At 67.3% G+C, this 54,239-nt stretch carries 58 protein-coding genes and 2 tRNA genes (2 of these 60 only partly in view); 32 read left to right on the forward strand and 28 right to left on the reverse strand.

Annotation, left to right across the window (positions count from 1 at the left end; translation table 11 throughout):
* Nucleotides 1-109, forward strand: the 3' end of a protein-coding gene (gene speA, locus AC5P76_RS07590; protein WP_053520373.1) for an arginine decarboxylase. 1,781 nt of this gene lie to the left of the window's left edge; 109 of the gene's 1,890 nt are visible here — the last part of the coding sequence; its start codon lies off the left edge, out of view; its stop codon occupies nt 107-109.
* 43 nt (nt 110-152) lie between these two features.
* The gene (locus AC5P76_RS07595) at nt 153-473 is read left to right on the forward strand and encodes a DUF6122 family protein (protein WP_065174355.1); all 321 of its coding nucleotides are present in this window, start codon (nt 153-155) and stop codon (nt 471-473) included.
* 27 nt (nt 474-500) lie between these two features.
* Here the strand turns inward: AC5P76_RS07595 and AC5P76_RS07600 are convergent, their stop codons facing one another.
* From AC5P76_RS07600 to AC5P76_RS07610, 3 genes are read right to left on the reverse strand one after another with little or no spacing between them, the layout of a single operon-like run.
* Nucleotides 501-1,844, reverse strand: coding sequence for a sensor histidine kinase (locus tag AC5P76_RS07600; protein WP_180875590.1), 1,344 nt, complete (start codon nt 1,842-1,844; stop codon nt 501-503).
* Nucleotides 1,841-2,500, reverse strand: coding sequence for a response regulator transcription factor (locus AC5P76_RS07605; protein WP_053520370.1), 660 nt, complete (start codon nt 2,498-2,500; stop codon nt 1,841-1,843). The genes AC5P76_RS07600 and AC5P76_RS07605 overlap by 4 nt, the downstream gene beginning before the upstream one ends.
* On the reverse strand, nt 2,500-2,790 hold the full coding sequence (locus AC5P76_RS07610) for a PepSY domain-containing protein (protein ID WP_053520369.1): 291 nt from the start codon (nt 2,788-2,790) through the stop codon (nt 2,500-2,502). The genes AC5P76_RS07605 and AC5P76_RS07610 overlap by 1 nt, the downstream gene beginning before the upstream one ends.
* A gap of 147 nt (nt 2,791-2,937) precedes the next feature.
* Here AC5P76_RS07610 and AC5P76_RS07615 point away from each other — a divergent pair, with 147 nt between their 5' ends.
* Nucleotides 2,938-3,372 carry a PepSY domain-containing protein gene (locus tag AC5P76_RS07615; RefSeq protein WP_053520368.1) on the forward strand — a complete coding sequence of 145 codons (435 nt, stop codon included), beginning with the start codon at nt 2,938-2,940 and terminating at the stop codon, nt 3,370-3,372.
* Between the two features lie 86 nt (nt 3,373-3,458).
* On the opposite strand, the gene AC5P76_RS07620 is transcribed toward AC5P76_RS07615, so the two are convergent.
* The 3 genes from AC5P76_RS07620 to AC5P76_RS07630 form a co-directional block, all read right to left on the reverse strand.
* Nucleotides 3,459-3,941: a hypothetical protein gene (locus tag AC5P76_RS07620; protein WP_253119321.1), complete on the reverse strand. Its 483-nt coding sequence runs from the start codon at nt 3,939-3,941 to the stop codon at nt 3,459-3,461.
* Between the two features lie 125 nt (nt 3,942-4,066).
* The gene (locus tag AC5P76_RS07625; protein ID WP_253119318.1) at nt 4,067-5,275 is read right to left on the reverse strand and encodes an NAD(P)/FAD-dependent oxidoreductase; all 1,209 of its coding nucleotides are present in this window, start codon (nt 5,273-5,275) and stop codon (nt 4,067-4,069) included.
* A 9-nt stretch (nt 5,276-5,284) separates the two neighbouring features.
* Complete coding sequence (locus AC5P76_RS07630) at nt 5,285-5,779, reverse strand: lipocalin family protein (protein ID WP_053520408.1); 495 nt, start codon at nt 5,777-5,779, stop codon at nt 5,285-5,287.
* Between the two features lie 182 nt (nt 5,780-5,961).
* Here AC5P76_RS07630 and AC5P76_RS07635 point away from each other — a divergent pair, with 182 nt between their 5' ends.
* Nucleotides 5,962-6,210, forward strand: a complete 249-nt coding sequence (locus AC5P76_RS07635; RefSeq protein WP_053520409.1) for a hypothetical protein — start codon at nt 5,962-5,964, stop codon at nt 6,208-6,210.
* 140 nt (nt 6,211-6,350) lie between these two features.
* The gene (locus AC5P76_RS07640; RefSeq protein ID WP_253119330.1) at nt 6,351-8,744 is read left to right on the forward strand and encodes a DUF3772 domain-containing protein; all 2,394 of its coding nucleotides are present in this window, start codon (nt 6,351-6,353) and stop codon (nt 8,742-8,744) included.
* 527 nt (nt 8,745-9,271) lie between these two features.
* On the opposite strand, the gene AC5P76_RS07645 is transcribed toward AC5P76_RS07640, so the two are convergent.
* Both AC5P76_RS07645 and AC5P76_RS07650 read right to left on the reverse strand, forming a co-directional pair.
* Nucleotides 9,272-11,377, reverse strand: a complete 2,106-nt coding sequence (locus AC5P76_RS07645; protein ID WP_253119315.1) for a phosphoglycerol transferase I — start codon at nt 11,375-11,377, stop codon at nt 9,272-9,274.
* Nucleotides 11,378-11,660: 283 nt separating this feature from the next.
* Nucleotides 11,661-13,304 (reverse strand): ABC1 kinase family protein, encoded by a 1,644-nt coding sequence (locus tag AC5P76_RS07650; protein ID WP_227255316.1) that lies wholly within the window; start codon nt 13,302-13,304, stop codon nt 11,661-11,663.
* A 210-nt stretch (nt 13,305-13,514) separates the two neighbouring features.
* On the opposite strand from AC5P76_RS07650, the gene AC5P76_RS07655 reads away from it, so the two are divergent.
* Nucleotides 13,515-14,441 carry a DUF808 domain-containing protein gene (locus tag AC5P76_RS07655; RefSeq protein ID WP_111186575.1) on the forward strand — a complete coding sequence of 309 codons (927 nt, stop codon included), beginning with the start codon at nt 13,515-13,517 and terminating at the stop codon, nt 14,439-14,441.
* Nucleotides 14,442-14,493: 52 nt separating this feature from the next.
* Here the strand turns inward: AC5P76_RS07655 and AC5P76_RS07660 are convergent, their stop codons facing one another.
* Nucleotides 14,494-16,032 (reverse strand): GGDEF domain-containing protein, encoded by a 1,539-nt coding sequence (locus AC5P76_RS07660; protein WP_053519859.1) that lies wholly within the window; start codon nt 16,030-16,032, stop codon nt 14,494-14,496.
* 105 nt (nt 16,033-16,137) lie between these two features.
* Here AC5P76_RS07660 and AC5P76_RS07665 point away from each other — a divergent pair, with 105 nt between their 5' ends.
* The 3 genes from AC5P76_RS07665 (at nt 16,138) to AC5P76_RS07675 (ending at nt 17,989) form a co-directional block, all read left to right on the forward strand.
* Nucleotides 16,138-16,773, forward strand: a complete 636-nt coding sequence (locus AC5P76_RS07665; protein ID WP_065174362.1) for a Rossmann-fold NAD(P)-binding domain-containing protein — start codon at nt 16,138-16,140, stop codon at nt 16,771-16,773.
* Nucleotides 16,773-17,480, forward strand: coding sequence for a helix-turn-helix transcriptional regulator (locus AC5P76_RS07670; RefSeq protein WP_065174363.1), 708 nt, complete (start codon nt 16,773-16,775; stop codon nt 17,478-17,480). Before AC5P76_RS07665 ends, AC5P76_RS07670 begins: the two co-directional genes overlap by 1 nt.
* 122 nt (nt 17,481-17,602) lie before the next feature.
* Nucleotides 17,603-17,989, forward strand: a complete 387-nt coding sequence (locus tag AC5P76_RS07675) for a VOC family protein (RefSeq protein WP_495222716.1) — start codon at nt 17,603-17,605, stop codon at nt 17,987-17,989.
* A 170-nt stretch (nt 17,990-18,159) separates the two neighbouring features.
* Here the strand turns inward: AC5P76_RS07675 and AC5P76_RS07680 are convergent, their stop codons facing one another.
* From AC5P76_RS07680 to pdhA, 4 genes are read right to left on the reverse strand one after another with little or no spacing between them, the layout of a single operon-like run.
* On the reverse strand, nt 18,160-19,548 hold the full coding sequence (locus AC5P76_RS07680) for a dihydrolipoamide acetyltransferase family protein (RefSeq protein ID WP_253119312.1): 1,389 nt from the start codon (nt 19,546-19,548) through the stop codon (nt 18,160-18,162).
* Complete coding sequence (locus AC5P76_RS07685; RefSeq protein WP_053519854.1) at nt 19,545-19,898, reverse strand: SH3 domain-containing protein; 354 nt, start codon at nt 19,896-19,898, stop codon at nt 19,545-19,547. Before AC5P76_RS07685 ends, AC5P76_RS07680 begins: the two co-directional genes overlap by 4 nt.
* A gap of 1 nt (nt 19,899) precedes the next feature.
* Nucleotides 19,900-20,967, reverse strand: a complete 1,068-nt coding sequence (locus tag AC5P76_RS07690; RefSeq protein ID WP_053519853.1) for an alpha-ketoacid dehydrogenase subunit beta — start codon at nt 20,965-20,967, stop codon at nt 19,900-19,902.
* Nucleotides 20,960-22,042 carry a pyruvate dehydrogenase (acetyl-transferring) E1 component subunit alpha gene (gene pdhA, locus AC5P76_RS07695; protein WP_053519852.1) on the reverse strand — a complete coding sequence of 361 codons (1,083 nt, stop codon included), beginning with the start codon at nt 22,040-22,042 and terminating at the stop codon, nt 20,960-20,962. The genes AC5P76_RS07690 and pdhA overlap by 8 nt, the downstream gene beginning before the upstream one ends.
* 335 nt (nt 22,043-22,377) lie before the next feature.
* Here pdhA and AC5P76_RS07700 point away from each other — a divergent pair, with 335 nt between their 5' ends.
* From AC5P76_RS07700 to AC5P76_RS07715, 4 genes are all read left to right on the forward strand, one after another.
* Complete coding sequence (locus AC5P76_RS07700; RefSeq protein WP_053519851.1) at nt 22,378-23,253, forward strand: tryptophan 2,3-dioxygenase; 876 nt, start codon at nt 22,378-22,380, stop codon at nt 23,251-23,253.
* A 179-nt stretch (nt 23,254-23,432) separates the two neighbouring features.
* A complete protein-coding gene (locus AC5P76_RS07705; RefSeq protein WP_053519850.1) occupies nt 23,433-24,932 on the forward strand; it encodes a peptide MFS transporter in 1,500 nt (499 codons plus the stop codon).
* A gap of 16 nt (nt 24,933-24,948) precedes the next feature.
* Nucleotides 24,949-25,548, forward strand: coding sequence for a thioredoxin family protein (locus AC5P76_RS07710; protein ID WP_495222717.1), 600 nt, complete (start codon nt 24,949-24,951; stop codon nt 25,546-25,548).
* Nucleotides 25,549-25,679: 131 nt separating this feature from the next.
* Nucleotides 25,680-26,819, forward strand: coding sequence for a hypothetical protein (locus AC5P76_RS07715; protein WP_253119309.1), 1,140 nt, complete (start codon nt 25,680-25,682; stop codon nt 26,817-26,819).
* 43 nt (nt 26,820-26,862) lie between these two features.
* On the opposite strand, the gene AC5P76_RS07720 is transcribed toward AC5P76_RS07715, so the two are convergent.
* Nucleotides 26,863-27,357, reverse strand: a complete 495-nt coding sequence (locus AC5P76_RS07720; protein ID WP_065174367.1) for a MarR family winged helix-turn-helix transcriptional regulator — start codon at nt 27,355-27,357, stop codon at nt 26,863-26,865.
* 129 nt (nt 27,358-27,486) lie between these two features.
* Between AC5P76_RS07720 and hppD the strand changes: the two genes are divergently transcribed.
* Nucleotides 27,487-28,599 carry a 4-hydroxyphenylpyruvate dioxygenase gene (hppD, locus tag AC5P76_RS07725; protein ID WP_495222718.1) on the forward strand — a complete coding sequence of 371 codons (1,113 nt, stop codon included), beginning with the start codon at nt 27,487-27,489 and terminating at the stop codon, nt 28,597-28,599.
* Nucleotides 28,600-28,682: 83 nt separating this feature from the next.
* Entirely contained in the window at nt 28,683-29,981 is a 1,299-nt protein-coding gene (hmgA, locus tag AC5P76_RS07730; protein WP_065174368.1) for a homogentisate 1,2-dioxygenase, read from the forward strand.
* A gap of 3 nt (nt 29,982-29,984) precedes the next feature.
* Here the strand turns inward: hmgA and AC5P76_RS07735 are convergent, their stop codons facing one another.
* The gene (locus AC5P76_RS07735) at nt 29,985-30,509 is read right to left on the reverse strand and encodes a hypothetical protein (protein ID WP_065181524.1); all 525 of its coding nucleotides are present in this window, start codon (nt 30,507-30,509) and stop codon (nt 29,985-29,987) included.
* A 121-nt stretch (nt 30,510-30,630) separates the two neighbouring features.
* Between AC5P76_RS07735 and AC5P76_RS07740 the strand changes: the two genes are divergently transcribed.
* Both AC5P76_RS07740 and AC5P76_RS07745 read left to right on the forward strand, forming a co-directional pair.
* Nucleotides 30,631-31,287 carry a hypothetical protein gene (locus AC5P76_RS07740; RefSeq protein ID WP_053515542.1) on the forward strand — a complete coding sequence of 219 codons (657 nt, stop codon included), beginning with the start codon at nt 30,631-30,633 and terminating at the stop codon, nt 31,285-31,287.
* 73 nt (nt 31,288-31,360) lie between these two features.
* Nucleotides 31,361-32,326 carry a sodium:calcium antiporter gene (locus AC5P76_RS07745; protein ID WP_053515544.1) on the forward strand — a complete coding sequence of 322 codons (966 nt, stop codon included), beginning with the start codon at nt 31,361-31,363 and terminating at the stop codon, nt 32,324-32,326.
* A 64-nt stretch (nt 32,327-32,390) separates the two neighbouring features.
* On the opposite strand, the gene AC5P76_RS07750 is transcribed toward AC5P76_RS07745, so the two are convergent.
* From AC5P76_RS07750 to AC5P76_RS07785, 8 genes are all read right to left on the reverse strand, one after another.
* Nucleotides 32,391-32,780 carry a Na+/H+ antiporter subunit G gene (locus AC5P76_RS07750; protein ID WP_053515546.1) on the reverse strand — a complete coding sequence of 130 codons (390 nt, stop codon included), beginning with the start codon at nt 32,778-32,780 and terminating at the stop codon, nt 32,391-32,393.
* Nucleotides 32,777-33,061, reverse strand: coding sequence for a K+/H+ antiporter subunit F (locus tag AC5P76_RS07755; RefSeq protein WP_053515548.1), 285 nt, complete (start codon nt 33,059-33,061; stop codon nt 32,777-32,779). The genes AC5P76_RS07750 and AC5P76_RS07755 overlap by 4 nt, the downstream gene beginning before the upstream one ends.
* A complete protein-coding gene (locus tag AC5P76_RS07760; RefSeq protein ID WP_180875583.1) occupies nt 33,058-33,564 on the reverse strand; it encodes a Na+/H+ antiporter subunit E in 507 nt (168 codons plus the stop codon). Before AC5P76_RS07760 ends, AC5P76_RS07755 begins: the two co-directional genes overlap by 4 nt.
* Entirely contained in the window at nt 33,561-35,096 is a 1,536-nt protein-coding gene (locus AC5P76_RS07765) for a monovalent cation/H+ antiporter subunit D (protein ID WP_053515551.1), read from the reverse strand. The genes AC5P76_RS07760 and AC5P76_RS07765 overlap by 4 nt, the downstream gene beginning before the upstream one ends.
* A complete protein-coding gene (locus AC5P76_RS07770; protein WP_053515553.1) occupies nt 35,093-35,470 on the reverse strand; it encodes a Na+/H+ antiporter subunit C in 378 nt (125 codons plus the stop codon). Before AC5P76_RS07770 ends, AC5P76_RS07765 begins: the two co-directional genes overlap by 4 nt.
* Nucleotides 35,470-38,298 (reverse strand): monovalent cation/H+ antiporter subunit A, encoded by a 2,829-nt coding sequence (locus tag AC5P76_RS07775; RefSeq protein WP_253119307.1) that lies wholly within the window; start codon nt 38,296-38,298, stop codon nt 35,470-35,472. The genes AC5P76_RS07770 and AC5P76_RS07775 overlap by 1 nt, the downstream gene beginning before the upstream one ends.
* 331 nt (nt 38,299-38,629) lie before the next feature.
* Entirely contained in the window at nt 38,630-39,115 is a 486-nt protein-coding gene (locus AC5P76_RS07780) for an Mpo1 family 2-hydroxy fatty acid dioxygenase (protein ID WP_053515557.1), read from the reverse strand.
* A 117-nt stretch (nt 39,116-39,232) separates the two neighbouring features.
* Entirely contained in the window at nt 39,233-40,159 is a 927-nt protein-coding gene (locus AC5P76_RS07785; RefSeq protein ID WP_180875581.1) for a phosphoribosylaminoimidazolesuccinocarboxamide synthase, read from the reverse strand.
* A gap of 141 nt (nt 40,160-40,300) precedes the next feature.
* Between AC5P76_RS07785 and AC5P76_RS07790 the strand changes: the two genes are divergently transcribed.
* The 9 genes from AC5P76_RS07790 to AC5P76_RS07830 all read left to right on the forward strand — a co-directional run bounded on the left by AC5P76_RS07790 (nt 40,301) and on the right by AC5P76_RS07830 (nt 47,947).
* On the forward strand, nt 40,301-40,630 hold the full coding sequence (locus tag AC5P76_RS07790) for a J domain-containing protein (protein WP_005411327.1): 330 nt from the start codon (nt 40,301-40,303) through the stop codon (nt 40,628-40,630).
* Nucleotides 40,631-40,659: 29 nt separating this feature from the next.
* Entirely contained in the window at nt 40,660-41,337 is a 678-nt protein-coding gene (gene rpe, locus AC5P76_RS07795) for a ribulose-phosphate 3-epimerase (protein WP_065174373.1), read from the forward strand.
* A gap of 12 nt (nt 41,338-41,349) precedes the next feature.
* Nucleotides 41,350-41,832: a GNAT family N-acetyltransferase gene (locus tag AC5P76_RS07800; protein ID WP_065174518.1), complete on the forward strand. Its 483-nt coding sequence runs from the start codon at nt 41,350-41,352 to the stop codon at nt 41,830-41,832.
* 206 nt (nt 41,833-42,038) lie between these two features.
* Nucleotides 42,039-42,968 (forward strand): lipid kinase YegS, encoded by a 930-nt coding sequence (gene yegS, locus AC5P76_RS07805; RefSeq protein WP_180875580.1) that lies wholly within the window; start codon nt 42,039-42,041, stop codon nt 42,966-42,968.
* Nucleotides 42,969-43,143: 175 nt separating this feature from the next.
* Entirely contained in the window at nt 43,144-44,619 is a 1,476-nt protein-coding gene (gene trpE / locus AC5P76_RS07810) for an anthranilate synthase component I (protein ID WP_253119304.1), read from the forward strand.
* Nucleotides 44,620-44,727: 108 nt separating this feature from the next.
* On the forward strand, nt 44,728-45,315 hold the full coding sequence (locus AC5P76_RS07815; RefSeq protein ID WP_253119302.1) for an anthranilate synthase component II: 588 nt from the start codon (nt 44,728-44,730) through the stop codon (nt 45,313-45,315).
* Between the two features lie 18 nt (nt 45,316-45,333).
* A complete protein-coding gene (trpD, locus tag AC5P76_RS07820) occupies nt 45,334-46,365 on the forward strand; it encodes an anthranilate phosphoribosyltransferase (RefSeq protein WP_253119300.1) in 1,032 nt (343 codons plus the stop codon).
* A gap of 74 nt (nt 46,366-46,439) precedes the next feature.
* On the forward strand, nt 46,440-47,234 hold the full coding sequence (trpC, locus tag AC5P76_RS07825; protein WP_065174378.1) for an indole-3-glycerol phosphate synthase TrpC: 795 nt from the start codon (nt 46,440-46,442) through the stop codon (nt 47,232-47,234).
* A complete protein-coding gene (locus AC5P76_RS07830) occupies nt 47,231-47,947 on the forward strand; it encodes a haloacid dehalogenase-like hydrolase (RefSeq protein WP_053515578.1) in 717 nt (238 codons plus the stop codon). Before trpC ends, AC5P76_RS07830 begins: the two co-directional genes overlap by 4 nt.
* A gap of 154 nt (nt 47,948-48,101) precedes the next feature.
* Here the strand turns inward: AC5P76_RS07830 and AC5P76_RS07835 are convergent, their stop codons facing one another.
* Nucleotides 48,102-48,863, reverse strand: coding sequence for a sulfite exporter TauE/SafE family protein (locus tag AC5P76_RS07835; RefSeq protein WP_253119298.1), 762 nt, complete (start codon nt 48,861-48,863; stop codon nt 48,102-48,104).
* 62 nt (nt 48,864-48,925) lie between these two features.
* A complete protein-coding gene (gene crp / locus AC5P76_RS07840; protein WP_010482649.1) occupies nt 48,926-49,615 on the reverse strand; it encodes a cAMP-activated global transcriptional regulator CRP in 690 nt (229 codons plus the stop codon).
* Between the two features lie 149 nt (nt 49,616-49,764).
* On the opposite strand from crp, the gene speD reads away from it, so the two are divergent.
* The gene (speD, locus tag AC5P76_RS07845; RefSeq protein WP_019661504.1) at nt 49,765-50,559 is read left to right on the forward strand and encodes an adenosylmethionine decarboxylase; all 795 of its coding nucleotides are present in this window, start codon (nt 49,765-49,767) and stop codon (nt 50,557-50,559) included.
* 167 nt (nt 50,560-50,726) lie between these two features.
* Nucleotides 50,727-51,047, forward strand: a complete 321-nt coding sequence (locus tag AC5P76_RS07850) for a DMT family transporter (RefSeq protein ID WP_005411314.1) — start codon at nt 50,727-50,729, stop codon at nt 51,045-51,047.
* A gap of 61 nt (nt 51,048-51,108) precedes the next feature.
* Here AC5P76_RS07850 and coq7 read toward each other — a convergent pair whose 3' ends face one another.
* On the reverse strand, nt 51,109-51,753 hold the full coding sequence (gene coq7 / locus AC5P76_RS07855) for a 2-polyprenyl-3-methyl-6-methoxy-1,4-benzoquinone monooxygenase (protein WP_053515583.1): 645 nt from the start codon (nt 51,751-51,753) through the stop codon (nt 51,109-51,111).
* A gap of 195 nt (nt 51,754-51,948) precedes the next feature.
* Between coq7 and rplM the strand changes: the two genes are divergently transcribed.
* A complete protein-coding gene (rplM, locus tag AC5P76_RS07860) occupies nt 51,949-52,377 on the forward strand; it encodes a 50S ribosomal protein L13 (RefSeq protein WP_005414692.1) in 429 nt (142 codons plus the stop codon).
* A gap of 2 nt (nt 52,378-52,379) precedes the next feature.
* Nucleotides 52,380-52,772 carry a 30S ribosomal protein S9 gene (gene rpsI / locus AC5P76_RS07865; RefSeq protein ID WP_053515585.1) on the forward strand — a complete coding sequence of 131 codons (393 nt, stop codon included), beginning with the start codon at nt 52,380-52,382 and terminating at the stop codon, nt 52,770-52,772.
* A 218-nt stretch (nt 52,773-52,990) separates the two neighbouring features.
* Here rpsI and AC5P76_RS07870 read toward each other — a convergent pair.
* Nucleotides 52,991-53,065 (reverse strand) — tRNA-Gln (locus tag AC5P76_RS07870).
* 52 nt (nt 53,066-53,117) lie between these two features.
* A tRNA-Met gene (locus tag AC5P76_RS07875) sits at nt 53,118-53,194 on the reverse strand.
* Nucleotides 53,195-53,315: 121 nt separating this feature from the next.
* Between AC5P76_RS07875 and AC5P76_RS07880 the strand changes: the two genes are divergently transcribed.
* On the forward strand, nt 53,316-53,933 hold the full coding sequence (locus AC5P76_RS07880; RefSeq protein WP_053515586.1) for an RNA pyrophosphohydrolase: 618 nt from the start codon (nt 53,316-53,318) through the stop codon (nt 53,931-53,933).
* Nucleotides 53,934-54,041: 108 nt separating this feature from the next.
* Nucleotides 54,042-54,239, forward strand: partial view of a (2Fe-2S)-binding protein gene (locus AC5P76_RS07885; RefSeq protein ID WP_032951724.1) — the 5' portion only. The gene runs 12 nt beyond the window's last position; the window shows 198 of its 210 coding nt (coding positions 1-198); its start codon is at nt 54,042-54,044; the stop codon falls past the right edge of the window.

A 54,239-nucleotide genomic window follows, 5' to 3' on the forward strand; every position in this document is an offset into this window, starting at 1 on the left:
GCGCGTGGCTGCCGCCGGGCTGTCGCCGGAGCGTGCGCAGGAACTGTCGCAGGCGCTGGAGGCGGGCCTGACCGGCTACACCTACCTGTCCGACGAGCCGCTGGTCTGATGCCTGCGGCCACGCCGGGCATGGCCCGGCGCTACCGGTCCTGATGAGCGCCCGCGCGATCTTCCACCTGTTCCTGCATGCCGCCGTGCCAGCCCTGCTGGCATGGCTGTTCTGGCGCAAGCGCTTTGCGTCGGCGTGGTTGCTGATGCTGCTGGGCTGGATCATCGACCTCGACCATCTGCTGGCCGATCCGATCTACGCGCCGAACCGCTGCAGCATCGGCTTCCACCCGTTGCACACCGCGCCGGCGATCGCGGTGTACGCCGGGCTGTGCGTGCCGAAGAAGACCCGTCTGGTGGGCATCGGCCTGGTGATCCACATCGTGCTCGACGCCATCGACTGCTGGTGGATGCATCACCGCTGAGGCGGGTCGTGCAGCGCCGGGGCGGCTCTACCGGGGAGGCGGGGCGTCCGTCGGGGCCAGCGGCAGTTCCAGCCGTGCGCGCAGTCCCGGGTTCTCGTTGGAAAGGCGCAGTGAGCCGCCGTGGCTGGCGGCGATCTCCGCGGCGATCGCAAGGCCCAGGCCGCTGCCTTCCACCCGTTCGTCCAGGCGTACGCCACGCTGCAGGACACTCTCCAGCTTGGCTTCGTCCAGCCCCGGGCCGTCATCGCGCACTTCGATATGCAGCCGGTCCTGTTTGGCCAGGGCCCGCAGGCGTACTTCGCTGGCGGCCCATTTGCCGGCGTTGTCCAGCAGGTTGCCCAGCATCTCCTCCAGGTCGGTGGCTGCGCCGGCGAAGGCCAGCCCGTGTGCCACGTCCATCTGGAAGCGGATGCGGCGGCCGGCATGCACGCGGGTCATCAACCGGCACAGTGCCTCCACTGCGGGCGCCACATCGCTGCGCTGGTGGTGGTCCACGGCCAGGCCGGCGGCCAGGTAGCGGTCGATGCTCGCACGCATGCGCGCGCCCTGTTCGTGCACCGTGCGCCGCCAGCCGCGTCCTTCACCCTCCGCCTCGGCCGCCAGCACGCTCAGCGGCGTTTTCAGGGCATGCGCCAGGTCCTCGGCGCTGCTGCGCGCACGCGCGACCATGCGCTGGTGGTGATCGAGCAGGGCATCGAGCTCGTCGGCCAGCGGCGCGATCTCCAGATCCAGCCGGCTGCGGTCGATGCGCTCGGCATCGCCACGGCGGATGCGTTCCAGCTGCTGGCCCAGGCCGCGCAGTGGGCGCAGGCCGAAATGCACCTGGCTGGCCAGCACCGCCAGCCATGCCGCGACCAGCAGGCCCAGCGCCAGCGCGCTGCGCTGACGGAAGGCGGCGGTGTCCGCGTCCAGCGCGCTGCGATCATGGGCAACCAGCGCAATGTAGGGCTGCGATGCACGTGGCAGGCGCACCTGCTGCACACGGGCACGCAGCGATTGCTGCATCGGCCCGCTCAGATTGCGCTCGGCCGGGCCGGTGGCCGTGACCGGCAGCGTCTGGTCCCACAGCGAGCGCGACTGCAGCAGCACCTTGCCGTTGCGGTCGGTGATCTGCCAGTAGGCGCCGGAGAACACACGCTGGAAGCGCGCGTCGTTGGGTTCCTGGCGCAGCCGAAGCTGTCCGTCGGGATCGATCTCCGCCTGCGCGAGCAGAGTCAGCATGTCCTGCTGCAACTCGCCGTCAAGACGGTCGCGCGCGCTGCGCTTGAACAGCTCGCCCAGCAGCACGCTGGCCAGCACCGACACCAGCACCAGGCCGATGCCCCCCACCAGCAGCAGCCGCCGCCGCAATGAAGGCTGGCGCGCGCTCATGCCTCGGCCAGCCGCCAACCCTGGCCACGCACGGTATGGATCAGTTCCACGCCCAGCTTGCGCCGCACCCGGCCAAGCAGCACGTCCAGCGCGTTCGAGTCCGGATCGTAACCGCCTTCGAAGACCTGTTCGCCGAGGCGGTCGCGGCTGATCACGCGGCCGGCGTGATGGATGAAGTAACTCAGTACGCGGAACTCCTGGGGACTCAGCGGCAACGGTTGCCCGTCCAGTTCAAAGCGACCGGCGTTGACATCAAGCTGCAGGGGGCCGCACTGCAGGCGCGGGCTGGCGTGGCCCCGGCTGCGGCGGATCAGGGCACGCAGGCGCAGCACCAGTTCATCGGCCTGGAACGGTTTGGTCAGGTAGTCATCGGCGCCTGCATCGAAGCCGGCCAGCTTGTCGTGCCAGCGGCTGCGTGCGGTCAGCACCAGCACCGGAAAATCGCGGCCATGGGCACGCCAGCGCTCGATCACGCTCAGTCCATCCAGGCCGGGCAGGCCAAGATCGACGACCGCGGCATGCAGGTCCTCGATCTGGCCGATCTCTTCCGCACGACGGCCATCGGTGGCCACATCGACCACGTAGCCGGCCTGCTCCAGCAGGGGCTGCAGGCGTTTGGCCAGCTCGGTGTCATCCTCGGCAAGCAGGATCCGCATCAGTCGTCCAGTTCCATCTTCAACAACGTCCCGTTGCGCGCATCATAGTCCAGCTCCACCACTGCGCCGTCGTCACGCAGGATCTCCACCTCGTACACCGCGTCGTCCAGCTCCACCTCCAGCAGTTGGCCGGGCTGGCGCCTGAGCGCGTCGCGCACCACCTGTTCCAGGGGCACGTAACGGCCCTGCTGCACGGCGCGGCGCGCGACCTGCTGCGCCGGGTCCGGCGCAGGGCCGGCAGCGGAGCCCGGAGTGGCCAGGGCCAGCAGCAGGGGCAGGGAGACCAGCATCGGTGACGGATCCTCGGGCGATGGCGACAGGCGCGAGCATGGCACCGCCGACTAACAGCCGACTAACGATGGCCGCTAAGGGGCTGTTAGCCGACCGCGGCATCGTGGTGCTGCCGGAATGGTCCGGCCACGAACAGGAGAACTCCCATGCTGAAGTCGCTCACCCTCGCCACCGTCGCCGTGCTGGCCATCGCTCCGGCCGCGCACGCTGCACCGCTGGGCATGGCCCAGGCCGAGCAGGCCCTGCGCAAGGCCGGCTACACCCAGATCCACGAGATCGAACGCGATGACGGCCTGTGGGAAGCCGACGTCAGCCGCGCCGATGGCCGCTTCAGCGAGGTCTACGTGGACCCGAAGACCGGCGAGATCTTCGATGAACACAACGGCCGCGCGCTGCTGCCGACCGAGCAGGTGCTGGCCAAGGCACAGTCGCAGGGCCTGCGCGAGATCCACTCGCTGGAGCGCGATGGCGCCACCTGGTCGCTGGAAGCGCGCAATGCCCGCAACCAGAAGGTCGAGGTGCGCCTGAGCGGCTATGACGGCCGCATCCTGCACAGCGAACGCGACGGCTGGCTGGATTGACCGCCTCGGGTAGCGCCGGGCCATGCCCGGCGGCCTGATGCATGCGCTGCGCTCGCCGGGCATGGCCCGGCGCTACCCGCAGGTGCTTACCAGCCGTAGGGCGGCGGGTAGTCCCAGTAGCCCGGGCCGCGACCGTAGTAGCCGCCATACGGGCCGAAGAACCCCGGGCCCTCGCCTTCGCTGACGTGGATGTTGAGGTTCACCCCGCGGGTCTTGCCCTCGTCGGTGGTGTAGTTCTTGCTCAGATTCAGCGTGGCGGCGTTGTAGTGGCTGTTGCCACCCCGCTTGGAGTACCCGATGCCGGTGGTGAAACTGCCGGAGACCTTCACCTTGTCGTCCTGCACGTCGGCGATGCGGGCATCGTCGTGCATGCGCGGGCCACTCTTGTCACCGTAGTAGGTGCCCGGCGGGTCCTGCTGCAACGTCGGGTCGTTGAGGTAACGCATCGGCGCCTGCGGCAATGTCAGATCCAGCCCGGATGCCTGCGGTGCGGTGGCGCCGGCAGCGGACTGGGCGAGCACGGTCCCGGGCAGGGCCAGGCACAACAGCAGGGTCAGGGGGCGGATCATCTTGGCGCTCCAGCGGACAGGGACCACGCCACACGCGGCGTTACAGGCCGACGCTAGCAGGGCGTGCTTGAATGATGCCTGTCGGCGCCGGATTGGGGTAGAGCCGGGCCATGCCCGGCGGCAGGTCACAGCCGCCCGAACCCGAACAGCTCCGCCAGCGGATGCTTGCGCCGCTCGATGCGGGCCCGCAGCAGCTGTGCGCCGATCATGGAATAGGTGATGCCATTGCCGCCGTAGGCCATTGCCAGGTGCACGCGCGGCCCCCACTGTTCATGCGGGCCGAAGAACGGCAATCCGTCGGCGGTCTCGGCGAAGGTACCGGCCCATGAGAATGCCGGCACCGGGTCGAGCTTGGGGAACCAGTGCAGCAGCTGCTTCATGAGCTTGTCCGCCTTGCCTTCCACCCGCCGGTCGCGCCGTGCCGGAATATCGATGGCATCGTCCAGCCCGCCCACCAGCAGGCGACGGTCGCCGGTGGCCCGCAGGTACAGATAGGGGCGCGCGCTTTCCCACACCATCGTGCGCTGCAGGGGGCCCAGCACCGCGGCATCGACAGGGTCGGTAATGAAGGCATAGCTGCTGCGGTTGCGTGCGACGCGCTGCGAGAGCCAGCGCTGGTTGGCGTATCCCATCGCCAGCACCACGTGGCCTGCGCGGATCGTCGCGCCTGATTCGGTCTTGGCGGTAACGCCCCGTGTGCCTGGCGTCAGCGTGTGCAGCACGGTGCGATCGTGAATGTGGCCGCCGCGCTGGCGCACCCGCTTCAGCAATCCATAGGTGAGGCAGTAAGGGTCGACCCGCGCTGCCTGCCGGGTCAGCAATGCGCCGCCGGCGTCCACATCGAAGCGCTCCGCCAGCGCCTCCGGGTCCAGCCAGCGGGCGTCCAGGCCGGCGCTGCGGCGTGCCTGGCCCTCGGCCATTAGGCGGGGCACGTCGCGGTGGCGACTGGCCAGGTACAGGCTGTCCATGCGCCGGAAGTCCACGTCCTTCAGGCCACGCGCCACTTCGCCCAGTGCCGGGATCGCCTCGGCACAGGCCCGGTAGGCCAGCGTGGCCGCGTCGTGGCCATAGCGCTGGGCCAGTTCCAGCAGATGGGTGTCGATCTCGTACTGCAACAGCGCGGTGCTGGCGGCGGTGCTGCCCCAACCGATGTCGCGCTGCTCGATCAGGGCGACCTCGTGACCGTGTGCTGACAGCTCATCGGCGATCAGTGCGCCGGTGATGCCGCCGCCGACCACCAGCACATCGCAGCGCAGGTCGCCCTCCAGCGGGGGAAATGCCTGGATCAGGCCATTGCGTACGGCCCACCAGGGATAGCCACTTTTCAGGTCCATGGTGATGGGTCAGGCGGTGGGATGGCCGGTGTGCGGCGTGTGGATCAGTTCGGACAGATCGAAGCCCTGCAGCCGCGCCGTGGCCAGATAATGGTCCCGCACGGTGGCGTCCAGCTTCGGCTCGCGTGCCAGCAGCCACAGGTAGCGGCGATCGGGGCTGCCAACCAGCGACACGCTGTAGTCCGGAGCGATCTGGATGACCCAGTAGTCGCCCTTGGCGAAGGGCAGCCAGCGCAGGCCCTTGGGCAAGAAGCTCACTTCCAGGCGCGCGCTGTCGTTGTCGACGGGGCAGGCTTCGCCGCTGGCCTCCTCGACCTGGCCGTCCATGCGGCAGCGGTTGTGGACACTGACGTTGCCGTTGTCGAGCAGGCTGTAGTGCGCCGAGACATCGGTGCAGCCTTCCGGCTCGTGGCGCATGGGCAGGCGCGCGATCTCATACCAGGTGCCCAGGTAGCGGGGCAGCTTGAGGTCGGCGACGGTCTTCAGTGGCAGCTGTTCGGTCATCGGCAGGCGCAGCGGGAACGGGCCTCCACGATGCCGACGGCCTCGCCACGAGCGGGTGAAGCCGGAGCGATGGCGGTGTCCAGAACATTGCGTCGCCGCGGCGTCATTCCCGCTGTCATCGGCGCGGCGGTATCCTGCCGCCAGCGCCGGGTGTTCCGATCCAACCTGAAGTGGAGGTGCCGATGTACCAGGTGATCCTGTTGAAGAGTGAAACCGCGTTCGCGCGCGAGCAATGGCCGCAGGTTGACGATCTGGTGGACTATGAGGGCGTCAGCTACAGCCTGCGCGCCGGTCCGCGCCAGCCGCTGCCGACCGACCACGACTGGCCTCCGGTGGCGGTGTACGCCCCGGACGAAATCACCGAGGAAGAGTTCCAGGACTGGTATGCGCTGCAGCAGCCGACGGTGGAGGAGCTGCGGTTGAAGTACTGAACCGCGGGGGCGGGTGCTGCGGGCGGTGCCGCCCCGGGCATCCGACCTTGACCGGTCGTGCCGTATAGTCGCGCGCAGGCGCGGTGGTCCGCGCGAACCGGTGTGCATCTGGCGTGTCTTCCTTCCTGCAATCGATCCGCATGCGCGGGCCCTGGCTGGGCCTGCTGCTGGGTGCTGCCCTTCTGCTGTCCGCGCCCGCGCTCGCGCAGAACGAGGCGCCTACGCCGAAGCAGCAGCTGGCACAGATTGACAGCGCGCTGAAGGAGATCGAGCGCAAGCGTGACGACGCCGAAGCCACCGAAACACTCGGCACGCTTTCAGAGAACGCGTCGAAGGCCAAGCGGGATGCCGAGGCGCTGGACAAGTCCCTGCAGCCACAGCTGGATCAGCTCAATGAGCAGCTGGCCCAGCTGGGTGAAGCGCCGCAGGGCACCACCGAGCCCCCCGACCTGGCCGCGCAGCGACGCACGCTCACCCGCGAGCGCGATGCCCTGGCCGCCTCGGTGGCCCAGGCAAAATCCATCGCGGTGCGTGCCCAGCAGTTGAGTGCGGACATCGACAAGCAACGTTCCGCGCAGATCAGCGAGGAACTGGGCCGCAAGGTCGATTCACCGCTGTCGCCGTCGCTCTGGCGGCAGGTGGCCGATCAGCTTCCCGATGACATCGCCCGCGTGCGCCCGTTGGCGCAACAGGGGCGTGACACCCTGGCCAAGGCCATCGACACGCACGGCTGGGGCACCCTGCTGCTCGGCCTGGCCGCAGCACTGGTGATGATGTTCCCGCTGCGCCTGTGGCTGCGCGCGCTGGGGCGCCGGTTTGCCGCCTCGGAACGCGCGCCGGACGGCCGCCTGCGCCGTTCCGGCCTGGCCATGTGGCTGCTGCTGGTGGGCACCCTGCTGCCGGGCTATGCGGTGGTGGTGCTGGTGGCTTCGCTGAATGCCATTGGCGGCATCGCCCCGCGCCTGCAGAATGTGGCCGATGGCCTGGTGGCGGCGACCTTCGCTGCGGCCTTCATCGCCGCGCTCAGCGCGTGCCTGCTGATGCCCAGGCGCCCCTCCTGGCGGCTGCTGAACCTGGATGACACCGCCGCGCTGAAGCTGCGCAAGTACGCCTGGGGTGCCGCTGCGCTGGCCTGGCTGAGCAACGTGCTGGTGGCCATTGACCGTGCCACCCGCACCAGCGACGTGACCACGGTGGCACTGGATGGCGTGATTGCGCTGACCTACCTCGGCCTGATCATGGCCATGCTGGTGACCCTGGCACGCCTGCACCGGCGGCAGACGGCTGAAGCCGAAGCGAAGCTGGAAGCGCAGGCCGATGGTCTCGGCGCACAGCAGCCGGTGCGCCGCAGCAGTTGGTTGGTACTGGCGCGCGTGGCTGGCAACATCGCGGTGGTGGCGGCGATCATCGCCACGCTGCTGGGCTATGTGAACTTCGCCAAGTTCGTGAACCAGCAGTTGATCGGCGGCAGCATCGTGGTGCTGGCAGCCACACTGCTGTTCAAGTTCGTCGATGATTTCTGCACCTGGCTGTTGAACGCCGACAGCAAGGTTGGCCAGACCATCCTGCTCAGCACCGGCCTGAGCGTCTCCAGGCTGGAGCAGGCCGGCGTGCTGCTGTCGGCGGTGCTGCGCACCTTCGTGGTCCTGATCGCGCTGCTGGCACTGGCCGCGCCCTTCGGCAATGTCGGCTCGATCGTGGAGCGCTTCGCGTCGCTGGCCAATGGCATTCCCATCGCCAAGGACCTGACGCTGGAGCCGGGCCGCATCGTACTGGCCATCGGTGTGCTGCTGGCCGGGCTGGGGGTGATGCAGGTGGTGCAGCGCTGGCTGGCCGACACCTACCTGCCCAAGACCGAATTGGATCTGGGCGCGCGCAATTCAATCAGCACCGTCGCCCGCTATCTTGGCATCATCATCGCGGTGCTGTGGGCCCTGACGGTGATGGGACTGAACCTGCAGAAGCTGGCGCTGCTGGTCAGTGCGTTGTCGGTGGGTATTGGTTTCGGCCTGCAGGCGATCACCCAGAATTTTGTTTCCGGCCTGATCCTTTTGGCCGAGCGACCGGTGAAGATCGGTGACTGGGTGAAGCTGGGTGACCAGGAAGGCGACATCCGCCGCATCAATGTGCGCTCGACCGAGATCCAGGTGGGCGACAAGTCCACGTTGATCGTGCCCAACTCGGAGCTGATCACCAAGACCATCCGCAACATGACGATGGGCAACAACCAGGGCCGCATCCAGATCCAGTTCGCGGTACCGACCAGCACCGACGTCGCCGGCCTGCGGCAGGCCATGCTGGATGCCTATGGCGCGCACACCAGCGTGCTGCAGACGCCCGCGCCCACGGTATACATCGACGGCATTGCCGGCGGCCAGATCACCATCAACAGCTTCGCCTACGTGGCCAGCCCGCGGCAGGTGTACGGCACCCGCAGCGATCTGTATTTCAGTCTGTTGAAGATCCTGGCGGAGCGGAACATTCCGCTGTCCACGCCAACGGACATCCACATCACCCGCGACCCCCAGGAGTAGGGGATTCCCGGCAGGGCTGCGCCCTGCACCTGCCGAGGCCGGAGCAACAGCAACAGCAACAGCAACACCAACACCAAGCATTCCATGGGATGGCGGGGTGGGTCCGGTTGCGGGGGCCGCTGCAAGTACGTCCATGTAAGCTCGGTCGCCGCATCCATGCGGCTCACGCCCCCGCAACCGGACCCACCCCGCCTTCGACAGATTTCCGCGATCTGCTGGAATTGCTTTTGGGGTCAGATCCGTTTTCTTCCGCAGAAAACGGATCTGACCCCAGATTGATTTCGATATCTGACAGAAGTGTCGACCAAGGTCGGCACCTGCCTACGGCTGCCGGAAACCGTCAGAGGTGGGGCGGTGTGGGTTGGCAGGACCGTTGGCGCCATGGATGGCGCCATCGAGCCCCCATGGATGGGTTTACGGCGTGTCCTGCCAACCTACACCGCCCCGCCATCCCACGGAATGCACGCTGTTGCTGTTGCCTTTGCTCCAGCTCGCAGCAGGCGCAGGGCGCAGCCCTGCAGAGAACCCTATCCCCGCGGTCGGCTGCGCGAAGGCACCAGCGCGAAGGTATCCACGGCCAGCTTCTCGGCGTGATTCAACCAGGCGCGGATCTCCAGATCATCCACTTCGTGATCCAGTCCGAAGGACACATTGATCTTGCCGTCGGCATCAGGCTGGACCCACTGCTGGGCCAGCACCACCTTGCGCTGCGATGACACGGCCTCGATCCAGAAACCGCGATCCGGGCGCGTGCTTGCCACCAGCTGCAGCATGTACTGGCCGGCGCGGGTGCGGCGGCCCTTCTGGGTGATCATGTGGGCCTGGCGCACGCTCGGGCGCGGTCCCTGGAACGCATCCAGCGGCGCGTCCACCGCGATGCCACCACGCAGGTCGTCGTCGCGGTACAGCTTGATGCCGTTGTCGCGGTTCACCAGCAAGGCGCACCAGTCGCCGTCGGCCGACCCATCCTCGAATGCGGTGCAGCGATCCACATAGGCCAGGGTGTTGTCCGGATCGGCATCGTCGAACTGGCGGGACGTGTTCTCCAGATACACCGACTTCAGGCCCCAGTCCTTGTCGTACTCCAGCAGGACCGGCGGCTGCACGTGCTGCATGCCCACCACCACCTGGTCGTCGTTGTCGATCCTCAGTTCGCGGGTCGGCTCGCCCAGCCACAGCGACCGGGCGAATGCCAGGTACTGCGGGTAATCGCGGCCGCCATCGCGACGCGCCGCGACGCTGGCACTGGGGGCACGCGTTTCGTCCAGCAGCGAGCGGCCGAAGCCCATCGTGCGCAGGCCCGGATCGAGCAGGCCCAGCAGGGTGGCGCCGGAGTCCAGCGTCGAGCCGTTCTCCGCCGCCAGCTGGCGCGGCGCCACGCCATCACCGAGGAACAGCAGCAGGTTCTCGCGCTTCTGCCTGGCCAGCACGTGGCTGAGATCGTTGGGCATCGCCAGATGGTCCGAGGCGATCACGATCAACGTGTCCTTGCCGTACGGACTGGCCTGGATGCGCTGGACCAGCTGCGAGATCAGGCGGTCGGTGCATTTGAGCGCGTTGAGCAGGCCGATGTTGCCGTACTGGCTCTGGTAGCGTTCGCCCTTGCACGACACCGGCAGGTGGCCTGCGGGATGGTGCGTATCCATGGTCAGCGTGGTCAGCATGAACGGTGCGCCGGCGCGCGAGAGCTGCTCGAAGCGCTGGTAGGCGGTGTCCAGCAGCACGTCATCGTGTACGCCCCAAGCAGAGTAGTGAATGCGCCCGATCTTCTTCTGCTGCTTGAACCACGCCAGATCATGTACTTCGTCGAAGCCGTGGCTGGCCAGGAACTGGCCCTTGCCGGCGAACTGGCCGTTGGCGCCGCCCAGATAATGGTTGGTGTAGCCCTGCTGCTTCAGGTAGTCGCCCAGGCACACGGCCTTGGGCAGGAAGCTGCCCATCCGGTCCATGCTGTTCTCATCGCCCTGCGAGGTGGTCAGCGGCACGCCGCACATCGATGCCACCAGCCCGGCGATGGTCCAGCCACTGCCTTCGGCCGATGCCAGGCCGCGCACATCCAGCGAACTGGCGGCCAGACGATTGAGATTGGGCATCAGCCCGGGGAACACGTTCTCGTCCAGATAAGTGCGTTCAAGACTTTCGCCGTAGATCCAGACGATGTTGCGCGGCCGCTGCAACGGTTGGGTAGGCACCTGGTATTCCGGCGCGATGCGCGCGAAATCAACCGGTCGCAGCTGCTGGTAAAGACGCTGGCCGTCGCGCGCCAGCGGACTGACCATGAGCGTGACCACCCATGCGACGGCGAAGCCGGCGAACCAGGCCGCACCCCGTCCGGGCCGATGCCAGCGGCGGACCCGCGTGGCGAACAGCGGCAGCAGCGAAACCAGGGCCAGCACGATGAAGCCGGCGATGTAGCCCTTGAAGTCGGCGACGCCGGCACCCTCCATGTCCGCACCCAGGTGGTACAGCGTGGCGGCGTTGAGTCCGTCACCGGAGAGCTTGTCGATCAGCCACCACGTGCTGAGCGCCAGCAACAGCAGTGAGAACGAACCGGCCTTCCACCACATCCATTTGTCGGAAGCGAGGAACAGCCAGACCAGCAGCAACAACGACAGCAGAAGGATCCAGAGCATAGGCGGCTTCGGCAGTGAACGGGGTGGTGCGATGGACGTCGTACCGACGCGTGTCCATCCGACCGGCGCTGCCGCTAGCACGTGTGCATGACAGGCCGATGACCCGATAGTGCATGCACGAACCTGACTGAAATGTTTGTTGATCGACCGCGTGCGGTAACAGCGCGATCAAGTAAAACGGGCGTGAAAACGCGCGTTGGATTGCATTAAGAACCGCATGAATGGGGCACTTCGGAGATGGACGTATGGCGCAGGTGCACATGTCGCGCACCACGCACTCCGCTCATCGATGGCCGCGTTCCTCGCGTGCCCGCGCGCGCCGATCGAACAACAGCGCGCTGGTGACGATGCCCAGCCCCAACGCCACGCCGATCAGCATCAGCACCAGCGCGATCGCCGGGTAACCGAACACATGCCAGCCGGTATCGAGCTTCATCATCAGCGATGCGGCGAGAATCAGCGCTGCGCTGATGATGCCCGCCGCCACGCGGTTGGCGATCTTCTGCAGGTTCTCCATCAGCCGTGATTCCTCCAGCCCGGTCACCTTCATCTGCAGGCGGTTCTCGGCCAGCAGGGCCATGATGTCCGACAGCTTGCGCGGCCCATCGCGCAGCAGCTGCTGCAGCTCCATCGCCTCGCTGGCGAGGTTGGCGGCCGACAGCGACTTCTTCAGGCGCGCGCGCATCACATGCTGCAGCTGGCGCTCGACGATGCGGCGCGTGTCCAGTTCGGGCGCGAGCAGGCGGCAGACCGTCTCCAGGTTCAGCAGCGCCTTGCCCAGCAGGCTCAGTTCCGGCGGCGTACGCAATCCACAGGCCGTGGCGATGCGCACCATGTCCAGCACCACGCGTCCCTCGGAGAAGTTGCCGCTGGCGGCATAGCGCGCGATCAACTGGCCGGTCTCGCGCAGGTAACGCTCCTCGTCGAAGGCTTCCAGCCGGGTGCTGATGCTGATCAGATCGTCCGCCACTTCTTCGCCGCGGCCATCGACGGCGGCGAACAGGATCTTCAGCAGGCGCTCGCGCAGCCGCGGTGGCATGTGCGCGACCATGCCCAGATCGAAGATGGCGAGGCGACCATCGGGCATCACCCGCAGGTTGCCCGGATGGGGATCGGCGTGGATCTCGCCATGCACGAAGATCTGGTCCAGGTAGCCCCGGATCAGCGCGGCTGCCAACGGGTCCATCGACTGCTCGGTACGGCGTACGCCGGGTATCGCGTCCACGCGAACGCCGGTGGCCAGCTCCATGGTCAGCACGCGCTGGCTGCTGTAATCCCAGATCGGCTGCGGGACCCACAGGCGCCGGAAGGGCCGCAGATGGCGGCCGAAGCGGGCCAGGTTCTCGGCCTCGGCGTGGTAATCCAGCTCCTGCATCAGGGTCTTGGCGAACTCGTTGAGCCAGTCGCGCAGGCGGACCCGGCGGCCGACCTGGGTCAGGTGATCGGCGGCCAGAGCGAAGCTGCGCAACGCTTCCAGGTCCGAACGCAGCTGCGCGGCGACCTCCGGCTTCTGCACCTTCACCGCGACCTGCCGGCCGTCATGCATCACCGCACGATGGACCTGGGCGATCGAGGCGCAGCCCAGCGGCTCGGGGTCGAAGGCCGCGAACAGCTTGCTCACCGGTGCCCCCAGCTCCTGCTCGACGATGGCATGGATGCGTTCGACCGGAATCTCGGCCACCTTCTCCTGCATGCGCTCCAGTGCCGTGGCGAACTCCACCGGCACCATGTCTGGACGTGTGGACAGCATCTGGCCCAGCTTGACGAACGTCGGCCCCAGCGCTTCCAGGTCACTGACGAACTGCTCGGGATTGCCGTCGGCCGGCACCTCGGCCTGGCTGCCGGCTGCGTCCAGGTTCATGCCGGAGAACACCCCCGAATGACGGTAGCGCATCAGCAGGCGCAGGATCTGGCTGCGACGGCTCATGCCTTTTACCAGCGGTGGATTGCCAGTGGCGGTGGGCGGATTGTTCAAACGGCACTCCTTGTGGACAACGACCGGTAGTGCCGGGCCATGCCCGGCGGAACGGGATCACCTCGCCAGTCTGGCCGGGGCAGGGTAGGCACGCGGTGAATCCACTTCCTCCCGGGCCGTTGGATCGGTCAGAATCCGTCCATCCTCCCTCCTGGAACCCCCATGGCCGGTGCCAGCCTGTTTGCCCTGCTCGACGATATCGCGACGCTGCTCGATGACGTCTCGATCCTGACCAAGGTGGCCGCGAAGAAGACGGCCGGTGTGCTTGGCGACGACCTGGCGCTGAACGCGCAGCAGGTAACCGGTGTTTCTGCCAACCGTGAACTGCCTGTGGTCTGGGCGGTGGCCAAAGGCTCGCTGCTCAACAAGGTGATCCTGGTTCCGGCCGCGCTGGCGATCAGCGCCCTGGAAGCCTGGCTGCATGGTCGTGGCTGGAACGTGCCGCTGATCGTGCCCTTGATGATGATCGGTGGCGCATTCCTTTGCTTCGAGGGCGTGGAAAAGCTGGCGCACCGTTTCCTGCATTCGGCGGACGAGGACGCCGAGCACCAGGCCGAGCGGCGCAAGGCACTGGCCGATGCGCAGGTGGACATGGTGGCGTGGGAGAAGGACAAGGTGAAAGGTGCGATCCGTACCGACTTCATCCTCTCTGCCGAGATCATCGTCCTGACACTGGGCGTGGTTGCCGCCGCCTCGTTCTCCCAGCAGGTGCTCACCCTGGTGGTGGTCGCATTGGCGATGACGGTGTTCGTCTACGGACTGGTTGCCGGCATCGTCAAGCTGGACGACGCGGGCCTGTACCTCTCGCGCAAGGGCGGAGCGGTCGCAGCGTTCGGACGCGGCCTGGTCGCATCGGCGCCGTGGTTGATGAAGTTCCTGTCGATCGCCGGCACCGTGGCCATGTTTCTGGTCGGCGGCGGCATTCTGGTGCACAACGTGCCGGCGCTGCACCACGCGGTGCAGGCGCTCGGTGGCCAGGGCCAGTGGGGCTGGCTGATCGGCGCGGTTGCCAACATGGTGGTGGGTATCGTCGCTGGCGCCATCGTGCTGGCGGCGGTGACCGGCATCCAGAAGCTGCGCGGGAAGTAGCCGCGTCGCCGGACCGGCGGCGGTAGCGCCGGGCCATGCCCGGCGGAGCGCTTCAGCCCGCCTGCACGCGGTTCTTGCCCTGCCGCTTGGCCGCGTACAGCGCCTCGTCGGCCCGTCGCAGCAGCGCCTCGCTGTCATCGCCGGGCTGCCATTGCGCCAGTCCGGCACTGAAATGCACCGGCACGCGCCGGTCCTGCACGGTCAGTACCCGATGCGCCAGTGAGCGCTGCAGGCGCTGCACGGTGGCCATGCTGTCCGCACCGGGGGTCTCCGGCAGCACCAGCACGAACTCGTCGCCGCCCAGCCGCGCGATGCCATCGGTGGCGCGCAGCAGCAGCCTGCACACCGCCACCATGTGCTGCAGCAGCGCGTCACCGCCGGCGTGACCATGCGCGTTGTTGGTCTGGTGGAAGTCATCCAGATCGATCACCGCCACGCCCAGCGGCGTGTTGTTGCGTTCGGCGCGCGCCAGCTCGCGCTGCAGCAGTTCGTCCAGGCCCCGGCGGTTCAGTGCCTGGGTCAGCGGATCGATGCGCGCGAGGTCGCCGGCCATGCGCAGTTCCTGTTCCAGCTCGGCGATGCGTTGTTCAGCGCGCTCCACGTCCAGCCGTGCGGCAGCCAGGTGGTCGCGTGCCTGCGCGGCCTGCTGCTGCACTTTGCCGGTATCGCGCATCACCTCCTGCAGCAGCTGGTTCAGATCGGCGATGCTGCGCGCCTCGCGCAGCTGCAGTGCGTAGCTGCCGATACGGTCATGGTATTCACCGGTGCTGGTGGCCATGCCATCCATGCGTTCGATGAAATCCCCCATCAGTCCGCGCATCGCCGCCTTGGAGTCGTCGATGCCCTGGCGCAGCAGGCCCTGCCGGTAGATCACCTCGCGCAGCTCGGCACGCGTTCGTTCAACGGCCTCGGCCTGCAGCGGGCCGGACAGCAGTTGCCGCACCGCCGCGATCTGGCCCTGCAGCCAGCTGCGATCGTCCAGCAGTTCGCTCACATTCTCCAGCAGCAGTGCGAACAGCTCCAGCAGCAGCGCCTGCTGTTCCTGCCAGCTGCCGGCACGCACGCCGATCTGATGGCCGAGCTCGCGCACACCCTGCTCGATCGGCTCCAGGGCGCTGCCCGGCTGCCAGTGGCGCAGGCGAAGGGACAGCGCCTGCGCCTGCTCGCGCAGGTCCGGGTCGTGCTGCAGCAGCGCCACTACCGCGCCGCCCAGCAGCAGGCGCAGCTGTTCGGACAGGCGCAGGCTGTCGGGCTGCCCATCCGGTGAATGCTGGTCGATGGTGCGGATGTACTTGTCGATCAGTTGCCGCATCGCCCGCCCGTAGCGTGGCCAGTCGGCGCTGGCCTGCGCGGACTGCAGGCGATCACCCATGTCGCCCAGTTCGCCCGGCAGCGTCGCCATGCCATTGGCGAACGCGGCCAGCAGCGGCTCCGGCGCATCGGCACCGGCAAAGAGCCGTTGCAGGCTTGCGCTGCTGCCGCCCTGCAGGACCACGCGCTCGCCCTCACCCGCGTCGGCAACCGCGCGCACGCGTGCCGGCGGACCGAGGGCGGTGCCGGGGGCGGGGCGCGGATCGGGGTGGTCCGTCATGGAGCGAATCCTGGGGCTGGCAGGGTCTGGTTCCAGCATATCGGCGCGGCTGCCGATGGCTTGAACGGCTAGGATGGGCGACAGGATGCCGCACGGGAGGTGGTGATGCGCGTGATGTTGCTGGGGGCGACCGGCCTGGTCGGCGGGCTGACACTGCCCGGGCTGCTGGACGACCCGCGCTGCAGCGCCGTGATCGCGCCCACCCGGCGTCCGCTGGCGTTGACCCATGGGAAGCTGGAGAACCCGGTGCTGGCCTTTGACGCGCTGCCGGCCTCGCCTGAGTGGGCGCGCGTGGACGCGGTCATCTGCGCGCTGGGCAGCACCATCGCCCAGGCCGGCAGCCGCGAGGCCTTCCACCGCATCGACCATGACTATCCGCTGGCGTTCGCCCGCCTCGCACAGGCACAGGGCGCGAAGACCTATGTATTGAATTCCGCCGCCGGTGCCAACCCGCAGTCGTCGATCTTCTATAGCCGGGTGAAGGGTGAGCTGGAGCGTGACCTGCGCGCGCTGGGGTTTGCTTCGCTGACCCTGGTGCGGCCTGGACTGATCGGCGGCGAGCGCACCGAGGTCCGTCGTGGCGAGCGTTTCGCACTGGCGGTGCTCGGTGCCCTGGGGCCGGCACTGCCGCGGGCATGGCGGATCAATCCAGCCGTCGAGATCGCCAGGGCACTGACCGGAGCCGCGCTGGCCCCGCAACCGGGTGAGCACGTGGTGACATCAAGCGCACTGGTCGGCTGATGTCGCGTGCGCTGCGCCTGACCCAGCTGCTGCAGCTGCTGCGCCGCCATCGACGGCCGGTGGCCGGACAGGTGCTGGCCGATGCGCTGGGTATCAGCCTGCGTACGCTGTACCGCGACATCGAGACGCTGCGCGGGCAGGGCGCTGACCTGCGCGGCGAGGCCGGCGTCGGCTACCAGCTCGCGCCGAGCGACACGCTGCCGCCGATGACCCTGCCACCGGCCGAGATCGACGCGCTGGTGCTGGGCCTGCGCTGGGTTGCGGCCCGCACCGAGCCGGCGCTGGCCGAGGCTGCCCGTGATGCGTTGGCGCGCATCGCGCATGTGTTGCCCGCCGCCCGCCGCGAGGCACTGCGTGACAGCGGTCTGCGCGTGGGCCCTTCACGAACAGCGGCGAAGGTACCGGCGGCCCGGCTCCAGGCCGTGCGCGAAGCCGTAAGCGCACAGCAGCGCCTGAAGTTCGGCTACGAAGATGCGCACGGCCAGCGCAGCGAGCGCATCGTCTGGCCCTTCGCGCTGGGCTACTTCGACGAAGTTCCGATGCTGGCGGCGTGGTGCGAGAGCCGCGAAGACTTCCGCCACTTCCGGCTGGACCGCATCCGGCAGGTGCGCGCGCTGGAGGATCGCTATCACGTGCCACGCGCGATCCTGCTGCGGCGCTGGCAGAAGGCCCAGGGCATCGCACCGGACTGGTTGGATCGTTCGTAGCATCGGGCTTGCTCGACGGCCTTCGAGCTTGGCGAACAGCGGGCGAACAATCGCGATGCTGCTGACAGAATCTGTCAGCAGGGCGGTACCACCATGAAGGCTCCCAACAACGGAGCGTCCCCATGTTCAGGCCCAGCACCCTGCTGCAGTACGCAAGCGATGTCGCTGCCAGCACCGCCTTCTACAGCGGCATCCTCGGCACACCCCCCGTCGAGCAGTCGCCCGGCTTTGCCCTGTTCCTGCTCGGCGACGGCGCCGCGCTCGGCCTGTGGCAGCGCGATGACGTGCAGCCGCCGGTGTCCACGCAGGCCGGCGCCGCGGAACTGGCGATGGTGGTCGCCAACCCGGAGGCTGTACAGCAGATGCACGACGCGTGGCGCGCACTCGGCGTGCAGATCGTGCAGGCCCCGGTCACCCTGGAATTCGGGCATACCTTCGTGGGTGTTGATCCGGATGGGCACCGCCTGCGTGTGTACAGCCGCGCCGAGGGCCTGCCCGCGCGCGGTTGAAATGAGGGGAGCCGGTACCTGCCGGTTCCGCTGTTCCCGGATGTGGTTCCGCCCACCTTCGGTTGACCAGCAGGAAGCTGCCGAGCATGGGCTCGGCTCTGCCGTAGAGCGCGCACAAAAAAACGCCGGGCACTGCCCGGCGTCTTCTGTGTTTCAGAGGTGGTGGTCGATCAGCTGGCCAGGGCCAGGTCGTCCATCATCGCGCGCAGGAAGCGGGCAGCTTCGCCGCCGGTGGCTGCGCGGTGGTCGAAGGTGACCGACAGCGGGATGACCTTGTGCGCTTCCACGCCGCCCATCACCGGGGTCATCTGGTGGCGGGCACGGCCGGCACCGACGATGGCCACGCACGGCGGCACCACGACCGGGGTCGCGTAGCGGCCGGCGAACATGCCGAAGTTGGACAGCGAGATGGTGTAGCCACTCAGTTCCGAGGCCGCGATCGAGCGCGCTTCCACCTGCTCGCGCAGGCGGTTCACGCCCTCGCGGATGCCACGGGCATCCAGCATGTCGGCGTTGCGCAGGGCCGGCACGAACAGGCCGTCGTCGGTGTCCACGGCGATGCCAATGTCCACCTGCGCGTGCAGGGTGCGGGTCAGCGCTTCGCCATCGAACCAGGCGTTCATCGCCGGCACCTTCTGCGCGGCAACCACGATGGCACGCACCAGGCGGGCGGTGACGTCGTTGCCGGGCAGCCAGGCATGGATGTCGGCGTCGTCGTTGAGCGTGGTCGGTACAACCTTGCTGTGCGCATCGGCCATCACCCGCGCCATGTTGCGGCGCACGCCCTTCAGCGGTTCCGGCTGGCCCTTGGCGACCACGCCCGGCGGTTGCGTGCGCATCGGCTTGCCCGCCGCAGACAAGGGGGTGCGGGTTTCGTTCTGAACCGGCGCAGACACCTGCGCCGGGGCCGGCGCGGCATAGGCCGCAGCGGCAGCCGGGGCCGGCGCGGCGCCGAGCTTGGCGGTGCCGTTGGCGGCGGCCTGCTTGACGTCGGCCATGGTCACCGCGCCATCGCTGCCGGTGGCGCGCACGCGGCTCAGGTCGACGCCCAGCTTGCGGGCCATCGCACGCACCGCCGGTACGGCCTTGACGCCACCGACGGCCAGCGCCTGCTCGGTGTGCACGGCATTGGAGCTCTGCATCGCGCCGACCACTGTGCCGGCGTCATCGCGCTCGGCCTTGGCGTCCTCGGCGGCGGCGGCCGGTGCCGGAGTCGGCAGCGGCGGCGGGGTCGGTGCTGCGGCCGCAGCCGGTGCCGGCGCATGGCCGTGGCTGTGGCCGGTGTCCTGGCCATCGGCACGCTGCGGCAGGTTCGGGTCGATCTCGAAGCTGGCCAGCACCGAGCCGGTCGGAATGATGTCGCCGGCCGCACCGGACAGCTTCAGCACCTTGCCGGAGACCGGCGACGGCACTTCCACCACGGCCTTGGCGGTCTCCATCGACACCAGCGGCTCGTCCAGCTTGATCACATCGCCTTCCTTCACGAACCACTCGACGATGGTCGCGTCCGGCAGGCCTTCGCCCAGGTCGGGCAGGTTGAAATTCTTGGTCTGGCTCATTTGCAGTTCTCTTCCAGCAGTTCCAGTTCGCGGGCCGGCAGCCAGCCCGTCGCACCATTGGCGCGCTCGGACCACCACCATCCGCCGTGTTCGTGATGCAGCTTGACCATCTCGCCGCTTTCCACATCCAGCTCGCGGGCGTCGTAATCACGCAGGGCTTCCGCGCGACCGTCGTCCAGCAGTTGCAGCCAGGCGACGGGCGCCCAGCCGGCGCGTCCATCGCTGGTGCGTACCCAGGCAAACGCCGGCCATTCCTCGTCACGTACGCCTACTTCGACGATCTGGCCGGTGCGGAACCGGAGCGGGTTGGGATACTGGCTGCGGTAAGCCCCAAGGAGGCGGGCCCGCATGTCAGCCTGCCGCCACCGCGCGCTTGGCCGCGGTCACGATCCGGTCCACGCTCGGCAGGTACTTCATCTCCAGGCGGAACAGCGGAATGTGGGTGTCGTAGCCGGTAACGCGCTCGACCGGGGCCAGCAGGTCGTACATCGATTCCTCGGCCAGGCGCGCGGCGATTTCCGCACCGAAGCCCGCGGTCTTCGGGGCCTCCTGCACGATCACGCAGCGGCCGGTCTTGGACACCGACTCGGCGATGGTGGCGAAGTCCAGCGGACGCAGCGTGGCCACGTCGATGACTTCGGCACTGATGCCCTCGCCAGCCAGCTTGTCGGCCGCTTCCAGCGCTTCCTTCACCTGCGCACCCCAGGCGACCAGGGTCACGTCGGTGCCGTCGCGCAGCACGAAGCACACGTCCAGCGGCAGGGCTTCGCCGTCGTTGACGACCACTTCCTTGTACTGGCGGTAGATGCGCTTGGGCTCCATGTAGATCACCGGATCGGGATCGCGCATGGCGGCCAGCAGCAGGCCATAGGCGCGCTGCGGGCTGGACGGCAGCACCACGCGCAGGCCCGGCACGTTGGTGAAGATCGATTCGTTGGCTTCGCTGTGGTGTTCCGGCGCACGGATGCCACCGCCCCACGGCACGCGCAGCACCATCGGGCAGTGCAGGCGGCCACGGGTACGGGTGCGCAGGCGCGCGGCGTGGCAGATGATGTGGTCGACCATCGGGTAGACGAAGCCATCGAACTGGGCTTCGGCCACCGGCTTCATGCCCTGCGCGGCCAGGCCGACGGTGAGGCCGGCGATGGTCGTTTCATCCAGCGGGGTGTCGAGGATGCGCTGCGCACCGAAGCGCTGCTGCAGGCCGGCGGTGGCGCGGAACACGCCGCCGTTGACGCCCACGTCCTCGCCCAGCACCAGCACCGACGGGTCGTGTTCCAGCTCCCAGGCCAGCGCCTGGGTGATGGCTTCGATCAGGGTGATGGGGGTAGCGGTCATTGCGATGTCTCCACCGGCGACAGCAGCGCTGTCGGCGGCATTGGCCTGGGAAGCGGAAGCGCCCGTCTTGATGTCATCCATGGCGCTGCTCCAGGGCAATGGCGGCCGCGCGCTGGGCCAGAAGATCCGGCGGCGGATCGGCATACAGGTAGTCGAACATCGCCTCGACCGGCTGCACCGGGGTATTGAGGTACTGGTTCACTTCCTCGTCGACCCTGGCGCCGCACTGCTCCACCCAGGCCTTTTCTTCATCCTCGCTCCACACGCCCTGGGCGGTGAGGTACTTGCGCAGGCGCAGCATCGGCTCACGGGTCCAGGCATCCTTCACTTCGGCGTCGTCGCGGTAGCGGCGCGCGTCGTCGGCGGTGGTGTGGTCGGACAGGCGGTAGGTCATCAGTTCCAGCACGGTGCCGCCTTCGCCGGCGAGGCCGCGCTCGCGCGCCTGTTCCATCGCTGCCAGCACCGCGATCAGATCGTTGCCGTCCACCTGCAGGCAGTGCAGGCCGCCAGCCAGGCCCTTCTGTGCCAGCGTTTCGGCGCCGGTCTGCGCCGAGCGCGGCACCGAGATGGCCCAGCCGTTGTTGACGATGCACAGGATCAGCGGCAGCTTGTAGGCACCGGCAGAGTTCAGTGCGGCATAGAAGTCGGTCTTCGAGCTGCCGCCATCGCCACACACCGCCACCGCGACCTGCTGCTCGTTGTTGAGCTTGAACTTCAGCGCGGCGCCCGCAGCGTGCAGGCACTGCGTGGAAATCGGCACGCAGAACGGGAAGTCCTTCACCGCATTGCCGGTGAAGTCGTTGCCGCGCTCGTCGCCGCCCCAGTACATCAGCACGTCGTACGGGCGCACGCCACGCATGAACATCGCGCCGTACTCGCGGTAGCTCGGGCCGAGCACGTCGCCTTCGCGCATGCCGGCGCCGATGCCCACGTGCGCCGCCTCGTGACCCAGGCAGGCGGCATAGGTACCCAGCTTGCCGGTGCGCTGCAGGGCGATGGATTTGCTGTCGAACGTGCGTACGTACAGCATCTGCTTGAACAGCGGCACCAGGACGCGCGGATCCTTCAGGGATTCGGGCAGGTCGTCGCGGACGAGCGTGCCGTCCGCATCCAGATACTGCAGGTATTCGATCTTGAATTCAGCGGCAACCGTCATCGCGTACTGCACCTTCGACAGAGAAGTTACAAATGATATGAATCGCCATGTTAAGGAACGCGTACGAAATAGCCTTCCTGCGGCGCAACACGGCGATTCCCCGTTGTACCCCTGCCGGCGGGTGGAGGGCCAATAACAACAACGTATTCAGTCGTTGCTGCATAGCATCAGAATACGCCTCCGGCTGACTGCCGGCGCAACGTCGCAAACGGTTCCACGCGCGGGCCCGTCATTGCCGGGTGATCCACGGCTCACCGCACGGCCCGGTATGGACCCTCCGGCTGCCAGCGCGGCGGCAACGCGCTACCCTTGCCGCCCCCGATCTGGTCCCGCCCATGTCCGTCGACAACAACCAACGCGATCTCGAAGCCGGCATCCACACCGACCTGCACGGCCGGCTGACCTACGGCGGCTACCTGCGGCTGGACCAGCTGCTCAGTGCCCAGCAGCCGCTGTCCAACCCGCCGCACCACGACGAGATGCTCTTCATCATCCAGCACCAGACGTCGGAGCTGTGGTTGAAGCTGCTGGGGCACGAGCTTGGCGCGGCCATCGGCTTCCTGCAGCGCGATGAAGTCTGGCAGTGCCGCAAGGTGCTGGCCCGCAGCAAGCAGGTGCTGCGCCAGCTCACCGAGCAGTGGTCGGTGCTGGAAACCCTGACCCCGTCCGAGTACATGGGCTTCCGCGACGTGCTGGGGCCTTCCTCGGGATTCCAGTCGCTGCAGTACCGCTACATCGAGTTCCTGCTGGGCAACAAGAACGCGCAGATGCTGCAGGTGTTCGAGCATGATCCGGCCGGGCAGGCGCAGCTGCGGAGCGTGCTGGAGGCACCCAGCCTGTACGAGGAATTCCTGAAGTACCTGGCCCGCTTCGGCCACGCCGTGCCGGCGATGTACGAGACCCACGACTGGACCCAGCCGCATGTGGCCGACGACGCCCTGCAGCCGGTCTTCGAGCGCATCTACCAGGACACCGACCGCTACTGGCGCGAGTATTCGCTGTGCGAGGACCTGGTGGACCTGGAGACGGCCTTCCAGCTCTGGCGGTTCCGCCACATGCGTACGGTGATGCGGGTGATCGGCTTCAAGCGCGGTACCGGAGGCTCGTCCGGGGTCGGCTTCCTGCGCCAGGCGCTGGAGCTGACCTTCTTCCCCGAGCTGTTCCAGGTGCGGACCACGCTGCAGGCCGCGCCCCCGCCGGAGCTGGGCTGATCCCCATTCATCCGGATCCCGGCCGGCGGCTGGATCGTTTCAGATGCAAGTTCAGCGAGCAGGCGGGCACCTGCCTCAAACGGCGTGTATTTGACGTGAACGCCACAAGTCGGTGATCCTCGCGCGTTGCTCCATTGCACATCGGACGTGCTCGTCATCCACCGAACCAGGAATCCCGCATGAGCGTAAACGCCACTGCGAACACCCCGGAGCCGGCGCTGCCGGACTTCAAGACCACGCTGGGCCACCCGCGCCCGCTGTGGATGCTGTTCATGACCGAGTTCTGGGAACGCTTTGCGTTCTACGGCATCCGCTGGGCCTTGGTGCTGTACATCGTCGCCCAGTTCTACAACGGCAACGCCGCCGGCGAGGGCGATGCCAGCCGCATCTACGGTGCCTACCTGGCGCTGGTGTACGCGGCGGCGATCTTCGGCGGTTACGTGGCCGACCGGGTGCTGGGCTACCAGCGCTCGATCCTGACCGGCGCGATCATCATGGCGGCCGGCCTGTTCATGATCTCGCTGCCGGAAGAGCATCTGTTCAAGCTCGGCCTGGCCACGATCATCGTGGGCAACGGCCTGTTCAAGCCGAACATCTCCACCATGGTCGGCAAGCTGTATGGCCTGAAGGACGAGCGCCGCGATTCGGGCTTCACCATCTTCTACATGGGCATCAACATCGGCGCGATGATCGCCCCGGTGCTGACCGAGTACCTGGCCCGCAAGGTGTTCGGCACTTCGGAAATGCCGTCGTACAAGGTCGTGTTCATCGCCTCCGGCGTGGGCATGCTGATCTCGCTGGTGTGGTTCTACATCGGCCGGGCCGGCCTGAAGGGCATCGGCGCACCGCCGGCCGGTGCCGAAGGCTTCGGTCGCATCGTGATGGTGCTGGTGGGCGCGCTGGTCGCCATCCCGGTCGCCTACTTCCTGCTGGCGACCGGCGCCACCGCGCTGGCCTGGATCCTGGGCGTGATGTTCGCTGCGCTGGCCGTGCTGCTGCTGGTCGAAGGCATCCGCGAGGGCAAGGTGCAGCGCGACCGCGTGATCGCCATGCTGATCATCTTCGCGTTCAACGTCATGTTCTGGATGTTCTTCGAACAGGCCGGCAGCTCGTTCACCTTCCTGGCCGAGAACATCGTCAACCGTGACTTCGGCAACTGGACCTTCCCGACCGCGTGGTTCCAGTCGGTGAACTCGGTGGCCATCATCACCCTGGCGCCGCTGATCGCCTGGATCTGGGTGGCCCTGGGTCGCGCCAATCCGTCCATCCCGCGCAAGTTCGGCCTGGGCCTGCTGTTCAACGGCGCGGCCTTCGCCCTGCTGATGTTTGCCCTGTCGCAGATGGTCGTGGACGGCAAGATCCCGTTCTGGACCCTGTTCATGGTCTACGTCATCCAGTCCGTCGGTGAGCTGTGCCTGTCGCCGATCGGCCTGTCGATGGTGACCAAGCTGGCCCCGGTCCGCCTGGTCGGCTTCGGCATGGGTGGCTGGTTCCTGTCCACCGGCATCGGCAACAACCTGTCGGGCATCTTCGCCGGCGCCGTCAGTGGTGAAGGCGGCATGACGATCGATTCGGCACTGAAGGGGTATACCTTCGGCTTCTGGGCCCTGATCGGTTCCGGCGTGGTGCTGTTCCTGATTGCCCCGCTGATCAACAAGCTGATGCACGGCGTCAAGTGATGAGAGGGTAGCTGGCATGCGTACGAAGCTCGGTGGTGCGATGGGGATGGTCTGTGCGGCGCTGATCGGCGCGTGTTCGCAACCCCCGCCACCCGCCGCCACCGGGCCGACGCAGCCACTGGATACCCGTCCCACCGAGCCACCGGTCGCTGACCCCAGCGAACCGGTGGCCTCGGGCAACACCCCGGTGGCGGCGGATATCGCCGCCATCGCCGGGCTCAGTGCACAGTTCGACCCGGCCCGCGACCCCGCCGACGATCTGGCCACCGCCAAGGTGGAAGCCCAGCGTGGCAAGAAGCGCATCATCCTCGAGGTCGGCAACGCCGGCTGCGACCGCTGTCATGCGCTGGACCAGATCGTGGAGGGGGATGGCGACCTGCGCCGTTTCCGCGATGCCCACTACGTGTGGGTGAAGGTCAATGAGAGCGACGAGAAGCCCAACAGCGCTTTCCTCGGCCAGTTCCCGGAGACGGGCCGCGACTACCCCTACCTGCTGGTGCTCGATGCCGACGGCACCCTGCTGGCACCGCAGGCAACGGCGGCAATGCGCAGGGGCGAGACCTACCTGCCGGCGCAGGTGATGGCCTTCCTCAAGCAGTGGGCGCCTGATCGGTAGCGCCGGGCCATGCCCGGCGGATGCGCGCGCCGTCACATTCCCAGCATCGCCGCCTCAATTTCATCGCACGCACGCCGTTACCGGCAAGGCTCCCGGTCGACCCGACGTCGACGCACCCTACCGGAACGCCCATGCACAGCGACCACGCCGAACGATTGCCCGACCCTGCCAGCAGCCTGGGCGAGGGTGGTGCTGGCGAGGGCGTGACCCTGCCGGCACGGGACGCACTGCTGGATGACGTCGGCATCGGCGACAGTGCCCCCGAAGCGGCCCCGCCGCACCATCGCCTGCCGCAGATCGCACTGCCTGACAACGTCGTGCTGAAGGGCGCGGTGCAGACGCTGGTGGAACAGAAATCGCGACTCGATGCGCTGGCGTCGCAGGGCCAACTGGCCGGCCTGCTGCCGCCGGAATGGCAGGGCAACGGCGTACGCGCCATCGAGCTGTCCAACTTCATCCAGGGCGTGCTGCCGTTCCTGCAGCCGGGAGAACGTGGCGAGACCGCGGCCGCACGCCTGCCGGTGCGTCATGTGCTGGGCGACGACAGCCGTTGGGGCCTGCCGGATGTGGCCGAACCGAAGTCGCTGGCGTGGTACCTGGCCAGTGACGAACGCGCCACTGCGGGCGGCAGGGACGTGGCCGAAGCCTTTCTGGTCGGGGCGCTGGGCGTGGCGTGGATGCAGGAGGGGCGCAGCCGCGCGGGCTTCCTGCGTGCCGTGGGGCAGGACAGCCTGGCCGCGCGGGTGACCATGCTGGGCTATCCGGCGGCCACCGAGCTGGCGCTGTACAGCGTGGTCGCGCATGGCCAGTCGCAGGTCTGGTGCGTGCACGCTCGCCGTCGCATGCGTCCACTGGTCGCGCCATGGCTGAGCGTGCCGCTGTTGACGGCGTACGGGGTGCCCGCACCGGTGCCATGGCCGTCCGCGTTCCCGCCCGTGGACGCCGTTGCCGAGGCGCTGGCGACCGCGCGCCAGGGACGCGCGCTGCCCGAGGTGGATCTGGGCAAGGTGGTGGCGAAGATGGCCGAAGACGCAGCCGGCGAAGCATGGCAACCGGTCAGCCTGCTGCAGCTCAACACGTGGTCGCCGCGCTGGCATTTCTTCCTCGGCACCTTCGTCGGCGTGCCGTCCCTGCTGCTGGTGGCTGCCGCGCTGGCCCTGCCGGGGGCGGTCGAAGCGGCCACGGTTGCCGCGTCGCTGGGCTTTGCCGGTGGCGCGATCGGGGCACTCGCAGTGCCGTGGATCCATGCGCGGCGCAAGCACCTGAGCTGAACCGTGCTGTCCTGAGACCGGGGCCGAGCCCCGGCGGCACGCCTCAGACGCCTTCGCCCATCCGTTCCAGGCCATCGCCCGCCAGGCGCAGGATCAGCGTTTCCAGCAGCTGTTCCTCCTCCTCGCTCAGCACCGACATCAACTTGCGGGTGATCTCGATCACCAGCGGCGCGATGGTCTCGTACACCTCGAAGCCCGCTGCCGACAGGGCCAGGACCGAGCGGCGACGGTCGTCGCCATGGGTCTCGCGCTTGATGAAGCCACGCTCGAGCAGGCGCGCCACCGCGCGGCTGACCGCCACCTTGTCCATCGCCGTGCGGTCGGAGACCTCGCTGGCCGACGACCCGGGATACAGCGCCAGGATGGTGATGACCCGCCATTCCGGAATGGCCAGACCGTAGCGATCACCGTACAGCTTGGCGATGTTGCCGCTGACCCGGTTGGACAGCACGCTCAGCCGGTAGGGCAGGAACTGTTCCAGGTCGAGCAGGACGTGCGATGCACGCAGGCGTGTCGAAGCGGGATCGGCGGGGCTCATGTTGCGGTGCACCTTGCTGGTGGTTTCAAGTGTAACTATAAGGGTTGGGTCCAGACCCTGCATTCTCGCCGGGTCGTTACCTGCCCGCACCTGGTTTGTACCGATGCGGTACCGATTCGGAGCCCCGCCATGAATACCGCAGTCCAGCCCTCCTCGCATCCCAATCCGGGCATGCAGGTCACCACCTTCGAGAACCCGATGGGCATCGATGGTTTCGAGTTCGTCGAGTTTGCTGCCCCGGCCGGCCGCGGCCAGGAGCTGCACGACTACTTCCGCAGGATGGGCTTCACGGCGGTGCTCAGGCACAAGCAGCGTCCGATTACCGTCTATCGCCAGGGCGACGTCAACTTCCTGGTCAATGAAGACCCGGATTCGTTCGCTGCCGACTTCGCCGAAAAGCATGGTCCGTGCGCCTGCGGCTTCGCCATCCGCTTCAAGAAGCCGGGCCAGGAGGTCTACCAGACCGCGCTGGGCAACGGTGCCGAGGCCATCGGCTTCAAGCCGCACAGCAAGGCGGTCGGCGCGCCGGTCATCAAGGGCATCGGTGACTGCATGCTGTACCTGGTCGACCGCTATGGCAGCGCCGGCAGCATCTACGACGGCGACTACGAGCCGATCGCCGGCGTCGATCAGCATCCGGTGGGCTTCGGCCTGACCTTCATCGACCACCTGACCCACAACCTGTACTTCGGCAACATGCAGCAGTGGTCGGACTACTACGAGCGGCTGTTCAACTTCCGCGAGATCCGCTACTTCGACATCAAGGGCCTGAAGACCGGCCTGGTGTCCAAGGCCATGACCGCGCCGGACGGCATCGTGCGCATTCCGCTCAACGAATCGTCCGATCCGAAGAGCCAGATCAACGAATACCTGGATGCCTACAAGGGAGAGGGCATCCAGCACATCGCCTGCTTCACCGAGAACATCTACGAGACCGTCGAGGCGATGCGTGCGCAGGGTGTGGATTTCCTCGACACACCGGACACCTACTTCGACGTGATCGACCAGCGCGTGCCGAACCATGGCGAGGACGTGCCGCGCCTGGCGAAGAACAAGATCCTGATCGACGCCGATCCGGAAACCCACCAGCGCAAGCTGCTGCAGATCTTCACCCAGAACTGCATCGGCCCGATCTTCTTCGAGATCATCCAGCGCAAGGGCAATGAAGGTTTCGGCGAAGGCAACTTCACTGCGCTGTTCGAGAGCATCGAGCGCGACCAGATCCGCCGCGGCGTGCTGTAACGTTTCAGACCTGCACCCTCAGCGGTAGCGCCGGGCCATGCCCGGCGGCTTTCCGTTCCGGCCTTGCCGTTCCAGGAGCCCCCATGTCCACCTCCATCACCGCCCGTGGCTACCAGTCCGGTTTCGGCAACGAATTCGCCACCGAAGCCGTGGCCGGCGCGCTGCCGGTCGGGCAGAACTCGCCGCAGAAGGTGGCCCATGGCCTGTATGCCGAGCAGCTGTCCGGCACCGCCTTCACCGCGCCGCGCGGCAGCAACCGGCGCAGCTGGCTGTACCGGATCCGCCCGGCGGTGACCCATGGTGAGTTCACCCCGTTCGCGCAATCGCGCCTGCAGTGCGATTTCGGCTCGCAGCCGGCCTCGCCGAACCAGCTGCGCTGGAGCCCGCTGCCGCTGCCGGAACTTCCCACCGACTTCGTCGAAGGGCTGTACACCATGGGCGGCAATGGTTCGCCGGATGCCCACGCCGGCGTCGGCATTCATCTGTATGCCGCGAACCGGGACATGGTTGGCCGCTACTTCTACGATGCCGACGGCGAACTGCTGATCGTGCCCCAGCTGGGTGGCCTGCGCCTGCTGACCGAGCTGGGCGTGATCGAGATCGAACCGCAGCAGATCGCGGTGATTCCGCGTGGCGTGCGCTTCCGCGTCGAGCTGCCTGATGGCCCGAGCCGGGGCTACATCTGCGAGAACTACGGCGCCCTGCTGAAACTACCCGATCTGGGGCCGATCGGCGCCAACGGCCTGGCCAATCCGCGCGACTTTGAAACCCCGCATGCGGCCTTCGAGGACCTCGACGGTGAGTTCGAACTGATCGCCAAGTTCGAAGGACGCCTGTGGCGCGCGCCGATCGACCATTCGCCGCTGGACGTGGTCGCCTGGCACGGCAATTACGCGCCGTACCGCTACGATCTGCGCCGCTTCAACACCCTCGGTTCGATCAGCTACGACCACCCGGACCCGTCGATCTTCCTGGTACTGCATTCGCCCAGCGACACAGCAGGGACCAGCAACATGGATTTCGCCATCTTCCCGCCGCGCTGGCTGGTGGCGCAGAACACCTTCCGGCCACCGTGGTTCCACCGCAACATCGCCAGCGAGTTCATGGGCCTGGTGCACGGTGCCTACGATGCCAAGGCCGAAGGCTTCGTGCCGGGCGGCGCCTCCCTGCACAACTGCATGAGCGGCCACGGACCGGATGCACCGACCTTCGACAGGGCCTCCAGTGCCGATCTGTCCAGGCCCGACGTGGTCAAGGACACCATGGCCTTCATGTTCGAGACCCGCGCGGTGATCCGCCCGACCGCCCAGGCGCTTGATGCCGGGCACCGGCAGGCCGATTACCAGCAGTGCTGGGCAGGGCTGCGCAACAACTTCCGGTGAGCCTCACGCGGCGTCGGTGAAGGCGTCGCAGTGCTCCAGCGGCAGGACTTCCAGCAGCCGCTGCCGTACGCGTTCGCAGTAGCCTTCGGAGGTCAGCGCGGGCAGTACCTGCAACGCCGAGTGCAGCACCCGCAGCACATCGGTCTGCGCACGTGCCTGCTGCAGGTCGCGGAACAGCGCCGCTGCCTGCGGATGCCGCTGCAGCTCCAGGATGCCCAGTACATAGATCCGTGAGGCGACCAGCGAGCGACGCCGCTCGATCGGCGTGGCCGCGGTCGCGGGTGCCTGCGGCCGGGCAGGGGTGGGCCCGGATACCGCCACCGCGGGAGGCGGGGCGTCGGTTTCCAGATAGCCGGCATGGATCAGCTGGATCAGCATGGCCGGCGTCTCCTGGCCCATCAGCCCGCTCAGCTCGGTGACGCTGCGCTGGCCATCGCACAGGATGAGCAGCCGGCGCTGGCGCATGTCCAGCGGCGCGCGGTGCGCCTGCAGCGCGGTTCGGGCGAGATCGGTCTTGCGCGGTTGCATGGATGGGACAGCCAGGACGGTGCACGCCGAGCCTGAACGAAGGCGATGAAACAGCGATGACAATGCAGCGCCTGCACGCGGCCTGCGGTAGCGTCCGCCCATCCCTCCTGGAGCGATACCGATGAAGCTGCTGCCATTGGCTGGTCTGATGCTGCTGTCCCTGACCGCCTGTGGCGGTGGTTCGGACAAACAGGGAGCGGCCGGCAGCGGCAGCGACTCGCCGGCCGAGACCGCCAGCGCCACCGGCCCGGCACAATCGGCCGATCCGGACCTGGCGTCACGGCCGGCCAACGATGCCCGCGCCGACAGCCCCGCGCGCCTGGACGGTTTCGGCGGGGTGGCGCTGGGTGCGGGCATCGCCGAGGTGCGCAGCGGCTTCGGCGCGCCGCTGCAGGGGCTGGGCAGCGATGCGGCAGGCAGGCCATTGCCGGCCGACGACGGCAACGAGGACTGCTATTTCCTGCGTCCGCAGCAGGCCGATGACCCACGCCTGATGATCGAAGGCCGCAAGCTGGTCCGCTATGACGTGCGCAGCGCCGCCATCACCGCGCCGGGCGGCGGCAGGGTCGGCATGACCCTGGGCGAGTTGCAGGTGCTGTATCCGGAGCGTGCCGATGTCGGTCCCGACAAGTACGACGACAAGGCCCAGCACCTGCGCGTGCGTCCGGCGCAGGAAGGTGCGGCGGTGATCGATTTCGCCCTGGGGCCCGACGGCCGGGTCAGCGCGTGGCGGGTCGGCCAGACCCCGCAGGTCGATTACACCGAAGGTTGTGGCTGATCCTTGATGCAGCGCCCAGCCTCGCGGCCGGGCCAAGCGTAGAATCGCGCGACGACCGCTGGGGGAGTGCTCGATGATCGCCATTGCCATCGCCTGGTTTCTGCTTGGCCTGCTGCTGCTGGGGCTCGGCGGAGACTCCATCGTCAAGGCCGTTTCCGGCCTGGCCCAGCGCTTCGGTGCCCGCCCGTTCACGGCGGGTCTGCTGCTGCTCGGCGTGGCGACGTCGATGCCGGAGCTGGTGGTCAACGCCCGCGCGCTGGCCGTGGGCCAGCCGGAACTGGCGCTGGGCAACGCGGTGGGCAGCAGCATCGCCAACCTGGGCCTGACCCTGGCGATCGCGGCGATCGCGGCCCCGTTGCTGCTGCGCGCGCGCCTGCAGGCCGTGCTCTGGTGGTCGCTGCTGGGGGCCGGCGTTCTGTTGATCCTGTTCGGGCTGGATGGCCGCCTCGCGCGCTGGGAAGGTGTCGTGCTGCTGGCCGGCTTCGTCGTCATGCAGGCCGTGCTGATGCGCCGTGGCCGCAGTGAAACCGCCGATGTGCAGGCGGCCATCGCACGATCGGCGCTGAGCCGCACCAGCCTGCCGTTGAATGTGCTGCGTGTGCTGGTGGCCGTGGTGGCCCTTTACTGGGGGGCGCGGCTGGTCGTTGGCGCGGCGGCCGACTTCGGCGTCGCACTTGGATGGACGCCGCTGCTGGTCGGCCTGCTGCCGCTTGCGATCGGCACGGCCTTGCCGGAGGTGGCCACCGCCATCGCCGCTGCGCGGCGTGGCCATGGCGACATGGTGCTGGGCCACGTGCTCGGCTCCAGCGCGGTCAATCTGCTGCTGGTGATCGGCGCGATGGCGGCGCTGCAGCCGCTGGCCCTGCCGGCATCGTTCGTGCGCCTGGAACTGCCCGCGCTGCTGGCCTTTGCCCTGGTGCTGTATCCGATGCTGCGTGGCGACCTGAAGATCAGCCGTGGCGAAGGCGTGATCCTGCTGGTGGCGTTCGTCGGCTGGTTCGTATTGGAACTGCTGCTGGTGGGTGCACCGGCACTGTAGCGCCGAGCCCATGCACGGCTCGGCAGCAGATCCCCGCCCTGAGTGGATGCGGGGAGCCGTGTGATCAGCGTGTCGGGCTCTGCTCTTCTTTCCGCGCCGGCTCCGGCGGCGGCAGCTGCTCTTCGGCAGCCCGTTCGTTGCCGGGCAGGGTAGGACGGGTTTCCATCAGCAGCGACAACGCGGCCTTGGCCATCATGTGCGCGCTGATCGGCGCGGTGATGAACAGGAAGACGGTGATCAGCAGCTCGCGCGGCTGCGGATCCTGGCCGAGGAAGATGTGGTAGCAGACCGAACACACCAGCACGCAGCCCACGCCCAGCGTGCTGGCCTTGGTCGGCGCATGCAGCCGCTTGAAGAAGGTCGACAGCTTCACCAGGCCCAGCGCACCGACCAGGATGAAGAAGCAGCCGAACAGCAGCAGGACCGACAGGCCGATCTGGATCGCGGTGATCATTCGACGATGTCCCGGCGCAGCACGAACTTGCTCAGCACCACGGTGCTGCCGAAGCCGAGCATGGCGATCACCAGTGCGGCCTCGAAGTAGATCGGCGAGTTGAGGTACATGCCGAACAGCATCAGTTCGGCGATGGCAGTCACTGAAAGTGTGTCCAGGGCGAGGATGCGGTCGGGCACGCTCGGGCCGCGCAGCAGGCGCCAGGTCGCCAGCAGCATGGCCAGTCCGACCACGTGCATGCATACCACCAGGGTGGTCTGGATGACTTCAAAACCGGTCATGGGAAGATCTCCATCAACGGGGCTTCGTAACGTTGCTTGATCGTGTCGATCAGCGCCTGTGGATCCTCCAGGTGCAGCACGTGCACCAGCAGGAACCTGCGGTCGTCGCTGAGTGCCGCCGACACCGTACCCGGGGTCAGGGTGATCATGCTGGTCAGCGCGGCGATGCCGTGGATGTTGGCGATGTCCAGCGGCAGCCAGATGAAGCCCGGATGGATGTTCTTCTCCGGGCCGAGCACCTGCAGGGCCACCCGGATGTTGGACATCAGGATGTCCCACAGGGTGACGCACAGCAGCTTCGGTACCGGGCGCAACGTACCGATGCGGGCGAACTCGCGATCCAGGCGCGCGGCGAACAGCGGCACGACCACGCCCAGCACAAGGCCCAGCAGGATCTGGCCAAGGTTGAAGCTGTCGGACATCAGCAGCCAGAACGCCACCACCATCATGCTCAGTGCGGGCGACGGTACCAGGCGGCGGAACAGGGGGCGTTGCGCGGTCATGGCTGGCGGATCTCCGGTGTGGTCGCGCGCAACTGCTGCACGTACTCGCCCGGCTGCAGCAGCTGGGCGGCGGTGGCGTCGGTATGGCGCATCAGCGGGGCGGCGGCCAGGGTCATGCCGATGCCGTAGGCCAGCAGGATGCAGGCAGCGAACAGCTCGACCCTGCGCAGCTTGGCCTTGCGGGGCGGCGGCGCGTCCGGCTCGGGCAGCGGCACGCGCCAGAACAGGCGGATGCCTCCTCGGGTCAGGCCCATGATGACCAGCAGGCTGCTGACCAGCACGGCCGTCCATACCGCGCCGGTGTACTGCGCCGGCATCCCGGCCAGCAGGGCGGCCTTGGCCAGGAAGCCCGACAGCGGCGGAAGTCCGGCGACCGACACGGCGCCGATCAGGAACAGTACCGCCGGCGTTTCCTTGCCCGGCATCGGTGCGATCACTTCCTTGCGGTCGCTGGCACCGCCGCGTCGGCGCCGGATCAGGTCGGCCACCAGGAACAGCGCGGCAGCGACGAAACTGCTGTGTGGCAGATAGTACAGACCGGCGGAGAGCACCTTCGGCGTGCCCACCGAGAAGGCAATGAACAGGGTCGCGGCCGAGACGATCACCAGGTAGGAGATCAGCACGCGCAGGCGCGCGGCGGCCAGCGCGCCCAGGCCGCCCAGTACCAGCGTGGCCACGCCGGCCCACAGCAGCCAGTCGCGTCCGTATCCGGCCATCGCGCCGGCGTCCTCGCCGAACCACAGCATCTGCACGCGCAGCACGGCGTACAGGCCGACCTTGGTCATGATCGCAAACAGCGCAGCGACCGCAGCAGGTGCGCGCGCGTACGATTCGGGCAGCCAAAGGTACAGCGGCATCAGGGCGGCCTTGGCGCAGAACACCAGCAGCAGCAGGCCCATCGTGGCCTTCACCAGGGTCAGCTGTGCCGGCGGAACCTCGGCGATGCGCTGCGACAGCTCCGCCATGTTCAACGAGCCGAGCGAGGCGTACAGCAGGCCGAGTGCGATCAGGAACAGCGTCGATGCGGTGACATTGAACACCACGTAGTGCAGGCCGATGCGCATGCGCAGGCCACGGCCGCCGCTCAGCAGCAGGCCGTAGGAAGCGATCAGCATCACCTCGAAGAACACGAACAGGTTGAAGATGTCGCCGGTGAGGAACGCACCGTTGAGGCCGACCAGCTGGAACTGGAACAGCGCATGGAAGTGCGGCGCGCGCCGGTCCCAGCCCGAGCAGGCATGCAGCAGGCAGGGGATGGCCAGCAGCAGGGTGGTCAGCAGCATCCACGCCGACAGCCGGTCGGCCACCAGCGCGATGCCCAGGCGCGAGGGCCAGTCACCCAGCAGGTAGACGCGGATGTCACCGCCTGCCGTATCGGCGAACAGCAGCCCGACCACCACGGCCAGGGCCGCCAGTGCCGTCCAGGCCACGGTCCGCTGTACCTTCGGACCATAGCGGCGATGCTCGACGAACAGTGACAGTGCGGCGCCGAGCAGGGGAACCAGGATCGGCAGGATCACCAGATGGTTCATGCGCGGTCCTCGCCCTGGCGCGGCGGCGCATCGTCATCGGGCTCGTGCGCGTCCACGTGGTCGCTGTGGTTGTCGCTGCGGCTGCGCATGGCCAGCACGATGCTCACTGCGGTCATCGCGAAGGCGATCACGATGGCCGTCAGTACCAGCGCCTGCGGCAACGGGTCGGTGTAGTTGCCCAGGTGGCTCTCCACGCCTTCCTGCAGCACCGGTGCCTTGCCCTGCACCAGGCGCCCACCGGCAAAGATCAGCAGGTTGGTGGCGTAGGACAGGAAGGTCATGCCAAGGATCACGTCGAAGCTGCGCGCCCGCAGCAGCAGGTACACGCCGATGGCGGTCAGCACGCCGATCGCGGTGGCCAGGGCCAGTTCCATCAGTGCATCTCCCCGGTGCGGGCCGAACGGCGTTGCAGATCGATCTCGCCCTTGCGGGCGGTGCGGGTTCGAGAGGGCTTGACCGTGCCCATCATCGACAGCATCAGCATGGCGCCACCGAACACCACCAGGTACACGCCGATGTCGAAGCCGATCGCGCTGGCCAGCGGCACGTCGCCGATCAGCGGCAGGTGCAGGTCGAGGTGCCCGCTGGTCAGGAACGGCACGCCGAACAGCATCGAAGCACTGCCACTGAGCAGGGCGATCAGCAGGCCGGTGCCGATGCACCGGATGTAGTCGAAGCCGAAGCGCGACTCCACCGATGCCGTACCCTGGATTACGTACTGGATCAGCAGCGGCACCGCCAGTACCAGGCCGGCGATGAACCCGCCGCCCGGGGCGTTGTGACCGCGCAGGAACAGGAAGATGGAGACCGTCAGCGTCAGCGGGAACATGATCTGCGCCAGGTCGGCCGGTACCGGCAGCTTGATCGGCGGCCCGGGCATGATCTGCTCCGGGGCCATCCGCGTGCGGCGCAGCAGCGCGTGCACCACCAGCGCGGCGATGCCGAACACCGTGATCTCGCCGAAGGTATCAAAGCCGCGGAAGTCGACCAGGATCACGTTGACCACGTTCTGGCCATACGCTTCGGGCAGGGCACGCGCCACCAGCTCACCGGCCATGGTGTTCGGCGGCAGGGTCATCGCGGTATAGGCCAGCGCGCCGAGACCGGAACCGGCGATGACCGCGATCAGCGCGTCGCGGCGCTTGCGCCAGCGCGGCCGCTCCGGTCCGGACTGCGCGGGCAGATAGTTCATCCCCAGCAGCATCAGGACCAGGGTCACCATCTCCACCAGCAGCTGGGTCAGTGCCAGATCCGGTGCCGACAGGAACACGAAGGTCAGCGCCACCATCAGGCCGACGCCGCCCACCAGCAGCACCGCCAGCAGGCGCTGCTTGTACACGCGCAGGGTGGCGATCGCGCAGCCCATCATCACCAGCCACAACGCCCAGCCCAGCAGTGGAATCGGCTGCGGCGCGGTCCAGTTCGGGGACGCCGGGTTCGCCACGAACGGCGCGGCGGCCACCACGATCGCGACCAGCACCAGGCCCAGCAGCATCCGCTGCAGGCTGCCGTTGGCAATGCCGTTGGTCAGGCGCATGGCCAGTGCGGAAACCGCATCCAGCTGCGCATGGAACACGTTGCGGCCGGTGGTGGTATTGGTCACGGCATGCAGGTTGATCAGCTTGCGCAGGCCGAAGTACAGGGCGATACCGCCCACCACGCCGATCGCGCTCATCGCCAGCGGCAGGTTGAAGCCATGCCATACCGACAGGCTGTACTCGGGCATGGCGCTGCCGAGGATGGAGGCGGCAGCGGAATGCAGGACCGGCGCCACCGTCAGCGCGGGCGCGATGCCGACTGCCACGCAGACCACCACCAGCAGTTCCACCGGTACCTTCATCCAGCGCGGCGGTTCATGGGGAACGCGGTCCAGCCCGTGCGGGCCGGGGCCGAAGAAGGTGTCGTGCACGAAGCGCAGGCTGTAGGCCACGCCGAACACGCCGGCCAGCAACGCCGCAATCGACACCGCCATGCGCATGGTCTCGGTGCCGCCGGCGCTGATCGCCTCGGCGAACAGCATTTCCTTGGACAGGAAGCCGTTGAGCAGCGGAATGCCGGCCATGGCCAGCGAGGCGATGATCGCCAGTGCGCTGGTGAAGGGCATCAGTTTCCGCAGTCCGCCCAGCTTGCGCATGTCGCGGGTGCCGGTCTCATGGTCGATGATGCCGGCGGCCATGAACAGCGAGGCCTTGAAGGTGGCGTGGTTGAGGATGTGGAACACGCCGGCGACCACCGCCATCGGCGTGGACAGGCCGAACAGCAGGGTGATCAGGCCCAGGTGGGAGATCGTCGAATACGCCAGCAGCCCTTTCAGGTCGTGCTGGAAGATCGCGTTCCAGGCGCCGATCAGCAGGGTGAGCGCGCCGATGCCGCTCACCGTATAGAAGAACAGGTCGCTGCCGGCCAGTGCCGGATGCAGGCGCGCCAGCAGGAACACGCCTGCTTTGACCATGGTGGCCGAGTGCAGGTAGGCCGAGACCGGTGTCGGCGCCGCCATCGCATGCGGCAACCAGAAATGGAACGGGAACTGCGCGCTCTTGGTGAAGATGCCGGCCAGCACCAGGAACAGGGCATAGGGATACAGCGCGCTGGCGCGGATCTGTTCACCGGCCGCCAGCACCACATCCAGGTCGAAGCTGCCGACGATGCGCCCGATCAGCAGCACGCCACCGAGCAGGGCCAGCCCGCCGCCGCCGGTGATCACCAGCGCCATGCGTGCGCCCTCGCGCGCGTCCTGGCGATGCGACCAGAAGCCGATCAGCAGGAACGAGCTGATGCTGGTCATTTCCCAGAAGATCATCAGCAACAGCAGGTTGCCCGACAGCACCATGCCGAGCATGGCGCCCATGAACAGCAGCAGGTAGCAGTAGAAGCGGTGGGCGTTGTCCTGCGCACTGAGGTAGTACCGCGCGTACAGCACCACCAGCGCGCCGATGCCCAGCACCAGGCCGGCAAACATCCAGGCCAGGCCGTCCAGCCGCAGATGGAAGTCCAGGCCGATCTGCGGCAGCCAGGGCAGCAGGGTGCGGACGATCTGGCCGTCGAGCACCGCCGGGGTGAGCCAGCCGAGAATGGCCAAGCCGCCCAACGGCGCCAGCGCCGCCAGCCAGGCAGCAGTCGAGCGCGAACTACGGGGGAAGGCCGCAACAGCCGCTGCCATCAGGAACGGCAGGGCCAGCAGCAGAGGCAGGCTGGGGAGCATGCAGGGAATCCATGATTCACGAGCAGGTCAGTGAGGATAACAGGCTGCGAAATGTCGCCGAAAGCCATCGAACGGCGATCAATTGCCTGTAACGTTCGCTGATTCATTTTTTTGCAGTGCAGCATCTGCTCCGCGGTGCCGGCCAAGGGCTGCGGCCAGCTGCACCCTACGCCCGCGCACGGCGACCGCAGGCCCTGTCGCACAGGGGCTGCCGCTGCGACAGACGCCCCGGCAGAGGGGCAGAGCGTGCAGGCTGGCAGGCCGACGGTGGACCGCAGGTGAGGAAACCCGCCCGTTCAGGAAGCGAGGGTGACGCTCGCCCGGAGGCGTGTCAGTAACGCCAGTCGAGCCTGCGATAGAGCTTGGCCATCACCCAGGCCGGGCCGATCAGCAGGTAAGTCAGGTCGGTCAGGAAGCTGGGCTTGCGGCCCTCGAACTTGTGCCCGATGAACTGCGCGATCCAGGCCACGACGAACACCGTCACCGCCAGCCAGAACAGGTTGTGCAGGCCGATCTCGGCCTCCAGCAGGCGGCACAGGCAGCCGAACACGAAGAACTGGATGAGCATGCCGATGCCCAGCGGACGCGACAGCTTGTTGTAGAAGCACCAGGCACTGAACATCGCGAACGCCGACCAGATGCCGTACTGGAACCAGGTGATCAGGGGGGGCAGGCACCACAGCAGGGCCACGGCCGACCACAGGATGGCCGGTACCGCGACCACGTGGATGCGCTGGTTGATCGTATTGCGGTGATCGTCGGAGTAGCTGGCGAAGTAGCGGTCGATCGGCCGCGCGAGCTCGGTGGTGGTCTGCATGCTTCTTCGCTTCCTCCGGTGAGGCCGACAGCATACTCCCGGGCGCCTTCGCACAGCGCCACCCTGGGCGCTGCCGGGCAGGACGCCCCCGGTCGCTGCGACCGGGGGCGCAGGGGATCAGTCGACGCTGATCCCGGCCAAACGCTGCAGCGCCTCGGCGTACTTGGCGCGGGTGCGCTCGATGATCTCCGCCGGGATGTTCGGGCCCGGGGCGGTCTTGCCCCAGTCCAGCGTCTCCAGGTAATCGCGCACGAACTGCTTGTCGTAGCTGGGCGGGCTGGTGCCCACTTCGTACTCGTCGGCCGGCCAGTAACGCGATGAATCCGGCGTCAGCATCTCGTCCATGATGTACAGGCGGCCGTCGGCATCGGTGCCGAACTCGAACTTGGTGTCGGCCAGGATGATGCCGCGCTCGCGGGCGTAATCGGCGGCGAACTTGTAGATGCGCAGGGTGGCATCGCGCACGCGCTCGGCCAGTTCGGCGCCGACCTGCCGCACCATCGCATCGAAATCGATGTTCTCGTCATGGTCGCCCACCGCGGCCTTGGTCGAGGGGGTGAAGATCGGTTCGGGCAGCTGCTCGGCCTGGCGCAGCCGATCGGGCAGGTCGATGCCGCTGACCTTGCCGGTGCGCTGGTAGTCCTTCCAGCCGCTGCCGATCAGGTAGCCGCGGGCGATCGCTTCCACCGGCACCGGCTTCAGCTTGCGGGTGACCACGGCGCGCCGGGCGTACAGCGCCGGGTCCACGCCTTCGGGCAGCACGCTGGCCACGTCGATGCCGGTCAGGTGATTGGGCATCAGGTGCGCGGTCTTGGCGAACCAGAAATTGGAGACCTGGCAGAGCATTTCGCCCTTGCCGGGGATCGGGTCGGGCAGCACCACGTCGAACGCCGACAGGCGATCGGTGGCGACCATCAGCAGGTAGTCGCCCGGCGGGGTCCCTGCAGGCAGCCGCTCGCGCGGGATATCGAACACATCACGCACCTTGCCGCGGTGGCGCAAGGGCAGGCCGGGGAGATCGGATTGCAACAGCGTGGTTGGCACGGGCACTCCTGGGGCGTTGTCGATACGGCTGCCCAACGGACCCGGCGGGCCCGCTGACCAGCGGGCGGCCTAGTGTAAAGCCGTCCGGGCCCGCTGTGACGTAAAATGAGCGTCCATTTCGTCGGTCGACCCCGGAGCGCCATGCGCTGGTACGGAAAACTGCTCGGATTCATCGCCGGCGCCCTGCTGTTCCGGCCCAATCCGCTGTTCGGCGCGGTGGTCGGCCTGCTGATCGGCCATGCCTTTGATTCGGATTGGTTCCGCCTGAACAAGGAGAACCCGTACCGGGAGCTGGGGCTGACCTCCGAGGCCACCGATGCCGAGGTCGAGCGCGCCTACCGCAAGCTGATCTCGCAGTACCACCCGGACAAGCTTGGCGGCGCCGCCCCCGAGCTGCAGCAGCAGGCCGAGCAGAAGTCGCGGCGCATCAACGCCGCCTACGACCGTATCAAGACCCTGCGCAAGCGCTGACCCCTTTCCCCTCGTTGCAAGGCCCGGCCATGTCCCACTGCCTCATCGCCCCCTCCATCCTGTCCGCCGATTTCGCCCGCCTCGGCGAGGAAGTCGACAACGTCCTGGCCGCCGGTGCGGACTGGGTCCACTTCGACGTGATGGACAACCATTACGTACCCAACCTGACCATCGGCCCGATGGTCTGCCAGGCACTGCGCAAGCACGGCGTGACCGCGCCGATCGACGTGCACCTGATGGTCGAGCCGGTGGACCGCATCATCCCGGACTTCGCCGAAGCCGGTGCCACCTACATCAGCTTCCATCCGGAGGCCAGCCGCCACGTGCACCGCACGATCCAGCTGATCCGTTCGCTGGGCTGCAAGCCGGGCATCGTGCTGAACCCGGCCACGCCGGTGGACATCCTCGACTGGGTGCTGGATGACCTGGACCTGGTGCTGCTGATGTCGGTCAATCCGGGATTCGGCGGCCAGGCCTTCATTCCTTCGGCGCTGGACAAGCTGCGCGTGGTCCGCCAGAAGATCGATGCCAGCGGCAAGGACATCCGCCTGGAAATCGACGGTGGCGTGAAGGCCGACAACATCGGCGAGATCGCGGCTGCGGGCGCCGACACCTTCGTCGCCGGCTCGGCCATCTTCAATGCCAAGACCCCTTACCAGGATGTGATCGCGCAGATGCGCGCCAACGTCGCTGCGGCGCGAGGCTGAGGCATGAGCACGGTGGCCGTGTTGAACATCCGCCCGGCCACTGCCGCCGACGCGGGCCTGATCCTGCGCTTCATCCGTGAGCTGGCCATCTATGAGCGGGCCGAGCATTCGGTGCAGACCGACGAGATCGGCATCGCCGAAAGCCTGTTCGGTCCCGACGCAACTGCCCGCGCGCTGATCTGTGAAGCCGATGGCGAGGCCATCGGCTATGCGGTGTATTTCTACAACTACTCCACCTGGCTGGGCCGCAAGGGCATCTACCTGGAAGACCTGTATGTCAGCCCGCAGCAGCGGGGCGCGGGCGCTGGCAAGGCGCTGCTGAAATACATCGCGCGGCAGGCGGTCGCCGAAGGCTGCGGTCGCTTCGAATGGTCGGTGCTGGACTGGAACACGCCGGCCATCGAGTTCTACACCGCAGCGGGCGCGAAACCGCAGGATGAGTGGACCGTATACCGGCTGCAGGGCCAGGCGCTGCACGATTTCGCCAACGGCTGACGATCGCGCCCGGGTGCGACTTCAAAAAAAAGGCCACGCCCATCGTTGGCGTGGCCTTGCTGCATGCGTGGGAGGCTGATCCTGCCTCCATCCGTCGTCCCTGCTATGGCCTTCCATTCTCCGGGAGCTGAATGACACGCATGTGACATTCACTGCCGGCAAACGGTGCGTTGCTAGCCTGTGCCACCCCACACCGGAATCCCCGCATGACCGCACCGCGCTGGCGCCTGATCCTCAACGGCAAGTCCGCAGGCAATGACGAGCTGCGCGACGCGGTGCGCCAGTGGCGGGAGCGGGGCGTGCAGCTGGAGGTACGGGTCACCTGGGAAGAGGGTGACGCCGAGCGTTACGTGGCTGAGGCCATCGACCACGGGGTAGACGTGATCGTGGCGGCAGGCGGCGACGGCACGCTCAGTGCGGTGGCCGAAACGCTGGCCCACCGCGATGAATCCGCCGATGCCCTGCCTTCGCTGGCATTGGTCCCGATGGGCACCGCCAATGACTTCGCCACCTCGGCGAACATTCCGACCGAGCCGGAGGCCGCGCTCGCGCTGATCGGGCAGACCACGGCACATGCCATCGATCTGCTGCGCGTGGATGCCGATGGCACGTCCTGGTGGTGCGCCAACCTGGCCAGTGGCGGTTTCGGCACGCAGGTCACCGTGGAAACCGATGCCGGCCTGAAGAAGATGCTCGGTGGCCTGGCCTACGTGATCACCGGCATCGCCAAGCTGGGGCGGATCGAGCCGATTACCGCGCGTCTGCACGGTCCGGACTTCGCCTGGGAAGGCGGCTTCATCGCGCTGGGGATCGGCAACGGCCGGCAGGCCGGTGGTGGCCAGCAGCTGTGCCCACAGGCACTGATCGATGACGGCCTGCTGGATGTCACCGTCGTACCCGAACTGGAGGGGGAGGTGGCGTCGACGCTGGGGCAGATGCTGACCGGTGGCAAGGAAGCGGCGCTGGAACGGGTGGCCACCCGCGTCCGGCTGCCCTGGCTGCAGCTCGAGTCGGCGCAGCCACTGACCCTGAACCTGGACGGTGAGCCGGTGCAGGCGCGGCGGTTCCGCATCGACTGCGTGGCTGGCCGGGTGCGCATGCATCTGCCGGCCGATTGCCCGCTGCTGGCCACGTAAGGTGGCTGCCACGCCTGGCGCTGCGGGGTTCCACTCCCGTCCAAGCTGCGATACAGTCAAGGGGTGTCCAGCCTGACGACCCCGCATACCCTTTCTTCCGCACGCCGTTGGTGGCGATGGTGGCCCGTTGCCGTCGTCCGCCCCCATAACGCTGTGTCCCGGAAGGAAAGTCGTCTTGAACTCGCACGCTCAGTTTCAGCTGCAGGCCGCTGAAGGCCACACCCACATTCCCGTTGTCCGCGAAGTGCTGTCCGACCTGGACACGCCGCTTTCGGTCTATCTGAAGCTCGCCGACGGCCCCAATACCTACCTGTTTGAATCCGTCGAAGGCGGCGAACGCTTTGGTCGTTACTCGATCATTGGCCTGCCGGCGCGCCGCGTGTATGCCTTCCATGGCCATACGCTGACCGTGCGCGAAGACGGCCAGGTGGTGGAAACCCGCGAGGTGGCCGACCCGTTTGCCGAAGTCGAGGCGCTGCGCAGCGCCCACTCGGTGCCGAAGCTGGAGGGCCTGCCGGGCTTCACCGGTGGTCTGGTCGGCTGGTTCGGTTTCGAGTGCATCGGCTATATCGAGCCGCGCCTGGCACCGCCGGCCGGCCGCGATGAACTGGGCACGCCGGACATCCTGCTGCTGCACTCCAACGAGCTGGCGGTATTCGACAATCTCAAGGGCCGCCTGTACCTGATCGTGCACGCGGACCCGCGCGTCCACGGCGCGTTCGAGCAGGCGCAGGCGCGCCTGGATGCGCTCACCGCAAAGCTGCGTGCACCGGGTGCCGGCTATCCCACACCGCTCAACAGCGATGTGCTGGATGAATCCGATTTCGTCTCCGGTTTCACCCGCGATGGCTTCGTCGATGCGGTCCAGCGCAGCAAGGAATACATCCGCGCCGGCGACATCTTCCAGGTGGTGCTCAGCCAGCGCCTGAGCGTGCCGTTCAAGGCACGCCCGGTGGACGTGTACCGCGCGCTGCGCGCATTGAACCCGTCGCCGTACATGTATTTCCTGGATGTCGGCGACCTGCAGGTGGTTGGCTCCTCGCCGGAAATCCTGGTGCGCCTGCAGGACGGCGAAGTCACCGTACGCCCGATCGCCGGCACGCGTCCGCGCGGCGCCACCGTCGAGCAGGACCTGGCACTGGAAGCCGAGCTGCTGGCCGATCCGAAAGAACGTGCCGAGCACCTGATGCTGATCGATCTCGGCCGCAACGATGCCGGTCGCGTATCAAAGGCCGGCACGGTGGAAGTGGGCGAGCAGTTCGTGATTGAACGCTACAGCCACGTCATGCACATCGTCAGCGAGGTGACCGGGCAGCTGCAGCCGGGCCTTAGCTATGCCGACGTGCTGCGCGCCACCTTCCCGGCCGGCACCGTCAGCGGCGCACCGAAGATCCGCGCGCTGGAAGTGATCCGCGAACTGGAGCCGATCAAGCGCAATGTGTACGCCGGCAGCATCGGCTACATCGGTTGGCACGGCGATGCCGATACCGCGATCGCGATCCGCACCGCGGTGATCAAGGACGGCCGCCTGTACGTGCAGGCCGGCGCCGGCATCGTCTACGACTCGGACCCGGACAAGGAATGGGACGAGACGATGAACAAGGGCCGCGCGCTGTTCCGCGCCGTCGCCCAGGCCGCCAAGGGCCTGTAAGGCACCCTGCGCCGTGGCCTGCGCTGCGGCACCTTCCGCTGTACCTGGCCCTCTCCCTGTGCGGCACCCACGTGTACGCCCACTCCCGATAAGCGACGGAACCCGACCATGTTGTGGATGATCGACAACTACGACAGCTTCACCTACAACCTCGTGCAGTACCTGCAGACGCTGGGCGCCGAGGTGAAGGTGGTGCGCAACGATGCGATGAGCGTGGATGAGATCGCCGCGCAGAAGCCCGAGCGCATCGTCATCTCGCCCGGCCCGTGCACGCCCAACGAGGCGGGCGTGTCGCTGCAGCTGATCGAACGCCTGGGCCCGACCACGCCGATTCTCGGTGTCTGCCTGGGCCACCAGGCCATCGGCCAGGTCTATGGCGGCACCGTGATCCGCGCCGGCAACATCATGCACGGCAAGACTTCGCCGATCCGCCATGAAGGCAAGGGCGTCTTCGCCGGCCTGCCGGACCGCTACCAGGCCACCCGTTACCACTCGCTGGTGGTGGACAAGAACAGCCTGCCCGATGTGCTGGAAGTGACCGCCTGGACCGAGAACGACGACGGCTCGATCGAAGAGATCATGGGCCTGCGCCATCGCCACTTCCCGGTGGAAGGCGTGCAGTTCCACCCCGAATCCATCCTCACCGAACACGGCCACGCCCTGCTGCGCAATTTCCTGCAGCGACCGGCCGCCTGAGTCCAAGGAGCAATCCCGATGAGCTTCTCCCCCCAGGAAGCCCTGCACCGCACCATCGAGCACCGCGAGATCTTCTTCGACGAGATGGTCGACCTGATGCGGCAGATCATGCGTGGCGATGTTTCGCCGATGATGACGGCAGCCATCCTCACCGGCCTGCGCGTGAAGAAGGAGACCGTGGACGAAATCGCCGCGGCGGCCACCGTGATGCGTGAATTCGCCCGGCCGGTGCCGGTGGCCGATACCTCCAACCTGGTCGATATCGTCGGCACGGGGGGCGATGGTTCGCATACCTTCAACATCTCCACCTGCGCGATGTTCGTCGCGGCGGCTGCCGGCGCGCGCGTGGCCAAGCATGGCAACCGCAGCGTGTCGTCCAAGTCCGGCAGCGCCGACGCGCTGGAGGCGCTGGGCGCGGTGATCGAGCTGCAGCCGGAGCAGGTGGCCGCGGCCATCGAGCGGACCGGGATCGGTTTCATGTTCGCGCCGATCCACCACCCGTCGATGAAGGTGGTGGCGCCGGTGCGCCGCGAGATGGGCGTGCGCACCATCTTCAACATCCTCGGCCCGCTCACCAATCCGGCCAGCGCACCGTCGGTGCTGATGGGCGTGTTCCACCCCGATCTGGTGGGCATCCAGGCGCGCGTGCTGCGCGAGCTGGGCACCGAGCGCGCCATGGTGGTCTGGGGCCGCGACAACATGGACGAGATCTCGCTGGGCGCCGGCACCCTGGTCGGCGAATTGCGCGACGGCAAGGTGCGCGAGTACGAGATCCACCCGGAGGACTTCGGCATCGCCATGTCGGCCAGCCGCAACCTGCGCGTGGATGGCCCGGAGCAGTCCATTGCCCTGCTGCGCGCGGTGCTGGACAACGCGCCCGGCCCGGCGCTGGACATCGTCGCGCTCAATGCCGGCGCCGCGCTGTACGTGGCCGGCGTGGCCAGTGACATCGGTGACGGCCTGGCCCGTGCCCGCGCCGCCATCGCCAATGGCAGCGCCCGCCAGCGCCTGCAGCAGTATGTTGAGACCACCCGCGCGCTGGTTGCCTGAGCGCGTGGTTCAGCCTGACCCCGTCGATGGCCGATAATGGCCGTCCTCACCGCCCCCGCACCGAACCGAAGACGATGAGCGACATCCTGCAGACGATCCTGGCCCGCAAGGCCGAAGAAGTAGCCCAGCGCCGCGCCCAGCGCCCGCTCGAGGAGCTGCAGGCCGCCCTGGCCGGCGCCCCGCCGGTGCGTGGTTTCGTGCGTGCGCTGCAGGCCGCCGTGGCCAACGGCGACCCCGCGGTGATCGCTGAAGTGAAGAAGGCCAGCCCCTCCAAAGGCGTGATCCGCCCGGATTTCCGCCCGGCCGACATCGCGGTCAGCTACGAGTTCGGTGGTGCCAGCTGCCTGTCGGTGCTGACCGACGTGGATTTCTTCCAGGGCGCCGACGCCTACCTGCAGCAGGCCCGCGAGGCCTGCACGCTGCCGGTGCTGCGCAAGGACTTCGTGATCGATGCCTACCAGGTGTACGAGGCGCGCGTGCTGGGCGCTGACTGCATCCTGCTGATCGTGGCGGCGCTGGACGATACCCAGCTGGCCACGCTGTCGGAACTGGCACTGTCGCTGGGCATGGACGTGCTGGTGGAAGTGCACGACATCGACGAGCTGGAGCGTGCGCTGCAGGTGCCGGCGCCGATGATCGGCATCAACAACCGCAACCTGCGCACCTTCGAGGTCTCGCTGCAGACCACCCTGGACATGCGCCTGGCCGTGCCGCGCGACCGCCTGCTGGTGACCGAGAGCGGCATCCTCGGGCCCCAGGACGTGGCGCTGATGCGTGATGCCGGCATCCACGCGTTCCTGGTCGGCGAGGCCTTCATGCGCGTGGAAGAGCCGGGCGAGGGCCTGCGTCAGCTATTCTTCGCGGCATGAAAACGCATTACCCGACGCCACGCGCGGATGCGCCGCTGGTGGTCTTCGACTTCGATCACACCCTGTACGACGGTGATTCGGGCACGCACCTGTTCGCCTCGCTGATCAAGCGCAACCCGTTGCGCATGCTCGCGGCGCTGCTGGTCACCCCGATCGCCGGGCCGATGGTGGCGATGCTGCCGACCCGCCGTGCCGGCATTTCGATCTACGTGTGGATCGGCAGCTTCGGCCTGCATCGTGCGCGCGAGTTCAACCGGGTGATCGACGCCTACGTGATCAGGAACGAGGCGCAGATGCGCGCCAAGCTGCTGCCGCAGGCGCTGGAGGTGTTCGCCGCGCACCGTGCAAAGGGGGATCGCGTGGTGGTGGCCACGGGCGCCCCGCCCGAACTGGCCCGCGCGATCCTGGCCTTCGTTGCGCACCAGGACGTGCCGGTCATCGGCACGGAGGTCGGGCCGCGCCTGGGAGGGGTGGGGCCGACCCGTCACTGCCACAACGAAGAGAAGATGCGCATGCTGCGTGAACGTGGCTACGGCGACATTGACATTGCCTACTCCGACAGCACTGCGGATCTGCCGCTGCTGCTGGCGGCGAAGGCGCCGGTGGTGGTCAACCCGAAGCCGGGCAAGGTGGCGTTCTTCCGCAGCGTACTGCCGGCGGGCACCCGCATCCTCAACTGGGGCTGCGTCGACCGCGGCGGCGACAAGGCCTGATCCACCGGGCCCGCCGGGCATGGCCCGGCGCTACCCCTTGCCGCCCGATGGCGCCGTGCCATTGCACGCCATCCCGCAGCGCGGGGCCATGCCCGGCGAATCCGCAAGCCATCCGGTAGCGCGCCGGGCCATGCCCGGCGAGCGCGGTGCGCGGTCAGCGCGCCAGGTACCCGGTCACCGCGTGGCCGATCTGGAACAGGCTGATGCCCAGCACCAGCACGCCGACTGCGACCAGTACCCAGCGTTCCTTGACCCGCTTGACCAGGATCGCGGCCACCGGCGCGGCCATCATGCCGCCGATCAGCAGCCCGGCGACGATCTGCAGGTGCTGCACCCCCATCGACAGCAGGAAGGTGGCCGAGATGGTCAGGGTGACCACGAACTCGGCCGCGTTGACCGTGCCGATGGTGGTACGGGCCTGGCCGCCACGCGCCAGCAGGGTGGACGTGGCGATCGGGCCCCAGCCACCGCCGCCGCTGGCGTCCAGAAGGCCGGCGAAGAAGCCCAGAACCGGCACGCGGCGGATCTCGCCGCTGGGCGTCCAGCGCCCGGCAGCACGGGCCAGGATGACGATGGCAAGCACCAGCAGGTACAGGTAGATCAACGGGCGGATGAAATCGCCGGGCAGTTGGGCGAGTACATAGGCACCGATCGCACCCCCGATCGCGCCGGGCAGCGCCAAGCGCACGAACAGGCGTTTATCGACATTGCCAGCCGCAAGATGCGACACACCGGAGGCGCCCGTGGTGAACACTTCGGCGGTGTGGATGCTGGCGCTGACCTGCGCCGGCGGCAATCCCATGCTCAGCATCACCGATGAGGAGACCAGGCCGAAGGCCATGCCCAGCGCGCCATCGACCAGCTGCGCACCGAGGCCGATGAGGATGAACCACCAGAATTCGCTGCTCAGTTCCATGCACCGAGCCTAGCGCGCGAAGGAGTGCGGACCAAGGTCCGCACCCACCGGGTGCTCAACGATCAACGGGTGCCGTAAAGCACCACGGTCTTGCCGCGGGCATGCAGCAGCCCGTCGGTCTGCAGCTTCTTCAGCACGCGGCCGGCCATCTCACGCGAGCAGCCGACCAGGCGCGCCAGTTCCTGCCGCGAAACGCGCAGCTGGCTGCCCTGCGGGTGGCTCATCGCCTCTGGCTCCTGGGCCAGATCGTGCAGGGTGCGCACGATGCGGTCGGTAACGTCCAGGAACGCCAGGCGGCTGGCCTTGCGGCTGGTGTCGAGCAGACGCTTGGAGATCTGCTGGCCCAGCGCGTACAGCAGGCGCGGCGCGTCGGCCGACAGCGGGCCAAGGAACAGCTGATGCAGGCGCTCGTAGCTGATCTCGGCCAGCTCGCAGGCGGTGCGGGTCCGCAGGATCACCTCGCGGCGGTCCGATTCCACGAACAGGCCCATCTCGCCGACGAACTCGCCGGCACCGAAGTAGCCCAGCACCAGCTCACGATCGTCATCTTCCTCGGCCATGATCGAAACCGAGCCGCTGATGACGTAATACAGGGTTCCCGCCGGGTCTCCTGGTCGGAAGACGTCGGTCCGGGTGGGATATCGCCGCCTGTGGCTGTGCGCCAGGAAACGATCAATTGTTGCGATATCCAGGGCCAGTGGACTGCTAGCTAGGCGCACGGTTGACACGATAGGGGCGCTCCCTCTGCGCATGAACGGATTCACGGGGTCGATAGCGGAGCTTAACCAGCGCAATTGTTAAGGGCAAACAGTGTGCCAGAACTCTTGCGTCTTCACGTTCCCCCCGGGGGCGGTTTGCCCCATAATTCACCCTTTCTCTTCTTACACAGGAATCGACCGCCGTGGTCAAGCCGTTGCCTCGCCTGAGGTTGCAGGGTTTCAACAACCTCACCAAGGCGCTGAGCTTCAACATCTATGACGTGTGTTACGCGCGCACCGAAGAGGAGCGTCAGCGTTACATTGAATACATCGATGAAGAGTACAACGCCGACAGGCTGACTCAAATCTTGACCGATGTCGCCGAGATCATCGGCGCCAACATCCTGAACGTGGCCCGCCAGGACTACGATCCGCAGGGTGCCTCGGTGACCATCCTGATCTCCGAAGAGCCGGTGATCGACAAGAAGCTGGCGGGCAAGGAGCTGATCTCCGACGCCGTGGTCGCGCACATGGACAAGAGCCACATCACCGTCCATACCTACCCGGAAACCCATCCGCAGGAAGGCATCGCGACGTTCCGCGCGGACATCGACGTGGCCACCTGTGGCGTCATTTCGCCGCTGAAGGCCCTGAACTACCTGATCGAGAGCCTGGAATCGGACATCGTGATCATGGACTACCGCGTCCGTGGCTTCACCCGCGATGTGAAGGGCAAGAAGCACTTCATCGATCACAAGATCAATTCGATCCAGAACTTCCTGGCCAAGAACATCAAGTCGCGTTACGAGATGTTCGACGTCAACGTCTACCAGGAGAACATCTTCCACACGAAGATGCACCTGAAGGACTTCGACCTGGATCAGTACCTGTTCGAGGAAAAGGCCAGGAACCTGTCGTTCAAGGAACGCATGAAGATCGAGGCGCTGCTCAAGCGCGAGATCGAAGAGCTGTTCCACGGTCGCAACCTGTCCGAGTAACACCCCTGTGCGATGCCGGCAGGCATCGTCACCCAGGCGGGACGACCCGCCCCGTGGAACCTGCGTGCTGCGCAATTCATAGTTCCACGGCGATGTACCGACCTACGGCCCGGTGTGAAGACACCGGGCCGTTTCGTTTTTCAACCACTAGGTAAGGACCCCCACCCATGCCCTGGATCTACCTGCTGCTGGCCGGCCTGTTCGAGATCGGCTTCGCGCTTGGAATGAAGTACTCCGAAGGCTTCAGCAAGCCACTGCCCACGGCCGCCACGGTCGTTTCCGCGCTGATCAGCCTGTACCTGATGAGCCAGGCCATGAAGAGCATTCCGGTCGGCACGGCCTATGCCATCTGGACCGGCATCGGGGCCATGGGCGTGGCAGTGCTGGGCATCTACCTGTTCAACGACAGTGCTTCACCGGCCCGCCTGGCCTGCGTGGGCCTGATCGTCGCCGGTGTGATCGGCCTGAAGCTGGTGTCGCCGAACTGAGCCGGCGCCGAGGCGTCCGATGCCGCGTTGCCGGCAGCGCCGGGCCATGCGCGGCGGCCGTTCAGAGGCGGTACGCGATGGTCTTCATCACCTTCGAGGCCAGCGCCATCGCCCCCGGAATCGGGAAGGGCAGGCGGCGGGCGCCGGCCTGCTCGGCATGGTCCGCATGCCGGGCCTCGTCCTGCTTCATCACTTCGATGACCGCGCGGCTGCGCAGGTCGGCGGCCGGGAGATCGACCAGATGCTCATCCAGGTGGGCCTCGACCTGGCGTTCGGTCTCGACGACAAAACCCAGGTTCCAGCCATCACCGCGCAGCCCGGCCAGGGTGCCGATGGTGTAACTGCCTGCGTACCAGAGCGGGTTGAACAGGCTCGGCCGGCTGTCGAGTTCGGCCAGGCGGGTGGCACACCACGCCAGGTGGTCGGTTTCCTCCTGCGCTGCCTCCAGCAGATGCTCGCGGGTGGCCGGGTCGCGGGCCACGGCGGCCTGGCCGAAATACAGGCCCTGCGCGCAGACCTCGCCGACGTGGTTGATCCGCATCAGCCCGGCCGCATGGCGGCGCTGGCGGGCGTCCATGCCCGGCTCGTCGGTGTCCACCGCCGGATAGGGGCGGCTGGCCGGCGGGTTGCCGAACACCGTGTCCAGGGCGCGCTGGGCTTCGGTCAGCAGGTGGTCCAGCGGGGTGGTCTGGCGGAGCACGGTCATGGCGATACGGTGGGGCGGGAGACCCGCCGATTCTCGCCCGCGCCCGCGCCCCTGCCAACCCGGGACAGGGGGCGGCTTGCGCCGGGGCCTGGACCTGCGTACAATCCCGCCTCTTGCGCTTCACCTTTCACAACGCGTGGCAGAGTTCCGGCGAGTCCTTCGCCGCAATGAGCCCGACCTAACCTAGAGTTCTTCATGAGCACTTTCACTGCCAAGAACGAGACCGTCCAGCGCGACTGGTACCTCGTCGACGCCGAGGGCAAGACCCTGGGCCGTCTCGCCACCGAGCTGGCCCGCCGTCTGCGTGGCAAGCACAAGCCGGTCTACACCCCGCACGTTGATACCGGCGACTACCTGGTCGTCATCAATGCAGAAAAGATTGCCGTCACCGGCAAGAAGCTGCAGGACAAGATGTATCACCGTTTCACCGGTTACATCGGCAACCTGAAGACCGAGTCCCTGGCCCAGGCGCTGGAGCGCCACCCGGAGCGCGTGATCGAGATCGCCGTGAAGGGCATGCTGCCGAAGGGCCCGCTGGGTCGCCAGATGTACCGCAAGCTCAAGGTCTACGCCGGCACTGAGCATCCGCACGCCGCACAGCAGCCGCAGGTTCTGGATATCTAATCATGGCTATCACTCAAAACTACGGCACTGGCCGCCGCAAGTCCTCCACCGCTCGCGTGTTCCTGCGCAAGGGTTCGGGCAACATCACCGTCAATGGCCGTCCGCTGGACGAGTTCTTCGGTCGTGAGACCGCGCGCATGATCGTGCGCCAGCCGCTCGAGCTGACCAAGAACACCGAAAGCTTCGACATCCTGGTCACCGCCACCGGCGGCGGCACCACCGGCCAGGCCGGTGCGATCCGTCTGGGCATCGCCCGTGCGCTGGTCGAGTATGACGAAACCCTGAAGTCCGAGCTGCGCAAGGCTGGCTTCATGACCCGTGACGCCCGTGAAGTCGAGCGTAAGAAGGTCGGTCTGCACAAGGCCCGTCGCGCCACCCAGTTCTCCAAGCGCTGATCCACTGCGCCTGGCTGGGCTCCTCCGGGAGCCCGCTGGTTGGAAAAAGCAAAAGCCCGGCTTTGGCCGGGCTTTTGCCGTTTCGGGGTTGTGCATTGGAGAGAGTGGGGTCAGGGCCCATTCCTGCGAACAACCGGGGTTCTCTCTGGAGGGGAGCCCCCGCGGAGCCCAGAAACGCAGAAGGCCAGATCTTTCGATCTGGCCTTCTGCGTTTAATTTGGCTGCCCCGGATGGATTCGAACCACCGAATGCCTGAGTCAGAGTCAGGTGCCTTACCGCTTGGCGACGGGGCAATGTATCGTGTAACTATTTTCTCACTTTTCACGCTGAAAAACAACTTCAGCATGGTGGCTATGGGTGGACTCGAACCACCGACCCCAGCATTATGAGTGCTGTGCTCTAACCGGCTGAGCTACATAGCCTTGGTGAGCCCGCTATTCTGCTGATACGCCGTGGGACTGTCAACACATTTGTGCCGCGCTTGTCGCCTGACAGGCGGCGTGGGATAGTCCTGACCAGTAGATTTTTTTAGGAGTCCGCATCGTGATCGATCCGGACGGCTATCGACCGAACGTCGGCATCGTGCTGATGCGGCAGGACGGGCAGGTGTTCTGGGCACGACGCGTGCGCCGGGATGGCTGGCAGTTCCCGCAGGGTGGGATGAACACCGACGAGACGCCCGTCGAGGCCATGTATCGCGAACTGCAGGAAGAGACCGGCCTGCTGCCTGAGCACGTGGAAGTGCTGGGGGCAACGCCCGGCTGGCTGCGCTACAAGCTGCCGGCGCGGGCAGTCCGCCGCAATGAACGGCAGGTCTGCATCGGCCAGAAGCAGGTCTGGTTCCTGCTGCGCCTGACCGGTGACGAATCCCATGTGTGCCTGGACCATACCGATTCGCCGGAGTTCGATCACTGGCGCTGGGTGGATTTCTGGTATCCGGTGGAGCATGTGGTGATGTTCAAGCGCGGCGTCTACGCGCGCGCGCTGCGACACCTGGCGCCGTTGGCGCGCGGGGTGGCGGGGCAGGGCGTCACTGCCATGCCGAAGAGCGCAGCGGAAGCGTGGATGCCCGGCAACACCGCGGGCCACGACCGTCCGCGCAAGCGGCCGCGCAGCAGGGGCTACTGGCCAAAAAAGGCGCAGGAAGGACCGACGAGCTGACCGCCTGAACGGTATCGAGAATGGTTCAGGTCTCTGATTGACAACCATTCTCGTTTCCATTGGAATAGCGACCAGGCCGCTTCTGGCCTGTCAGCCCGGTTCCCGCCTGTGTACGTCTGCATCTGCAACGGAGTCACCGACCACCAGATCCGCGAAGCCGCCAGCCATGGCGTGACGTCGGTGGCCGAGCTGACCATGCGCACCGGATGCGGCGCGACCTGCGGGTCCTGTCTGGACATGGCCGGCGAGCTGCTGGCCAAGGCACGTGCCACCCACGATCTGCCGCTGCCGGTACTCGGTCTGGCC

It is taken from the genome of Stenotrophomonas sp. YJH_SMC_36 (assembly GCF_059369935.1).

Coding starts and splice junctions, on each gene's coding strand:
- AC5P76_RS07655 (WP_111186575.1), top strand. CDS start 13,515: ATGGCCGGTGCCAGCCTGTTTGCCCTGCTCGACGATATCGCGACGCTG.
- AC5P76_RS07850 (WP_005411314.1), top strand. CDS start 50,727: ATGCCCTGGATCTACCTGCTGCTGGCCGGCCTGTTCGAGATCGGCTTC.
- rpe (WP_065174373.1), top strand. CDS start 40,660: ATGTCCCACTGCCTCATCGCCCCCTCCATCCTGTCCGCCGATTTCGCC.
- AC5P76_RS07675 (WP_495222716.1), top strand. CDS start 17,603: ATGTTCAGGCCCAGCACCCTGCTGCAGTACGCAAGCGATGTCGCTGCC.
- AC5P76_RS07790 (WP_005411327.1), top strand. CDS start 40,301: ATGCGCTGGTACGGAAAACTGCTCGGATTCATCGCCGGCGCCCTGCTG.
- AC5P76_RS07720 (WP_065174367.1), bottom strand. CDS start 27,357: ATGAGCCCCGCCGATCCCGCTTCGACACGCCTGCGTGCATCGCACGTC.
- AC5P76_RS07680 (WP_253119312.1), bottom strand. CDS start 19,548: ATGAGCCAGACCAAGAATTTCAACCTGCCCGACCTGGGCGAAGGCCTG.
- AC5P76_RS07660 (WP_053519859.1), bottom strand. CDS start 16,032: ATGACGGACCACCCCGATCCGCGCCCCGCCCCCGGCACCGCCCTCGGT.
- AC5P76_RS07630 (WP_053520408.1), bottom strand. CDS start 5,779: ATGACCGAACAGCTGCCACTGAAGACCGTCGCCGACCTCAAGCTGCCC.
- AC5P76_RS07685 (WP_053519854.1), bottom strand. CDS start 19,898: ATGCGGGCCCGCCTCCTTGGGGCTTACCGCAGCCAGTATCCCAACCCG.
- yegS (WP_180875580.1), top strand. CDS start 42,039: ATGACCGCACCGCGCTGGCGCCTGATCCTCAACGGCAAGTCCGCAGGC.
- AC5P76_RS07750 (WP_053515546.1), bottom strand. CDS start 32,780: ATGATCACCGCGATCCAGATCGGCCTGTCGGTCCTGCTGCTGTTCGGC.
- AC5P76_RS07700 (WP_053519851.1), top strand. CDS start 22,378: ATGTCCGTCGACAACAACCAACGCGATCTCGAAGCCGGCATCCACACC.
- AC5P76_RS07755 (WP_053515548.1), bottom strand. CDS start 33,061: ATGACCGGTTTTGAAGTCATCCAGACCACCCTGGTGGTATGCATGCAC.
- AC5P76_RS07640 (WP_253119330.1), top strand. CDS start 6,351: ATGCGCGGGCCCTGGCTGGGCCTGCTGCTGGGTGCTGCCCTTCTGCTG.
- rplM (WP_005414692.1), top strand. CDS start 51,949: ATGAGCACTTTCACTGCCAAGAACGAGACCGTCCAGCGCGACTGGTAC.
- hppD (WP_495222718.1), top strand. CDS start 27,487: ATGAATACCGCAGTCCAGCCCTCCTCGCATCCCAATCCGGGCATGCAG.
- AC5P76_RS07645 (WP_253119315.1), bottom strand. CDS start 11,377: ATGCTCTGGATCCTTCTGCTGTCGTTGTTGCTGCTGGTCTGGCTGTTC.
- trpC (WP_065174378.1), top strand. CDS start 46,440: ATGAGCGACATCCTGCAGACGATCCTGGCCCGCAAGGCCGAAGAAGTA.
- AC5P76_RS07620 (WP_253119321.1), bottom strand. CDS start 3,941: ATGATCCGCCCCCTGACCCTGCTGTTGTGCCTGGCCCTGCCCGGGACC.
- trpD (WP_253119300.1), top strand. CDS start 45,334: ATGAGCTTCTCCCCCCAGGAAGCCCTGCACCGCACCATCGAGCACCGC.
- AC5P76_RS07780 (WP_053515557.1), bottom strand. CDS start 39,115: ATGCAGACCACCACCGAGCTCGCGCGGCCGATCGACCGCTACTTCGCC.
- coq7 (WP_053515583.1), bottom strand. CDS start 51,753: ATGACCGTGCTCCGCCAGACCACCCCGCTGGACCACCTGCTGACCGAA.
- AC5P76_RS07835 (WP_253119298.1), bottom strand. CDS start 48,863: ATGGAACTGAGCAGCGAATTCTGGTGGTTCATCCTCATCGGCCTCGGT.
- AC5P76_RS07665 (WP_065174362.1), top strand. CDS start 16,138: ATGCGCGTGATGTTGCTGGGGGCGACCGGCCTGGTCGGCGGGCTGACA.
- AC5P76_RS07635 (WP_053520409.1), top strand. CDS start 5,962: ATGTACCAGGTGATCCTGTTGAAGAGTGAAACCGCGTTCGCGCGCGAG.
- AC5P76_RS07735 (WP_065181524.1), bottom strand. CDS start 30,509: ATGCAACCGCGCAAGACCGATCTCGCCCGAACCGCGCTGCAGGCGCAC.
- AC5P76_RS07765 (WP_053515551.1), bottom strand. CDS start 35,096: ATGAACCATCTGGTGATCCTGCCGATCCTGGTTCCCCTGCTCGGCGCC.
- AC5P76_RS07760 (WP_180875583.1), bottom strand. CDS start 33,564: ATGACCGCGCAACGCCCCCTGTTCCGCCGCCTGGTACCGTCGCCCGCA.
- AC5P76_RS07830 (WP_053515578.1), top strand. CDS start 47,231: ATGAAAACGCATTACCCGACGCCACGCGCGGATGCGCCGCTGGTGGTC.
- AC5P76_RS07690 (WP_053519853.1), bottom strand. CDS start 20,967: ATGGATGACATCAAGACGGGCGCTTCCGCTTCCCAGGCCAATGCCGCC.
- AC5P76_RS07770 (WP_053515553.1), bottom strand. CDS start 35,470: ATGGAACTGGCCCTGGCCACCGCGATCGGCGTGCTGACCGCCATCGGC.
- AC5P76_RS07600 (WP_180875590.1), bottom strand. CDS start 1,844: ATGAGCGCGCGCCAGCCTTCATTGCGGCGGCGGCTGCTGCTGGTGGGG.
- crp (WP_010482649.1), bottom strand. CDS start 49,615: ATGCGCAGAGGGAGCGCCCCTATCGTGTCAACCGTGCGCCTAGCTAGC.
- AC5P76_RS07740 (WP_053515542.1), top strand. CDS start 30,631: ATGAAGCTGCTGCCATTGGCTGGTCTGATGCTGCTGTCCCTGACCGCC.
- AC5P76_RS07815 (WP_253119302.1), top strand. CDS start 44,728: ATGTTGTGGATGATCGACAACTACGACAGCTTCACCTACAACCTCGTG.
- AC5P76_RS07610 (WP_053520369.1), bottom strand. CDS start 2,790: ATGCTGGTCTCCCTGCCCCTGCTGCTGGCCCTGGCCACTCCGGGCTCC.
- AC5P76_RS07715 (WP_253119309.1), top strand. CDS start 25,680: ATGCACAGCGACCACGCCGAACGATTGCCCGACCCTGCCAGCAGCCTG.
- AC5P76_RS07705 (WP_053519850.1), top strand. CDS start 23,433: ATGAGCGTAAACGCCACTGCGAACACCCCGGAGCCGGCGCTGCCGGAC.
- AC5P76_RS07615 (WP_053520368.1), top strand. CDS start 2,938: ATGCTGAAGTCGCTCACCCTCGCCACCGTCGCCGTGCTGGCCATCGCT.
- rpsI (WP_053515585.1), top strand. CDS start 52,380: ATGGCTATCACTCAAAACTACGGCACTGGCCGCCGCAAGTCCTCCACC.
- hmgA (WP_065174368.1), top strand. CDS start 28,683: ATGTCCACCTCCATCACCGCCCGTGGCTACCAGTCCGGTTTCGGCAAC.
- AC5P76_RS07775 (WP_253119307.1), bottom strand. CDS start 38,298: ATGCTCCCCAGCCTGCCTCTGCTGCTGGCCCTGCCGTTCCTGATGGCA.
- AC5P76_RS07595 (WP_065174355.1), top strand. CDS start 153: ATGAGCGCCCGCGCGATCTTCCACCTGTTCCTGCATGCCGCCGTGCCA.
- AC5P76_RS07625 (WP_253119318.1), bottom strand. CDS start 5,275: ATGGACCTGAAAAGTGGCTATCCCTGGTGGGCCGTACGCAATGGCCTG.
- AC5P76_RS07710 (WP_495222717.1), top strand. CDS start 24,949: ATGCGTACGAAGCTCGGTGGTGCGATGGGGATGGTCTGTGCGGCGCTG.
- AC5P76_RS07650 (WP_227255316.1), bottom strand. CDS start 13,304: ATGAGCCGTCGCAGCCAGATCCTGCGCCTGCTGATGCGCTACCGTCAT.
- AC5P76_RS07745 (WP_053515544.1), top strand. CDS start 31,361: ATGATCGCCATTGCCATCGCCTGGTTTCTGCTTGGCCTGCTGCTGCTG.
- pdhA (WP_053519852.1), bottom strand. CDS start 22,042: ATGACGGTTGCCGCTGAATTCAAGATCGAATACCTGCAGTATCTGGAT.
- AC5P76_RS07605 (WP_053520370.1), bottom strand. CDS start 2,500: ATGCGGATCCTGCTTGCCGAGGATGACACCGAGCTGGCCAAACGCCTG.
- AC5P76_RS07670 (WP_065174363.1), top strand. CDS start 16,773: ATGTCGCGTGCGCTGCGCCTGACCCAGCTGCTGCAGCTGCTGCGCCGC.